51 protein-coding genes and 1 tRNA gene (1 of these 52 running past the window's edge) are annotated in these 57,671 nt (G+C 40.7%); 18 read left to right on the plus strand and 34 right to left on the minus strand.

The window, feature by feature from the left end:
* Nucleotides 1-1,274: 1,274 nt before the first annotated feature.
* Both OQX62_RS00005 and prfH read left to right on the plus strand, forming a co-directional pair.
* Nucleotides 1,275-2,675, plus strand: coding sequence for an RtcB family protein (locus OQX62_RS00005; RefSeq protein ID WP_265829206.1), 1,401 nt, complete (start codon nt 1,275-1,277; stop codon nt 2,673-2,675).
* A complete protein-coding gene (prfH, locus tag OQX62_RS00010) occupies nt 2,675-3,286 on the plus strand; it encodes a peptide chain release factor H (protein ID WP_265829207.1) in 612 nt (203 codons plus the stop codon). Before OQX62_RS00005 ends, prfH begins: the two co-directional genes overlap by 1 nt.
* A 48-nt stretch (nt 3,287-3,334) precedes the next feature.
* On the opposite strand, the gene OQX62_RS00015 is transcribed toward prfH, so the two are convergent.
* From OQX62_RS00015 to OQX62_RS00035, 5 genes are all read right to left on the minus strand, one after another.
* Entirely contained in the window at nt 3,335-5,644 is a 2,310-nt protein-coding gene (locus tag OQX62_RS00015; protein ID WP_265829208.1) for a Tex family protein, read from the minus strand.
* An 84-nt stretch (nt 5,645-5,728) separates the two neighbouring features.
* Nucleotides 5,729-6,715, minus strand: coding sequence for a pyruvate dehydrogenase complex E1 component subunit beta (locus OQX62_RS00020; RefSeq protein WP_265829209.1), 987 nt, complete (start codon nt 6,713-6,715; stop codon nt 5,729-5,731).
* A gap of 79 nt (nt 6,716-6,794) precedes the next feature.
* Nucleotides 6,795-9,704, minus strand: a complete 2,910-nt coding sequence (locus OQX62_RS00025; RefSeq protein ID WP_265829210.1) for a PD-(D/E)XK nuclease family protein — start codon at nt 9,702-9,704, stop codon at nt 6,795-6,797.
* Nucleotides 9,705-9,706: 2 nt separating this feature from the next.
* Nucleotides 9,707-12,943, minus strand: a complete 3,237-nt coding sequence (locus OQX62_RS00030; protein ID WP_265829211.1) for a UvrD-helicase domain-containing protein — start codon at nt 12,941-12,943, stop codon at nt 9,707-9,709.
* A 17-nt stretch (nt 12,944-12,960) separates the two neighbouring features.
* Nucleotides 12,961-14,667, minus strand: coding sequence for a glycoside hydrolase family 3 protein (locus OQX62_RS00035; RefSeq protein ID WP_265829212.1), 1,707 nt, complete (start codon nt 14,665-14,667; stop codon nt 12,961-12,963).
* A 360-nt stretch (nt 14,668-15,027) separates the two neighbouring features.
* On the opposite strand from OQX62_RS00035, the gene OQX62_RS00040 reads away from it, so the two are divergent.
* Both OQX62_RS00040 and OQX62_RS00045 read left to right on the plus strand, forming a co-directional pair.
* Nucleotides 15,028-15,639, plus strand: coding sequence for a porin family protein (locus OQX62_RS00040; protein WP_265829213.1), 612 nt, complete (start codon nt 15,028-15,030; stop codon nt 15,637-15,639).
* A 141-nt stretch (nt 15,640-15,780) separates the two neighbouring features.
* Nucleotides 15,781-15,954 (plus strand): hypothetical protein, encoded by a 174-nt coding sequence (locus OQX62_RS00045; RefSeq protein WP_265829214.1) that lies wholly within the window; start codon nt 15,781-15,783, stop codon nt 15,952-15,954.
* A gap of 80 nt (nt 15,955-16,034) precedes the next feature.
* On the opposite strand, the gene OQX62_RS00050 is transcribed toward OQX62_RS00045, so the two are convergent.
* From OQX62_RS00050 to OQX62_RS00080, 7 genes are all read right to left on the minus strand, one after another.
* A complete protein-coding gene (locus tag OQX62_RS00050) occupies nt 16,035-17,060 on the minus strand; it encodes a GntR family transcriptional regulator (protein ID WP_265829215.1) in 1,026 nt (341 codons plus the stop codon).
* A gap of 9 nt (nt 17,061-17,069) precedes the next feature.
* The gene (locus tag OQX62_RS00055; RefSeq protein ID WP_265829216.1) at nt 17,070-17,561 is read right to left on the minus strand and encodes an FKBP-type peptidyl-prolyl cis-trans isomerase; all 492 of its coding nucleotides are present in this window, start codon (nt 17,559-17,561) and stop codon (nt 17,070-17,072) included.
* A 128-nt stretch (nt 17,562-17,689) separates the two neighbouring features.
* Nucleotides 17,690-19,924: a beta-glucosidase family protein gene (locus tag OQX62_RS00060; protein WP_265829217.1), complete on the minus strand. Its 2,235-nt coding sequence runs from the start codon at nt 19,922-19,924 to the stop codon at nt 17,690-17,692.
* A 144-nt stretch (nt 19,925-20,068) separates the two neighbouring features.
* Nucleotides 20,069-21,061 (minus strand): RhuM family protein, encoded by a 993-nt coding sequence (gene rhuM / locus OQX62_RS00065; protein ID WP_265829218.1) that lies wholly within the window; start codon nt 21,059-21,061, stop codon nt 20,069-20,071.
* A gap of 328 nt (nt 21,062-21,389) precedes the next feature.
* Nucleotides 21,390-21,477, minus strand: a tRNA-Ser gene (locus tag OQX62_RS00070).
* 45 nt (nt 21,478-21,522) lie between these two features.
* The gene (pyk, locus tag OQX62_RS00075) at nt 21,523-22,953 is read right to left on the minus strand and encodes a pyruvate kinase (protein ID WP_265829220.1); all 1,431 of its coding nucleotides are present in this window, start codon (nt 22,951-22,953) and stop codon (nt 21,523-21,525) included.
* A 141-nt stretch (nt 22,954-23,094) separates the two neighbouring features.
* Complete coding sequence (locus tag OQX62_RS00080) at nt 23,095-23,514, minus strand: IPExxxVDY family protein (protein ID WP_265829222.1); 420 nt, start codon at nt 23,512-23,514, stop codon at nt 23,095-23,097.
* A 164-nt stretch (nt 23,515-23,678) separates the two neighbouring features.
* Here OQX62_RS00080 and OQX62_RS00085 point away from each other — a divergent pair, with 164 nt between their 5' ends.
* From OQX62_RS00085 to rnc, 3 genes are read left to right on the plus strand one after another with little or no spacing between them, the layout of a single operon-like run.
* Nucleotides 23,679-23,915, plus strand: a complete 237-nt coding sequence (locus OQX62_RS00085; RefSeq protein ID WP_008508386.1) for an acyl carrier protein — start codon at nt 23,679-23,681, stop codon at nt 23,913-23,915.
* Nucleotides 23,916-23,944: 29 nt separating this feature from the next.
* Nucleotides 23,945-25,198, plus strand: a complete 1,254-nt coding sequence (fabF, locus tag OQX62_RS00090) for a beta-ketoacyl-ACP synthase II (protein ID WP_265829224.1) — start codon at nt 23,945-23,947, stop codon at nt 25,196-25,198.
* 31 nt (nt 25,199-25,229) lie between these two features.
* Nucleotides 25,230-25,958 carry a ribonuclease III gene (gene rnc, locus OQX62_RS00095; RefSeq protein WP_265829225.1) on the plus strand — a complete coding sequence of 243 codons (729 nt, stop codon included), beginning with the start codon at nt 25,230-25,232 and terminating at the stop codon, nt 25,956-25,958.
* A gap of 9 nt (nt 25,959-25,967) precedes the next feature.
* Here the strand turns inward: rnc and OQX62_RS00100 are convergent, their stop codons facing one another.
* The gene (locus OQX62_RS00100; protein ID WP_265829226.1) at nt 25,968-26,690 is read right to left on the minus strand and encodes a hypothetical protein; all 723 of its coding nucleotides are present in this window, start codon (nt 26,688-26,690) and stop codon (nt 25,968-25,970) included.
* 145 nt (nt 26,691-26,835) lie between these two features.
* Between OQX62_RS00100 and OQX62_RS00105 the strand changes: the two genes are divergently transcribed.
* The 3 genes from OQX62_RS00105 to nadD all read left to right on the plus strand — a co-directional run bounded on the left by OQX62_RS00105 (nt 26,836) and on the right by nadD (nt 28,940).
* Nucleotides 26,836-27,699 carry a YicC/YloC family endoribonuclease gene (locus OQX62_RS00105; RefSeq protein WP_265830141.1) on the plus strand — a complete coding sequence of 288 codons (864 nt, stop codon included), beginning with the start codon at nt 26,836-26,838 and terminating at the stop codon, nt 27,697-27,699.
* Nucleotides 27,700-27,781: 82 nt separating this feature from the next.
* Nucleotides 27,782-28,351 (plus strand): guanylate kinase, encoded by a 570-nt coding sequence (gene gmk / locus OQX62_RS00110; RefSeq protein WP_265829227.1) that lies wholly within the window; start codon nt 27,782-27,784, stop codon nt 28,349-28,351.
* Between the two features lie 13 nt (nt 28,352-28,364).
* Nucleotides 28,365-28,940 carry a nicotinate (nicotinamide) nucleotide adenylyltransferase gene (nadD, locus tag OQX62_RS00115; RefSeq protein ID WP_265829228.1) on the plus strand — a complete coding sequence of 192 codons (576 nt, stop codon included), beginning with the start codon at nt 28,365-28,367 and terminating at the stop codon, nt 28,938-28,940.
* Between the two features lie 6 nt (nt 28,941-28,946).
* Here the strand turns inward: nadD and OQX62_RS00120 are convergent, their stop codons facing one another.
* Nucleotides 28,947-29,654 (minus strand): SAM-dependent methyltransferase, encoded by a 708-nt coding sequence (locus tag OQX62_RS00120; protein WP_265829230.1) that lies wholly within the window; start codon nt 29,652-29,654, stop codon nt 28,947-28,949.
* Nucleotides 29,655-30,044: 390 nt separating this feature from the next.
* On the opposite strand from OQX62_RS00120, the gene OQX62_RS00125 reads away from it, so the two are divergent.
* The gene (locus OQX62_RS00125; RefSeq protein ID WP_265829231.1) at nt 30,045-31,454 is read left to right on the plus strand and encodes a DUF6600 domain-containing protein; all 1,410 of its coding nucleotides are present in this window, start codon (nt 30,045-30,047) and stop codon (nt 31,452-31,454) included.
* A gap of 103 nt (nt 31,455-31,557) precedes the next feature.
* Nucleotides 31,558-33,138, plus strand: coding sequence for a peptide chain release factor 3 (locus OQX62_RS00130; protein WP_265829232.1), 1,581 nt, complete (start codon nt 31,558-31,560; stop codon nt 33,136-33,138).
* 50 nt (nt 33,139-33,188) lie between these two features.
* Here OQX62_RS00130 and OQX62_RS00135 read toward each other — a convergent pair whose 3' ends face one another.
* From OQX62_RS00135 to OQX62_RS00185, 11 genes are all read right to left on the minus strand, one after another.
* Nucleotides 33,189-34,442: a pyridoxal phosphate-dependent aminotransferase gene (locus tag OQX62_RS00135; RefSeq protein WP_265829233.1), complete on the minus strand. Its 1,254-nt coding sequence runs from the start codon at nt 34,440-34,442 to the stop codon at nt 33,189-33,191.
* Between the two features lie 25 nt (nt 34,443-34,467).
* On the minus strand, nt 34,468-35,799 hold the full coding sequence (argH, locus tag OQX62_RS00140) for an argininosuccinate lyase (protein ID WP_265829234.1): 1,332 nt from the start codon (nt 35,797-35,799) through the stop codon (nt 34,468-34,470).
* Between the two features lie 175 nt (nt 35,800-35,974).
* Nucleotides 35,975-37,042, minus strand: a complete 1,068-nt coding sequence (locus tag OQX62_RS00145; RefSeq protein ID WP_265829236.1) for a M20 family metallo-hydrolase — start codon at nt 37,040-37,042, stop codon at nt 35,975-35,977.
* A gap of 3 nt (nt 37,043-37,045) precedes the next feature.
* A complete protein-coding gene (gene proC, locus OQX62_RS00150; protein ID WP_265829237.1) occupies nt 37,046-37,864 on the minus strand; it encodes a pyrroline-5-carboxylate reductase in 819 nt (272 codons plus the stop codon).
* A gap of 1 nt (nt 37,865) precedes the next feature.
* Nucleotides 37,866-38,654 carry an acetylglutamate kinase gene (gene argB, locus OQX62_RS00155; RefSeq protein WP_265829239.1) on the minus strand — a complete coding sequence of 263 codons (789 nt, stop codon included), beginning with the start codon at nt 38,652-38,654 and terminating at the stop codon, nt 37,866-37,868.
* A 3-nt stretch (nt 38,655-38,657) separates the two neighbouring features.
* On the minus strand, nt 38,658-39,617 hold the full coding sequence (locus OQX62_RS00160) for an alpha/beta fold hydrolase (RefSeq protein WP_265829241.1): 960 nt from the start codon (nt 39,615-39,617) through the stop codon (nt 38,658-38,660).
* Nucleotides 39,618-39,693: 76 nt separating this feature from the next.
* Nucleotides 39,694-40,659, minus strand: coding sequence for an acetylornithine carbamoyltransferase (locus OQX62_RS00165; protein WP_265829242.1), 966 nt, complete (start codon nt 40,657-40,659; stop codon nt 39,694-39,696).
* Nucleotides 40,660-40,661: 2 nt separating this feature from the next.
* Nucleotides 40,662-41,795 carry an aspartate aminotransferase family protein gene (locus tag OQX62_RS00170; RefSeq protein ID WP_265829243.1) on the minus strand — a complete coding sequence of 378 codons (1,134 nt, stop codon included), beginning with the start codon at nt 41,793-41,795 and terminating at the stop codon, nt 40,662-40,664.
* A 97-nt stretch (nt 41,796-41,892) separates the two neighbouring features.
* Entirely contained in the window at nt 41,893-42,864 is a 972-nt protein-coding gene (argC, locus tag OQX62_RS00175) for an N-acetyl-gamma-glutamyl-phosphate reductase (RefSeq protein WP_265829244.1), read from the minus strand.
* A complete protein-coding gene (locus OQX62_RS00180) occupies nt 42,854-44,047 on the minus strand; it encodes an argininosuccinate synthase (protein WP_265829246.1) in 1,194 nt (397 codons plus the stop codon). The genes argC and OQX62_RS00180 overlap by 11 nt, the downstream gene beginning before the upstream one ends.
* A gap of 28 nt (nt 44,048-44,075) precedes the next feature.
* Nucleotides 44,076-44,777 (minus strand): GNAT family N-acetyltransferase, encoded by a 702-nt coding sequence (locus tag OQX62_RS00185; RefSeq protein ID WP_265829247.1) that lies wholly within the window; start codon nt 44,775-44,777, stop codon nt 44,076-44,078.
* A 470-nt stretch (nt 44,778-45,247) separates the two neighbouring features.
* Here OQX62_RS00185 and OQX62_RS00190 point away from each other — a divergent pair, with 470 nt between their 5' ends.
* From OQX62_RS00190 to OQX62_RS00205, 4 genes are all read left to right on the plus strand, one after another.
* Nucleotides 45,248-46,396 (plus strand): M28 family metallopeptidase, encoded by a 1,149-nt coding sequence (locus tag OQX62_RS00190; protein ID WP_265829248.1) that lies wholly within the window; start codon nt 45,248-45,250, stop codon nt 46,394-46,396.
* A gap of 91 nt (nt 46,397-46,487) precedes the next feature.
* Nucleotides 46,488-47,564 (plus strand): NADPH dehydrogenase NamA, encoded by a 1,077-nt coding sequence (namA, locus tag OQX62_RS00195; protein WP_265829249.1) that lies wholly within the window; start codon nt 46,488-46,490, stop codon nt 47,562-47,564.
* 57 nt (nt 47,565-47,621) lie between these two features.
* Nucleotides 47,622-47,927 (plus strand): YbaB/EbfC family nucleoid-associated protein, encoded by a 306-nt coding sequence (locus tag OQX62_RS00200; protein WP_265829250.1) that lies wholly within the window; start codon nt 47,622-47,624, stop codon nt 47,925-47,927.
* A gap of 16 nt (nt 47,928-47,943) precedes the next feature.
* Nucleotides 47,944-48,621, plus strand: a complete 678-nt coding sequence (locus OQX62_RS00205) for a metal-dependent hydrolase (RefSeq protein ID WP_265829251.1) — start codon at nt 47,944-47,946, stop codon at nt 48,619-48,621.
* A 36-nt stretch (nt 48,622-48,657) separates the two neighbouring features.
* Here the strand turns inward: OQX62_RS00205 and polA are convergent, their stop codons facing one another.
* The 6 genes from polA to trmB all read right to left on the minus strand — a co-directional run bounded on the left by polA (nt 48,658) and on the right by trmB (nt 54,278).
* The gene (gene polA, locus OQX62_RS00210; RefSeq protein ID WP_265829252.1) at nt 48,658-51,471 is read right to left on the minus strand and encodes a DNA polymerase I; all 2,814 of its coding nucleotides are present in this window, start codon (nt 51,469-51,471) and stop codon (nt 48,658-48,660) included.
* Nucleotides 51,472-51,668: 197 nt separating this feature from the next.
* Nucleotides 51,669-52,367 (minus strand): type II CAAX prenyl endopeptidase Rce1 family protein, encoded by a 699-nt coding sequence (locus tag OQX62_RS00215; protein ID WP_265829253.1) that lies wholly within the window; start codon nt 52,365-52,367, stop codon nt 51,669-51,671.
* Nucleotides 52,368-52,931 (minus strand): DNA-3-methyladenine glycosylase I, encoded by a 564-nt coding sequence (locus OQX62_RS00220; protein WP_265829254.1) that lies wholly within the window; start codon nt 52,929-52,931, stop codon nt 52,368-52,370.
* Nucleotides 52,932-52,939: 8 nt separating this feature from the next.
* The gene (locus OQX62_RS00225) at nt 52,940-53,281 is read right to left on the minus strand and encodes a carboxymuconolactone decarboxylase family protein (protein ID WP_265829255.1); all 342 of its coding nucleotides are present in this window, start codon (nt 53,279-53,281) and stop codon (nt 52,940-52,942) included.
* 20 nt (nt 53,282-53,301) lie between these two features.
* Entirely contained in the window at nt 53,302-53,628 is a 327-nt protein-coding gene (locus OQX62_RS00230; RefSeq protein ID WP_265829256.1) for an MGMT family protein, read from the minus strand.
* Complete coding sequence (trmB, locus tag OQX62_RS00235) at nt 53,628-54,278, minus strand: tRNA (guanosine(46)-N7)-methyltransferase TrmB (RefSeq protein WP_265829258.1); 651 nt, start codon at nt 54,276-54,278, stop codon at nt 53,628-53,630. The genes OQX62_RS00230 and trmB overlap by 1 nt, the downstream gene beginning before the upstream one ends.
* A 93-nt stretch (nt 54,279-54,371) precedes the next feature.
* Here trmB and fcl point away from each other — a divergent pair, with 93 nt between their 5' ends.
* Both fcl and OQX62_RS00245 read left to right on the plus strand, forming a co-directional pair.
* The gene (fcl, locus tag OQX62_RS00240; protein WP_265829259.1) at nt 54,372-55,301 is read left to right on the plus strand and encodes a GDP-L-fucose synthase; all 930 of its coding nucleotides are present in this window, start codon (nt 54,372-54,374) and stop codon (nt 55,299-55,301) included.
* A gap of 58 nt (nt 55,302-55,359) precedes the next feature.
* A complete protein-coding gene (locus OQX62_RS00245; protein WP_265829261.1) occupies nt 55,360-56,292 on the plus strand; it encodes a hydrogen peroxide-inducible genes activator in 933 nt (310 codons plus the stop codon).
* A gap of 58 nt (nt 56,293-56,350) precedes the next feature.
* On the opposite strand, the gene OQX62_RS00250 is transcribed toward OQX62_RS00245, so the two are convergent.
* The 3 genes from OQX62_RS00250 to OQX62_RS00260 form a co-directional block, all read right to left on the minus strand.
* A complete protein-coding gene (locus OQX62_RS00250; protein WP_265829263.1) occupies nt 56,351-56,962 on the minus strand; it encodes a superoxide dismutase in 612 nt (203 codons plus the stop codon).
* Nucleotides 56,963-57,044: 82 nt separating this feature from the next.
* On the minus strand, nt 57,045-57,518 hold the full coding sequence (locus OQX62_RS00255; protein ID WP_265829264.1) for a nucleoside deaminase: 474 nt from the start codon (nt 57,516-57,518) through the stop codon (nt 57,045-57,047).
* Nucleotides 57,519-57,671 carry the final stretch of a tRNA-binding protein gene (locus OQX62_RS00260; protein WP_265829265.1) on the minus strand. 183 nt of this gene lie beyond the right edge of the window, so 153 of the gene's 336 nt are visible here — the last part of the coding sequence; its start codon lies beyond the right edge, outside the window; it ends in the stop codon at nt 57,519-57,521.

Here is a 57,671-nt window from a genome sequence, read left to right on the forward strand (position 1 = left end):
GCCCAGGTCAATTCGGTTGAAAAACCTGCGGACTGGTCTATTCAACTACATCCGCAAAGGACCAATTGGATCTCTGATTGATGGATAGTGGCAAAGAGATTGACTAATCCTCTCTCTTCTACTTTGTTTTAAATGAGAATTAGCCAAAGTTTAAGGGTGGGGCGTTAATGATTCTTGAATAGGGCTTGACGAATGTTTAGAAGAAGCTTGTATAGATAAAGAACGGACATATCAATGGGCATTACAGATTCGATATCGGTGGTGGTCTGCTTATGGTTTAGATAGGAGCCTGCTCAAGTGGAGTTCGGGTATAGTATATGAAGGAAGCACCGTCGAAGAAGTATGGAAGCACGAAAAAAGCAGGTTTTTCTGGGAAAACGTGCTTTTACCGTGCTTCCACCTTGCTTCCAACCTGCTTGCATATCGACCAAAAGATGGACTATTGTCGATCTGAATCCGACTTATCTCAGAGACAGATATGATCCGTATATATGGAAACCTCAGAACTCCACCGTTTTTAAAGAAAATCTAAGATCAATACAGTCACTAATACGATAGGTGGCCAGATTCAAGGTAACATGTTAATTATTGCTATAGGGTTGATTGCATATTCAGGAGAGGTTGACATAGGGGGCATTATAGGTTTGGAATAGCAAAAGGCTATATCAACCCTATACCAACCCTATAGCAATACTCATGTTAACACCTTGTGTCCGATACTTGTCCTATACTGTGTCTTATACTAGATTTACTTTACACATCCTTTGCTGTATGTCGGTTGTCTTATACTGGGGGCAATCAGGATTCAAGAATAGTCACACCTAACAGCAAGAAACCAACTCCCACAAATTTTCCATCAACCAATAAATTCAACATACACTATATATACTTAATAAATACATTAAAATAAATTTGGAATAACCTGATTAGTTAGTCTACCTTTGTACCAATTCCTTATTACACAACCTTTTTAAAAATACAGGAATCATGACTGAACAGTTCTACATATCGCCCCTATCGCTCATTGCCTAATTAAGGCTGACGCATATTCCTATCATAACATTCCATGGAATAAATACTGATCAAATAATGATCGGCTAAAATTCGTCTGCTTTTATATTCAGGTAATCAGAAGATCTTTTGGGCAATCCTTTAAAAGGGCTGTTTGAATTTCTCTGTTCATCTACAGAAAATAATTCAATTTCATATAATTTATACCGGTAGCAGCATGACCAAAGCTGTCATGTTCCCGGCAACAAGCAGTTATCAAAACAATGCACAATTTAAAAACAAAAGAGCTTAGTAAAATAGGCTATACAAATGATAAAGCAAGGAGTTTGGTGATTAACATTATCTCGAGGCACTTTAAATATCATTCCAAATCTGATATACTTAACCTACTTATACAAATTAAAGATAAACCGGAGTCCTTTCTTCAACATGAACATTTGGAGAAAATAGCAGCTACATTTATCGAAAAAGAAGTCAACTGCAATTTTCAATCCTTCTCTCTTCTTCAGGATACAGCATTATTGAAGATTTATGGAGGAAAAGACATCGATTCAGGAGCAAAAAAACAAATGGAACTGGCAATGTCCTTGCCTATAGTTACTCAAGGAGCACTGATGCCCGATGCTCATACTGGATATGGTTTACCCATTGGTGGGGTATTGGCGACTAACAATGCAGTCATCCCTTATGCGGTTGGCGTAGATATAGGCTGCCGTATGTCGCTCTCCATTATAGATGAAAGTGAAAGTTTCTTCAAGCGCTATAGCCATCAAATAAAAGTTGCGCTGAAAGATTATACCCATTTTGGGATGGAAGGATCTTTGGAACACCAGCCTTATCATGAAATACTGGACAGTCCGGTATTTCAGGAAACAGAATTTTTGAAACGTTTACAGGGAAAAGCAGCAAGACAATTAGGAACTTCTGGTAGTGGAAACCATTTTGTAGAATTCGGAGAGATCGAATTATTTGACAATAATGCACTCCATCTTCCTGCAAAAAAGTATATGGCTCTTCTGTCTCATTCGGGGAGTCGCGGTGTAGGAGCAAATATAGCTAACCACTACACAAAAATAGCAGTGGATAAATGCAGGCTGCCGAAAGAGGTTCGAAAACTTGCCTGGTTAGATTTAAGTACAGAAGAAGGCCAGGAATATTGGTTAAGTATGAACCTTGCAGGTGAGTATGCAAAGGCCTGTCACGATACCATACATCAGACTTTATTAAGCAAATTAGGCTTGCAAGCATTGGCTAACGTTGAAAACCACCATAATTTTGCGTGGAAAGAGACAATGGCAGATGGAAAAGATGTGATCATACATCGAAAAGGGGCAACACCTGCACATAAAGGACAGATGGGAATTATCCCGGGAAGTATGACTACACCAGCTTATCTGGTTAAGGGGAAAGGGATAGAAAATGCCTTATTTTCTGCCGCTCATGGCGCAGGACGTGCAATGAGCCGAATGAAAGCAAAACAGCAAATGACAGCATCTGCGCTAAAAAAATTATTGAGCAGCGCAGGTGTTACTTTGATCGGAGGAAGTGTAGAAGAAAACCCACTCGCCTACAAAGACATTGAAAAAGTAATGTCCTCACAAAAAGAACTCGTAGAGGTACAAGGTAAATTTTTACCAAAAATTGTTAGAATGAACAAAGATTAATGGAACATATAACTATACAGATCACATCAGGTCACGGACCTGCAGAATGCTGCAAAGTAGTGGCCAGAGTACAGGAAATGATACTTAAACAGGCCAAAAAATTAAAAATACAGATAGAAGTCTTGGAAAATATCAGTGGAGAGCTTAATGGAACACTTCTTTCCGCTACTTTATCTGCCAGGGGAGAAAACCTTTCTTTCATTAAAGAATGGGAAGGATCTGTACTTTGGGTCTCGCAGAGTCCTTACCGCAAGTTTCATAAGCGTAAAAATTGGTTTGTTTCTGTAGCAGTGATGCATGAAACAGAAGGACCACAATGGAATCCCAAAGAAATCTTTTTTGAAACATTGCGGGCTTCAGGGCCAGGGGGACAAAATGTAAATAAAGTAGAAACTGCAGTAAGAGGGATACACAAACCTTCAGGTTTACAAGTTTTGGTAATGGACACCCGTTCCCAATTACAGAATAAAAAGCTATGCATAGAAAGACTGGAAGCCAAAATTATGAGCTGGCAGACAGATCATCGTATTGCACAACAGAAAGATCAATGGATCAATCATTCTTTATTAGAAAGAGGAAACCCTGTTAAAGTGATCACGGAAAAATTGTAATGATATACCAAAACGAGAGAGGCGCCGTCTGGCGCCTCTCTTATGATATTACTTAAATTTATTCTTCAATGCAGCAAGCTTCATCTGTAAATCCCCTTCCGGTTCCGCCTTAGGTTTAGCTGGCTGAGGTTTATTTTTAGCTACCTGTGGCCTATTGTTAACAGGTTTTGACTGATCAGGTTTTCTAAATTCCTTTCTCTCTGGCCTCCCCTCCGACTTCTTAGCCGGAGCATGCTCACTCTTCATTGATAAAGAAATCCTCTTACGGGCTACATCAATTTCTTTGACGGTCACCTCAACTCTCTGACTTACTTTAACGATATCATTAGGGTTCGCAACAAATTTATCTGCCATCTGACTGGTATGCACTAATCCATCCTGATGTACACCTATATCTACAAAAGCACCAAAATTGGTGATATTAGTCACTATACCATTCAGCTTCATACCCACCTTAAGATCAGCGATTTCATTTACACCATCTGTAAAACTGAAAGCTTCGAACTGCTCTCTTGGATCTCTTCCTGGCTTAGCCAGCTCATTCATGATATCGTTAAGTGTAGGGAGGCCGACATTTGCACTCACATACTGCTGTAGTTTAATATTCTTTTGCAGTTTGATATCCTTCAATAGTTCATCTACAGAATGCCCCAGGTCTTTAGCCATCTGATTAACCAACGCATATCGCTCCGGATGTACACCACTCGCATCTAAAATATGCGCAGCATCCCTGATTCTTAAGAAACCTGCCGCCTGTTCATATGCCTTGTCGCCCAAACGGGGAACTTTTTTCAAGCTCTCCCTGTTTTTAAAAGCGCCATGCTCATTTCTATAAGTAACAATGTTTTGCGCTAACTGAGGTCCAAGACCAGAAACATAGGCAAGAACCTGTTTTGATGCAGTATTTAATTCAACACCAACAGCGTTTACGCAACTCATCACCGTATCATCGAGCGACTGCTGTAGTTTTGTCTGGTCTACATCATGCTGATACTGCCCCACACCAATAGATTTAGGATCTATTTTAACAAGTTCAGCCAGAGGATCCATTAGTCTGCGCCCTATGGATACTGCACCTCGAACAGTGATATCCTGTGTAGGAAATTCTTCACGCGCAACTTCAGAAGCAGAATAAATAGATGCTCCATTTTCATTCACCATTACAATCAGTATATGGGCTAAATTCAGGCTCCTTACAAATACTTCTGTTTCCCTTCCGGCAGTACCATTTCCGATTGCTACGGCCTCAATTTCATGTTTAACACATAATTTCTGAATGGTATCAGCAGCATTTTTAACATTGCCCTGACCGGTATGCGGATAAATCGCTGTGTTTTCTAATAATTTACCCTGCCTGTCCAGACAAACAACTTTACATCCGGTACGAAAGCCAGGATCTATTGCCAGTACATTCTTCTGCCCCATTGGTGCAGCAAGCAATAACTGCCTGGCATTCTCAGCGAATACGCGAATCGCTTCCTCATCAGCCTTCTGTTTCGATAATAAGCGCAGCTCTGTTTCCATTGCCGGACCTAATAGTCTTTTATAACTATCATCTAAGGCCAGTTCAACTTGCTTCGATGCAGCGCTTGTACCCTGTATAAAATGTTTTCCCAGAATCTGAATAGCACCTTCTTCTTCCGGTACCGCCTCTAATTTAAGGATAGATTCATTTTCACCACGTCTCATGGCCAATATCCGATGAGATGGGGCCGACTTTACTGCCTCTTCCCATTCAAAATAATCCTTATATTTTATTCCTTCTTCTTCTTTTCCTTTAACTACAGTAGATTTGATGACTGCTTTTTGCTGATAATACTTACGCATATCACTCCTTACCTCGAGATTCTCACTAATCATTTCTGCAATGATATCTCTCGCACCTGCCAATGCATCCTCTAAAGTCATTACACCGAGTTCTGTATTCAAATATTTTTCTGCTTCAGCTTCAGGGTTTAATTTCCCTTGTGCGAAAATCAATAGAGCCAGAGGCTCCAGTCCTTTTCTTCTGGCTTCAGATGCACGCGTTTTACGTTTTGGCTTGTAGGGAAGATAAATATCTTCCAATGCGGTGATATTTACTGCAGCATTCAGCTGTTCTTCCAGTTCAGGAGTTAATTTCCCCAATGAGGTCAGCGCCTTGAATATCGCATCACGGCGCTTATCCAATTCCCGTAACTGCTGAAACCTGTCACGCACCGCAGCAACCTGCACTTCATCGAGACTTCCTGTTGCCTCTTTACGGTAACGCGAAATAAAAGGTATCGTTGCGCCCTCATCTAATAATTCAATAGTTGCAATAACCTGCTTTTCAGCTACAGCTAGTTCTACAGCAATAATTTTTGAGTGATTACTCATGTAATTTGATGTTTAATGGATATAAAACAAAAAAATCCCGCGGGGCTGAGCCAACGGGATTTATATTATTTTTTATGAGATAGCTTATTTTGCTACGTACATTACTTCTTTCACCGCTTTGATAACGCGTTCTGCGTTTGGTAAGCTGGCGGCGATCAAGGTTGGTGCATATGGTAGAGGCACATCAGCACAAGTGATACGCAATACCGGAGCATCTAAATGATCAAATGCATTTCTCTGTACATTGAAAGCAATTTCTGAAGAGATAGAAGCCAATGGCCATGCCTCTTCAACAATTACCAAACGGTTAGTTTTCTTAACCGATTCAATGATAGTAGCATAATCAATAGGACGTACCGTACGTAAATCGATCACTTCTACATTTATTCCTTCTTTTGTCAATTCTTCTACTGCCGGATTAACAACGCGTGTAAGCATTTTTCCAAAAGTAACAATAGTCACATCCGTACCTTCTTTAACTACCTTAGCTTTTCCGATTGGAATGTAATATTCATCTTCAGGAACTTCACCTTTATCACCATACATTACCTCAGATTCCATGAAAATAACCGGATCCGGATCAAGGATAGCTTGTTTTAATAATCCTTTGGCTTCGTAAGGCGTTGAAGGAATCACAACTTTTAAACCCGGGCAGTTTGCATACCAGTTCTCAAAATTCTGAGAGTGTTGTGCACCTAACTGTCCTGCGTTACCTGTTGGTCCGCGAAATACGATCGGCATAGGGAACTGGCCACCGCTCATAGATAACATCTTAGCAGCACCGTTTATAATTTGATCAATTGCAACCAGAGAGAAGTTAAATGTCATAAACTCTATGATTGGAACTAATCCATTCATTGCAGCGCCGATACCAATTCCGGTAAAACCAAGCTCAGCAATTGGCGTATCAATGATACGTTTGTCGCCAAACTCATCAAGCATACCCTGACTTACTTTATACGCACCATTGTACTGCGCAACTTCTTCGCCCATTAAGAAAACGTTTTCGTTCTTACGCATCTCTTCGCTCAAAGCTTCACGCAAAGCTTCTCTAAATTGAATCTCTCTCATTGTATATTCAAATGTTAACTGCCGGCAAATATAACTATTGTAACTTAATTATAAAGTAGTGTTTTGATTACATTAATTCCTATTGACCGCAAAGCGACAAATATGGACAGTATTTACAGTTATCAGGCAGCGTAGTATGTATAAATGGGGTTTGTGGATTAAATAATTCTTCTAATTTTTCTTTCATTAACTGGCTAAAGCTCAGTTTTAACCCTTCCAAATGCTCTGCCTGCAAATGAATCCTTTTTCCGCGGGTCTCCGAAAAGTGAAATAAGGTCCCTTCTTTACGCATTTTCCGGATCAGATACAGGTTAGGTTCCATATTGGTAATTCCTCTTGCCTGTTCATATACATAGGTATAAAACAGGGTTTGAATTAAGGCTTTGTTCTGCTTATCTGTTGTGGCATCAAAAATATCTCCCAGCGAGGAGAACTGAAGTTCATCACGGCCAGTTTTATAATCAACTACTCTAGTTACTCCATCTTTCTGATCTATCCTGTCAATAATTCCATGGAGAGTTACGCTCCGCTGTTCACCATTTATAGTGATGGCAAACATAATTTCATCTTTGTTTTCCAGCCCGAGAATAGTAAAGGGAGCTTCCTTCTCATCGTGATCAAGGATCACATTAGCGTATTCCATTACAATAGCCAGCACCACCTGCTGCATGCCATTATGCAGCACTACCTGTTCCTCGTTATCGAACATTACTTTTGCAAAAGCAATTTCACATAAGCGCTTGAGGTGTTTTCGATGTGTTACTATCCGTTCGGTGGTGATGTACGCATTTTGGGCCTTCAGTTCCTCGTAGAATTTTTCAAGTACATAATGCAACATGGATCCAATATTATTGGCCTCCAGATTTTCTGCCAGTGCTTCCGGCTCTCCGATTTTAGCAATGTACTTATAGAAAAACTGCACCGGGCAATTCATATAAGTAGTCAGGGCAGTCGCAGATAACCTTGCGGAAGGATCCTGCCCATCGAGATAAAGATGTAAACGCTGCAGTACTTCACCTTTTTTTTGAATGTCCATGTGAACAGGGTGTTCCGGACTAACGGCCTGCGACTGATCAAAATACTTAAAGGTATAACCACTTTCAAACTCGAGCTGACGAAGAAAGCGGCTGGGTTCTCCTGTTGTATTGTCGTCGGACTGACCATTATAGACCAGTGTTGCCTTACGCGAACGCTGTAATAAGCGATAAAACATATAGGCAGAAATAGCATCCTGGTTTTCAATTACCGGCAATCCGTAAGCTCTTCTGATACTATCAGGAATAAAACTTGGAGAAACACTTACCTGCGGCAGGATCCCTTCATTTACACCTAATATATATACATGATCAAAATCGAGACTCCTGCTTTCCAGCAATCCCATCACCTGCACACCTTGTAAAGGTTCCCCCGTTAGCGGAACTGCAATACTCTGTACTGCTTTCTGAATAAGGGAAAGAACAAATGGCAGCGGCAGGCGACCAGCAAATTCAGTCAGCGTATCATGCAAACGGTTCAGCTCTTTTATGGTAGCAATAAATAAATCTACTTCAGTTTGTTTGAGAGTTTGTTCTTCCAGCTGCTGCTCGAGTACCATTTTAAAAATCTCCTGCAGGTTTACTATCGCAGCCGATCCGGTAGTGGTTTTACTGAAAAATAACTCCGGCAATGCGCCGGCGCGTTTTAACAGGGGCAGATCAACTTCAATCAATTGCCCGCTTAAGATTTCCTGATGTAAACCATTACGTATTTCCTGAGGAATACCTACCAGTGGGTGCGACAAAAATGCATCTACTTCTCTGTGGTAAACGGTGTCTTTTTTGCCGCTGGCTAATTGTGATTGTACGGTAAGCCAGATATCCGCCAGTCCAAAAATTGAAGAAGCCAGAAGCGGATATCCCATGGTCACATTCAGGCTGACCTTATTTATACCTTCCTCACCGGTATAATGTGTAGGTATAGTTTGTAGTACAGGCAGCAGCAGACTCTCATCTGCAAGTACCAAGGCAATTTTACCAGCATTGTCCTGAGCTTCCAGCATGCTGTAATCTTCATGGAGTTCTTGTTGCAGGATCTTTGCCTGTGCAGTCTGCCCCTGAGTTTTATAGACTTTAACTTCTTTTTTAGCAGTTTTGATAAGCGGCCGGCTCGCACCAAGCGCATTCGGCAGCGAGAGTCGCTGTATATTTTTCCGGAGAAATAATCCCGCTTCCTGCGTATCATCCTCCATATAATAGCTATCCGTATCAAAGTAAAACAGTGCGCGCTCTTCTTCATTCCAGCGTTTAAAGATTACGGCCTCTGCATTACTCAATGCATTAAAACCGGCGAAGACCAGTTTTCCTTTTTCAAAATCATCAATAAAACCGGGTTTATCTGTAGTGCCCATTGCAAGTTTACGGTAAACATGCGCCATAGACGTCTTTCCCTTTGCCCTTAAAGCTTCATGAAAACCTTTGTATAATTTCGGCATTCTGCGCCACATCCGGATAAACTGCTCCTGGTGATTTTTCTGCTTGCCAGTAGAGAAAGAGGTCCAGAATTGCTCCAGAAAAGCCTGCTGCTCTGGCGTAAGGTGCTGGAAATCTTTTTCGATGACTGCAATATCTTCCAGTTCCTCAAACAATTTCTCTGCATTGACCAGGTCATTATCAATCTGGGCGAAGTCGCTCAGGATAATCCTTGCCACCGGATAAAAAACATCAGGGTTAATTTCTTTAGTCCCCTCCTCTTTCAGCAGTTTATTGTATTGCTGCAATAAAGTAAAAAACTGCGTAAAACCATCCGCCACCTGCAAGTCTGTAGACAGCGCAAAAAATTCCTGTATGGTGAAGAACGAGGGACTCCAGAAGGGTTTTCCTATCGTTTGTGCCAAATGGTGCTGTAAATAGGCAACAGGCCGTTTATTATTAAACACGATCGCTGCATTGTGCAGGTCTTTACCTAAACGTTCTACCAGATCTTCAGCAACTTCTTTTAAAAACGCTTTCATGATTAAACCAAAATCAATTCGCCACTCTGGGCATAAAATAAATACGTGCTCACCTTTGGATAGCCCATTTGCTGCAACAGGTTCCGGTACCCGTGCACCTGTGCGATATGGCTTCTGCTTTGCTGCTTCGTGAACTTATAGTCGATCACCGCCACCTCATCTTTTAAGAACAATACCTTATCCGGCCGGTAACTTTTGCCGGAAATATCTATGATACTTTTTTCATTGACCGACTGAATACTGTTCTTCAATAAATCCTGCAGGGCTTCATGTTGTAACACGTTCATCGCCTGAGTCCGGAAAAATGGTAATTCCTGCGCTTTAAAAAGGCCATCAGCCAATAAATCTGCCAATACATGATCAATATCTTCTATATCCGCAGCGAGAGCCAGAATTTCATGGAGCACATTTCCCTCCCTCCCTGCTGTATTATTGAGCAACATGTCAATTTCTCTTCTCTTCAGGTCAATATTGAATACTTCACTTAAGCGATCTGAGGTAGGGTATTCCTTTAAGCTGATTAACTCAGGCTTATTTAATACCTGCGAACCGCCCGACACCTTTTTCACCACTTCTTCATCTACCAGGAAACGGCCATCTTCTGAAAGTTGTTCATCCAGAATTTTGATGAGCAGATCACCAATAGTACTGATACTATCTGCTTTTTTACCCAGGCAGCTGATATATAAATATTCTTTCGTTCTTGTTGTGGCTACATATAACATATTCAGCGCATCCATATTATTATACAGGAGCTCTTCATAATAAGATATAGCTACCGTGGAGGCACCCAGGCTGGAATTATATTTTAAGGGGATGCTTTGCAACTGATGATAAGGAGTATTGGCAGCCGGTACCCAAAATATCGTATTGATTTTACCATTGATATCCCAGTTACAAAATGGAATCATGACTACTTTAAAAGCGAGTCCTTTGGATTTATGGATAGTAATTACCTGCACTGCATCTGTGCTTTCAGAAGAAGGCAGCGTTTTGCGTCCGCCCTCTTCCTCCCAATACTTAAGAAAAGAGCTGATTCCTTTTTCTCCCTGCCGCGTGATATTTCCGGCAAGATCTCTCAATGCAAACAAATACGGAAGATGGTCAGCATGCTGTTCCTGATTCAGCCCATAGGACACAATCAATTTTTCCAATAGTTCCGGCAATGGCTGCTGCATCCAGCTGCGCCACTGCTGACAGAGCTCCGGCGGTAAAACCTCCGTCAATTCCTCCAGTGGTTTACTTTTCAGATTAAACAGCGATGCCGGGTCTAGTGTTCTTTTCTCCAGCTGCGCATATAAGCTGATACAGTTTGCTTTATATAGTGCTGTATTGGATGGAATTCCGGACATGACCATCAGTGTATCAATTAATATCTTTACCGAAGTGTTGTTAGCAATCAGCAGGGCTTCGCCCGAGATGACGTTGATATTGTTTTCCATCAGCGCATCAACCACTGCAATAGCTTCTGAATTGGAGCGAACAAGTACACACACATCACCAGCCTCATAACGTTTCTCTATTACTAACAAGCGGTTTAGTGTTTCCACTGTCCGCCGCAAAGCTTCTGCTTTGAATCCTGTTCTATTTAAGACGGCACCATTTTCATCCGTTTTGAGCACATTGAAATCTATCGTTCCACCTGATGCTGTTTTGGGTGTGACCTTTTGTTCTGCCTCACCATACACATCCGTGATGATGTGATTGAAACCTTTCTCTTCCCACCATTGAGTTAAAGGCAGATTTTCAAACTGATCTTCAATAGTCTGATTGATATTTCGCTGCATTAATATGGGCAGCGCCCTGAAAAGTGTATTATTGAAATTGATAATATGTTCAGTACTCCTATAGTTCTCTTCCAGATTTGCATCCGTAACGTAAGTAACACCAATATCTTTTTTTGCCTGCTGATGTAAAATGTTCCAGTCGCCATTACGCCAGCGGTATATAGACTGTTTCACATCTCCGACAATCAAATGGTCAATCAGTTTACCATTTGCTTCGGCCATCGCATTTTTCAATAAAGGCCTGAAGTTGCCCCATTGGTTAGATGAGGTATCCTGAAATTCGTCGAACAAAAAATGTCTGTACCTGCTTCCGGTTTTTTCCCAGATAAAAGCCGGGTTATCATCATCCTCTCCTGTGATTCCTTTTAACAAATTCTGGGCATCACTGATCAGCAGACTTCCGCTTTCTTCCCGGTAAGTCTTTAACAACACGGCCATCTCCTGCATGAGTCGTAAATAATACAGATTTTTATTAAATGCCTGTGCAAGAATATATTCTGGTAACCGCTCTATATAACTTAGATTCAGCTGACGGATGATTGGATTCAACGAGTCATATAAAGACATATCCGAACCGGGCTTAAACCATTCATCAGGTTCATCAATAAGTTTGGTCAGGCTCTCCATCTTATCCATATCTCCGGCGGCAATCTTTTTCAGGTTATTTAACGGCGACCTTGATTTACCCTTTAACTGATCGAGATTGATGCTGGACGTCTCGAATATCTCCGTTGCCTTAGCAGAGAGCTGTCCAATCATCTCTTCAAATGACTGGATGTGTTTTTTCGTCTCCTTACCATAACTTGCAAAGAGTTCATCCAGATTGGTATGTTGAATGAGATTTTGAATGGCATTATCAAAAGGCTGATAACGTTCTTTAAATATTTCACCTGCCAGATCTGTTAGTTCTGTCCGGTAATTCCAGCTGATATTATTATCGATCCGGTCCAGTGCCAGATCGATGATCCATGCAAGCAGATTAGGATTATGATCCAGTTGCTCATCAAGTTTATCTGCCAGCTCATTTTTCACCTTATCAAAGTTCATCTCCAGCGTATAACCAGAGTCCAGCCCCAGTTCAAATGCGAAGCCCCGGATAACCTTCTGTACAAAACCATCTATCGTACTAACCGAGAAACGGCTGTAATCGTGCAGGATCCGCTTATAGATTCGGGCAGACTTTTCCCGGAGACTTACAAAATCGAGATCCGGATGTGCATTCAGTACCAGTGTGCGATAGGCTTCTACTTCCGGATCTCCGGTGGCGAAACCCTTTAACACTTCCATAATCCGGGATTTCATTTCCTCCGTTGCCTTATTGGTGAAAGTTACTGCAAGAATTTCGCGGTACTTTGTTTCACCTGATAGCAGCAGGGTAAGATAATGCGCCGTTAAACTAAACGTCTTACCAGAACCTGCTGAAGCTTGTAATATTTTTAGCGGTTGAGCCATAATATGTTTTAATAAACCTATTCTCCGTCGCCATATCTAAAAAACTGACTTACCGTAACAGGTAATTTCCCTGTAGGCGTTAATTGGTTTTTTATGACAGCAGCAGCAGCTTTTTGCATAAAGTCTTCTTTTTGATAAGCCACGACGAGCGACTTACTCTTTTCAATTCCGGTTAAAGCTGCCAGGTTATAAGGGTTGGCAAACAGTGCAAAAACGGCATTCTTCAGAGACATATCTCTGATCATCATTTTCAGATCCTGACTCAGTACAATTCCATTTCCAGGTCGCGTACGTGTATCATGGATACCTATTATCACCTGATCGAACATGTTCAATTCCCGTAGTACCTTTGCAACAGCATTAGCATTTGCAGTTTTGTCCAGTGTAAACAAGGTGGAGTTTTTATAGAATCCGCTCAGTTCTCGCTGAAATACGGTCACGTCCGGTGTACCTATACTGATAATTGCAGTTCTTTTATCTATTCCCAGTGCTTTAATTGCTCCCGGCCCGTTCAATAAGGTCATCGATGCGTCGGCCAGTTGCTGCAGCAGAACCATACTTTCAGGCCGGTTAACTTCTGCCTGTACATTATATTCATTGATGGTGTCCCGCACATTTACGCCAGCCCAGTATTTGGCCATCAGGATTCTCCTTACACTGGCATCAATCTGATCCATGCTGATACGCTCATCCCTAACTGCATGCCTGACTAACTTCACTGCTCTTGAACTATTTTCAGACAGCTCCAGAATATCATTACCGGCAATTACGCCTAATACATCAGCTTCTCCATCCTTAAAGTTCTTCACTACCCCTTTCATCTCCATCGCATCAGAAACAATCAATCCTTTAAATCCAAGTTCTTCCCGCAGTATGCCTGTTACAATTGGCCTGGATAAGGTAGAAGGTAAATTAGGTGTATTATCCAGTGAAGGAATATTCATATGCGCAATCATTACCCCGGCCGAACCTTCCCTGATCAATTCCCGAAAAGGGTAGATTTCTAAACTATCTAGTCTTGCTTTAGAGAAGTTGAGCTGTGGAAGGTCATAATGAGAATCTACATCCGTATCACCGTGTCCTGGAAAGTGTTTAATACTTACCAATAGTCCACCGTCCTGCATTCCTTTCATATATGCCGCAGCTTTAGTGGCAACGTTATATTTGTTCTCTCCGAAAGACCTGTAATTGATGATTGGGTTCTTAGGGTTATTATTGATATCTACATCAGGCGCAAGGTTCATGTGCACCCCGATTCTTTTAAAATCCTTCGCTACCTCCAAACCCATTTTGTAGATCAGGTTTTTATCTTGTATGGCGCCGAGTGCCATTTGATAGGGATAAGACATGGTACTATCCAGGCGCATACCTAATCCCCATTCTCCATCAGTAGCAATGAGTAAAGGTGTACGTGCACGTTTCTGATAGGTATTGGTCAGGATGGCCTGCCTTCCCGGACCGCCCTGAAAGAATACCAGTCCACCTATACGCTCCCTGCGGATTACGCGGCCAACAGAATCTTCATAGGCCTTTCCTTTATTGGTGTGTGCCCTTACAAAAAACAGCTGCGCTATCTTTTGGCGTCTGCCCATTTTATTAAAAACAGAATCTACCCATGCATTGGGTTCCTCTAAGGTCTGTATATATGATTTCTGTTGTGCATTCACAGAAAAAACAGTTGATGCGAATAAAATGGTAAGTATGGAAAAATGTTTGCGGATCATGTAAAACAGTATGTTGAAGATCAAAGTTAATCAAAACTGGTTAAGCTGGGTAAAATGACCCTTTTTAATTCAGTGATGGTTAAAAAGAGCAGAGATAATTAAGTCAGACAGTCAATTGTATCAAATTTGATACACATCATTAGATAGACTTTGCGCTACTGCTAAAGCAGAATATATTTCAAAAAACATTTATAATAAACTGTTAATCAGCTATTATTACAAATTTATCCTGTATAAGTCATAGGAATATTGAAACTGGCACATTTCTTTCAATGCCCTCCCCGTTAACACAAATGAGTTGAGACTGCTAAGCATAAAACCATAACGTGAAGCATGTTTCTTAACATTAATAAAAAACATATGAAAAAGATATTTATTTTGGCAATAGGCCTTTTTGCAGCTACGGCAGCAAGCGCACAGGATAACATTAAGTTTGGTGTAAAAGCAGGTTTAAACGTTTCAGACATTATCAAAGGCGACGGAGATAATAACTTTGATACCAAGACAAAATTAGGCTTTAATGCAGGTGTTACTGTAGAGATCCCATTGATCGCAGGATTAGCTTTTACTCCAGAGGTTTTATACTCACAGAAGGGGTATAAACAAACTGCTACTTTTGGAGAATTTACTCAAACTACTAGTTTTATAGACGTACCTATTCTTGCGAGTTTCAGATTAGGTAGCGCGTTTAACATTGTTGCTGGTCCGCAGGTATCATTTTTACTGTCTACTAAAAATAAATTCGAAAACAACTTTGGCAGTGTAGAACAGACTAATGTTGAAAACGATTCAGACAGATTCAAGAAAAGTCTTGTTGGTGGTTTAATTGGTTTCAGATACGATGTGAATGAGAAATTTGATATCCACGGACGTTATGCCTTAGATTTCCAGAAAAATAATGAGAATGGAACTACGACGACACCAGAATTCAGGAACCAGGTGTTCTCTGTAGGTGTAGGTATCAAATTCTAAATCATATTTCCATACCTATGGAAGACTTAACCCTGACTCTTTAATTAGTGTCAGGGTTATTTTTTAAAACATAAATCTGCACAGTCTGTTATTTATGTATATACGACGCTTGGTTCATTACATAAACGAAAAAATACAGTTATGAAAAATCAACAAGATTCAAAGCTTGCAGCGAACGGACAAGGTAATCCAACAGCTGACCGTGCACATCATGATGTGAAAAATGATAAAAAACAACAGGGAATAACCAATGCAGGTGGTCAGCGTTCTGACCAGACTTCAAATAAAGACAACGAGCGGAAACGCGGAGAATAGTCTTTTAAAAATAAAACCAAGCCTTTTCCTTCATCCGGGAGAGGCTTTATTATTTAATAGATCATCATAAGAAGCAAGCCTTAAAGAGATTTACGCAGCTTTATATCGAACGGCACAGCAACTTTCCTGCTTTCAACATCAAAAAGACATTCAGCTGCAAGTTTACCCATCAATTCAAAGTCAGTAGAAATAGTTGTTATTCCATCCAGAATGACACGCTTTAGTGGTGTCTCATTATAAGAGATCAAACCTATATCTTCACCAACTTTAAACTTGGTTTCCATTATTTTTTCAATAAACTGAACCAGATGTTCTTCTAATAAGAAGATATAAGCCTGTCCACTTTGCAAAGCACAATCTTTCACCTCGTGGAAGATATCAACTTTAAAATCGTACTGCCGACAAAATCTTTTAACCCCAACAGTGATCTCAGATGAGAAGTAGATATGTTCAGGAATAACCAGGATCAGATGTGAATAATCTGCCAAACGATTCGCCAGCATTTCGAGTGCAGTATAAATATCCGCCTCAAAATCTTCATAAACTGCAGAGAAATCTCCCCTTACCCCTTCAACTAACTTGTCGATCAGGACAAGCTTCTGTTTAGGGATAGCATTTAGTGGTTCAGAAGGGCAGCCGGCCTTTTCAGAAAAATGTGGTATGACTACAATTTTCTCATATTGCTCCTGCTTTTCCAGCAGAAGCCTGTTAAAGAGATTTACGTCATTATTATAGATAACAAAATCTACCACTGCCCGCTCTCCCAATGCAGCCGTAAAAGATTCATAGATCATTTTTTTGTGGGCACTTAACTGATTAAATAGCAAGAGCACTTTCAGCTGTTCACCAGATTGCTGTCTGGTGATAAAAAAACCCTTACCATGAGCGGAAGTAATCACTCTTAATTTCTTCAGGTGATTGTATGCCTTTTCTACTGTATTTTTAGACAATTCCAGCGTAGCACACAGATCGTGTATAGAAGGAAGCTGATCTCCGCTGACAATTTTCCCGCCATCAATACCATTTACAATAGCTTTCATGAGCTGCCGGTATTTAGGCATCATGGAGCAATTGTCCATTGTCAGTCCTTTGATATAATTATTCATGAAAGACGACTATCGAATGATATCCAGCAACCGGACCTCACAAATTAAAGTTGCACCTGGCGGCACATCTTTGTATCCTTCCTTACCAAATGCAAGTGCGGCCGGGACATAAAGAATCCATTTGGCCCCGACAGGCATCATTACTACTGCCTCCTGCATTCCGGGCATTGCTTCATCCAATTGATGAATCCAGGGTTTATCATTAAAAGTGTCGACTATCTTAGTGCCATTGATCAATGAAATATTGTAGTGAAGACTTACTTTATCAGTAGTCGAAGGTTTCTGGCCATCTCCTTCTTCAATTACTTTGTATTGTAACCCGGAAGAAGTAACAACTATATCTTTTGATACTTTATTTTTTTCTAAAAAAGCTTTGCACTCCGGAGCGGTTGGCAGCGGTACTGCTGCAGCTGGAATTGAATTATCCTGATTTTGTGCTTGTGTACTTAAAATACCAGTTAGGAATAAAGTTGCGGTCAGTATGATCTGAGTAAATTTCATTATTTGGTTTGTTTTATTAAATAGTTGATATTTCACAAGCTATCTCCTATTCAAAAAACTCATTTCTACAGCAACAGGCTAAACATAACCCCCGCTTTCTCAACTGTTAATGTCCTTACAAAATAAAATTAGAATTCAGTTGTTTCCCTTACAGTAAAACCTGTGGTCATTCGCCCCATCTGAATTTCATATTCTCCTGCTTCTACTACTTTTTTATTGTTCAGGTTGATAAAGCCGAGTTCTTTTACGGGTAACACAAAGGTCAGCGTTTTCGCTTCTCCAGGTTCAAGACTGATTTTTTCAAATCTTCTCAGCCGTTTTACGTCAGGCGTGATACTAGCATAAAGCTGTTTGGAAAAAAGCATAACTACTTCCTTACCGGTTACTGATCCTGTATTTTTGACGGCCACAGTTATGGTCACGTTTTCTGTTGCTTTAAAGACGGATTTACTGATGCCAAAATTGGTGTACTCGAAACTGCTATATCCGAATCCTGATCCAAAATTGAATTGCGGATTGTAATTGGCATCATCCGATGGTTTGTGAATATAGTTGATTAAGGAATTAACTTCTCTTGGATAAGTATAAGGTAACCTTCCAGAAGGATTTACCTTACCCATTAAAATGTCAGCCAAAGCATCTGCCCCAAAATTGCCGGGCAGGAATGTCTGTAGTATTGCCGATGCAAAAGGCTCTATTTTATTTATAATCCTTGGTCGTCCTTCATTCAAAACAAGGACAATTGGTTTTCCCGTTTGAGATAATTCTTCCGCAAGACGTTGCTGATTTTGTGAAAGATTCAGATTATTCAGGTTTCCCGGTGTCTCTGTATAACTGTTTTCACCCAAACAAAGAACAATCACATCTGCTTTTTTTGCTGCTTTAACGGCAGACTTGATATCAGTCTCCTGATCCTGATTGAAATTCCCCTCCTTCAGATAACTGACTCCGGCTACATAACTCACATTGTTTTTTCCGAATCTGGTTTCTACAGCCTCCAGCATTGTATGGTAGTCATGGGCATACTCATCTGTATTTTCGCCCTGCCAGCTATAACTCCAGCCTCCATTAAGCGATCTCATTATATTCGCATTTGGTCCGCATACCAAAATCCTGCTTCCTTCTTTTAAAGGCAATACATTGTCTTTATTTTTCAGTAGTGTGATTGATTCGGCGGCTACCTGATAAGCACTTTGCTGAAAAGCTTTACTTCCGAATTTAGGATAGTCTTCCAAAAATGTATTTGGCTTGTTAAACAGGTCAAGCTCAAATTTTACAGTAAGTATTCTGCGCACTGCGTCATCAATCCGGCTTACCGGAACCTTGCCCTCTTTTACCAGTGCCATCAGATTTTTGCAGAAGCTTTTGTAATCGTATGGAATCATAGCCATATCTATCCCTGCATTAATGGCCAGCATGATGGCATCTTTTTCATTTTTTGCTACCCGGTCTCTTTTATATACATAGTCAATATCATTCCAGTCGGTCACTACGAAACCGGTAAATTTTAATTCGTTTTTCAGGATGTCTGTCAGGATATGTTTATTCACATGTGTAGGAATTCCATTGATCAGTGCAGAATTGACCATAACTGTTTTAGCACCCGCTTTGATTGCCGCTGCAAATGCTGGCAGATGGTATTCTCTTAAATAGTGTTCCGGGATCCAGGCATCTGTACGGTCCTTTCCCGATTTGGGATCCGAATACCCCATAAAGTGCTTTAAAGTAGCAACGACCTTTTCTTTGCTGCCCACCGGCTGCTGATAGCCGTTCAGTGCAGCAAGCCCCATTTCCTTAACCAGGTAAGGATCTTCTCCAAAACCTTCCCATATACGTGGCCATTGCGGGTTAACGCCAAGATCAAGAACGGGAGAAAAATTCCAGGGTATACCAGCTGCCCGGGCTTCATAAGCGGTAATTGTTGCTGCCTCTTTTATCAGATCCCTGTTAAAAGTTGCCGCCTGCCCAATCTGTTGGGGAAATAACGTAGCACCATTTACGTAATTGACACCATGAATATCATCCAGACCATACAGCACAGGAATCTTCAATCTTGTTTGTTTTGCTTTCTCCTGAATGTCTAGTATAAACTTATTCCATTCGCTTGCAGAGAATAACTTCCCTGGCACTACGTTCAGCACAGATCCTATTTTATAGTTTACTATTGCATCATTAAGAACAGCAGTATCTGCCGTAATCTGTGCCATCTGCCCCACTTTCTCTGCAAGGGTCATCTTCTTCATCATTACAGCAACTTTCTGTTTAATGAGGACATCCTGTGCTTTCAGATAGTTATCTGGAGCAAATAGGACGATGAAATTACAGAGTAAACAAGAAAGGAAAAGTTTTTTTTGAGGGCTCATAAGATGATTGATGAGCCGCAAATGTAATTGTGGGTATGCAGAGAACTTTCATTTACTGTCTGCAAAAGGCATCCAAATTATCCGAAGAGAGAAATCGCGTATCCTACCTGATAAACTAAATTTTCAGTTCTTATAAACCGAAGTCTAATTATTGTTGTTAATCAGGTTTACTATCACTTTAACCATCATTTCTTTTTCTTCGGGCTTGCTTTCTGCAATCATTAGCGTTAAGGCAACTAACGCATTATCAGCAATACGTTTAGAACCATCTTGCTTATACAGAATGCTATTCTTTTCCATGAACCAAACAAATAAATAGGCCGCTATACGCTTATTCCCATCTGAAAAAGAATGATTCTTTACTACGAAATAAAGCAAATTAGCTGCTTTTTCTTCTATGCTTGGATAAAATTCGACGCCACCAAAAGATTGATATATAGTGCCAATAGACCCCTTGAATGATTGATCTTTCTCATTACCAAAGAGCGATCCCCCACCAAATTTTTCCTTTAAAGTGTTTATTGCTTCTACTGCTTCGCCATAGGTTGCCCTAAAAAGCCCATTATCATTTGTTGTACCTTCAATTGTTAATTGCTGATGATCGTATTTATCTAATATATCGAGGGCATATGCGTAATCCGTAACCACTTTAAGAAGTCCTGTTGCTTCATCAGAAGTCAGCTCTTTACTTTCTAATACATTACTTAAAAGGTTTACCGCACTTTTTAAACTGGCCAATTGATCTGTTTGTACTCTTAAACGTTCTTCATTTACAGAATAACCTTTAATCAAATAGTCCTTCAAGATACCATTCGCCCAAATACGGAACTGTGTTGCCCTAATTGAATTTACTTTATAGCCGATAGAAAGAATCATATCAAGGCTAAAGACATCCAGAGTTCTTTTTATTTCCCTACCTCCTTCCTTTTGAACTGTTTCCATTTTGGAAACAGTTGAAGTATCAAGCTCCCCACTTTTGAAAATGTTACTAATATGCTTACTAATGGCTGGAACTCTGGTGCCAAAAACTTCAGCAATTTGCTTTTGGGTCAGCCAAACAGTATCATTTACCAACGTGACTTCAATAGCTGGCAAACCATCATCGGTTTTATAAAATAATATTTGATCTGTAAACATGATGAATGGTTTTTGAAGGTGAAAAAAATAAATTATTCTGCTAATGTAATCCCGATTGAACATTAATTGGTTAAAAATTTATTCGCTTCTTTTCCAACATAGTCAAATCGGCAACTCTGAGATGAAGTATTCAGTATGTCCTTGCCTGGTTTTGATTGTACTGCCTCAACAATTTGCAGAAGCTTTCAACCGGCGCAAGTTAATAAGTGTAATAGTGGTAAGTAATGTTTGACTGACTACGCAATTATGGATCTGAGCTTTCCTCAAAACCATAAAAGCGCCTTGAACATGAAGTTCAAGACGCTTTTATAATTACTTTGCTTACTCGCGGAGAGAGAGGGATTCGAACCCTCGATACCCTTTTGAGGTATACACACTTTCCAGGCGTGCTCCTTCAACCACTCGGACACCTCTCCATTCGGGGTTGCAAAAGTAGTATTTTTTTTGATTGTTAAAGCAAATTAATCAATTACTGTAACTTTTAGCATGTTTGTTTTTCCTTTGATTTCCATTGGAACGGCTGCAGTGTTAATCAGGATATCTCCTTTTTTAATCAACTTGGCTTTTACCAGTTGCTCATTTACCTCTGCAATCGTTTTATCAGTACTCTCAAATGCATCGTAGAAGAATGCCTGTACACCCCATACTAAACTCAAAGTATTGATAAGACCCCTGTTATTAGTAAAGATATAGGTCAATGCTTCTGGTCTGTGGCTTGAAATCTCAAAAGCAGTATAACCGCTCACTGTTAGAGAAACAATACCTACAGCACCTGTTTGTTTAGCTAAGAATACAGCTGAATCACAAACTGCATCACTTAAGAAAGTGTCAGATTTTGATTTCAGGTGTTTATCAGCATTGAAAGGGTAGTTGTTTACTTCGATGTTCTGAATAATTTTCTGCATGGTCTCGATAACGATCAGTGGAAACTCTCCAACTGATGTCTCACCGCTAAGCATTACTGCATCAGCACCATCCAATACAGAATTCGCTACGTCATTCACCTCAGCACGTGTTGGTCTCGGTGTAGTGATCATACTTTCCAGCATTTGGGTAGCAATGATAACTGGTTTAGATGCCGCACGACATTTTTGAACAATCATTTTCTGCAACAAAGGAACTTCTTCCATTGGCATTTCCACACCAAGGTCTCCCCTTGCTACCATGATACCGTCTGAAACTGCGATGATCTCATCAATGTTAGCGATCGCTTCAGGCTTCTCGATTTTAGCGATTACCCTTGCATGTTTGCCTCTAGCTTTGATGATTTCTTTCAATTCAACGATGTCAGCCGCATTACGAACAAATGAAAGTCCGATCCAGTCCACATCATTTTCTAAAACAAATTCCAGATTTTTACGATCTTCTACAGTTAGAGAAGGAATAGAAACCTTAGTATTAGGTAAGTTTACTCCTTTTCTCGAAGTAAGGATACCACCGTGAACAACTTCACAAACTACCTCATCTTCAAGGTTGGTTTCAATAACTCTCATTTGCAGTTTTCCATCATCTAAAAGAATGATTTCTCCTGCTTTTACGTCCTTAGGGAACGTAGTATACGTGATATAAATACGCTCTTCATTACCAATACATTCTTTCGTAGTAATAATCGTACGGCTACCATTAACCAATTGGATACCACCATCCTGTACCATTCCGATTCTGATTTTCGGACCTTGCAAGTCAGCTAATATACCAACATTGTAATTGTGTTTTTTATTGATTGCCCTGATCGTATCCAGTACTTCCTGGTGATCAGCTTGTGAGCCGTGTGAAAAGTTAAGTCTGCAAACGTCAAGTCCTGCATTAAACATGCTGTATAAGACATCTGGTTTGGCCGAGGCTGGACCTAGCGTGGCTACGATTTTGGTTCTGGAATGAAAGGGTTTCATTTTGAGTTACTTTTATTTATTACTGACCAACAAAATGGGGATTTTTGACTGAAAAACCAATGTTAGTCTTGTTAATTCTGTTATTTAACTAATAATGTAAGCTTCAAATATAGTGTATTTAATACACCTTGCATATAAAATTTACATTACCAAATTTTCTCTGGACTTCAGTTTGACAGGATCAATCTGCGCAGCAACCTGAATATCAGGGAGTTTATTCAGACCAGTAAGTATGTAATTCAAATCTTCTTTATCAATATATGATTGGATTATCATAAAATAATCTACTTTATTCATTTCAGGAATTAAAAATCCTTCACTATTCCGGTTACTAACGATAAAAAAATCATTATCTCCCTCCTCTGAACAAAAATAATATTTAGAAAAAGCCCTCACCGGCTCATCAATATTGAAAAAAACCTCGTGATCATCAGCTTTTTCAAAATTTAAATTTAGTCTCGTATTGATCTTATGACAGAAAACATAGTCCTTTAATGATGCTGTGATGGCGATTAGCACAAAATCCAGATCTAATGACAGTTTTAAATACGTTTTGTTCAAGGCAGATTGAATAGATTATTTTAAGATGCGAAATTATAAAACTATTTTTGCTTTCCCATTTCAAATAAAAACATTAAAATTGGTAGAGAAATAAAAACATTTGAAATGTGTCAGAATTTATTTTTCTTTGCACTGAATTATTTAACCCATTAAATTATAACATTATGTCTGATATTGCTTCAAGAGTTAAGGCTATTATCGTTGAAAAATTAGGTGTGGATGAGAGCGAGGTTACCCCAGAAGCTTCTTTCACTAATGACCTAGGTGCGGATTCTTTGGATACTGTAGAACTTATCATGGAATTCGAAAAAGAATTCAATGTAGCAATTCCTGATGACCAAGCTGAGACTATCGGTACAGTTGGTCAAGCAATTGCTTACCTAGAGAAAAACGTAAAGTAGAACATACGGTCTCCGTATAATCCGTATAAATGGAATTAAAAAGAGTAGTAGTTACAGGTTTAGGTGCGCTCACTCCAATTGGCAATACTCTCCCGGAATACTGGGAGAATTTGTTAAATGGTGTGAGCGGCGCTGCGCCGATTACAAGTTTTGACACAGAAAAGTTCAAAACAAAATTTGCATGTGAGCTTAAAAACTTCAACGCTGAAGACTTTTTGGATAAAAAAGAAGCCCGCAAATTAGATCCATTTGTTCAGTATGCTATTGTTTCTACAGATGAAGCCGTAAAAGACGGAGGGTTCGATTTTTCACAGTTGGATACGAACAGGATAGGTGTAATCTGGGGTTCCGGTATCGGTGGTATAAAAACTTTTGTGGATGAAATGAGGAATTTTTTCGCTGGAGATGGTACTCCAAGGATTAATCCTTTCTTTATTCCAAAAATGATTATTGACATCGTAACTGGCCATATTTCAATCAGATATGGCTTGCGCGGACCAAATTTCGCAACTGTTTCTGCCTGTGCATCATCAACCAATGCAATGATAGACGCTTATAACTATATCCGGCTGGATATGGCTGATGTGATTATCAGTGGTGGTTCAGAAGCTATCATTAATGAAGCTGGTATAGGCGGATTTAATGCCATGCATGCACTTTCTACACGTAATGACGATCCTGCAACGGCTTCAAGACCGTTTGACAAAGACAGAGATGGATTTGTTGCCGGAGAAGGCGCCGGAACGATTATTCTGGAAGAACTGGAACATGCCAAAGCAAGAGGTGCAAAAATCTACGCTGAATTAGTTGGCGGTGGTATGAGTGCTGATGCAAATCACATTACCGCTCCTCATCCTCAGGGACTGGGTGCAAAAATGGTAATGACCAACGCCATGAAAGACGCTGGCATGACTACCGCAGATATTGATTATATCAATGTTCACGGAACTTCTACTCCGCTTGGAGATATTAGTGAAACAAAAGCGATTGTAGATCTATTTGGTGAAGATGCTTACAAACTGAACATCAGTTCAACAAAATCAATGACCGGTCACCTCCTCGGTGCTGCGGGTGCAGTTGAGGCTATTGCTGCTATTCTGGCTGTAAAAAACGACATCGTTCCTCCTACAATTAACCACTTTACTGATGATCCTGCATTTGATCCAAAATTGAATTTCACATTTAATACCGCACAGAAACGTACAGTACGTGCAGCTTTGAGTAACACTTTCGGTTTCGGTGGACATAATGCTTCTGTGATCTTCAAAAAGTACGAAGAGTAAAAACACAAAATGCCGAATTTTAATAGATTTAATGCCCTTATTTGACCTCTATAAACTGTACTTATCTCCGGATAAAGAGTTTATTAAAAAGCTGAAAAATATGTTAGGCTTTGTGCCTGGAAATACCGTTTTGTATAAAATGGCATTCAGGCACAGGTCTGTGGCTAAAGTTTTAAAAAATGGCAGTCGAAGCAGCAATGAACGCCTCGAATTTCTTGGGGATGCCATCCTCGGCTCTGTTATCGCAGAATTACTTTTTAAACACTACCCTTACAAAGAAGAAGGTTTTTTAACAGAAATGCGCTCTAAAATAGTTAACAGAGCTAATCTGAACCAGCTTGCGCGTAAAATGGGTTTTGATCAGCTGATCGTATTTGATCAGAAAATGGTCAATATGCAAACCAAACATCATTCTATGCTTGGGGATGCCTTTGAAGCACTTATCGGTGCCATCTACCTTGATAAAGGTTATAATTTCACCAAAGATCTATTGCTAAAACGTATAGTTAAGCCTTATATAGATATCCATACCCTAGAACTGACAGAAACCAATTTCAAAAGTAAACTGATAGAATGGTGCCAGCGCCATGCTAAGGATATCTCGTTTGATATGATTCAGAACAGTGAAGGTGACAGTGCCAAACTTTTCACTATACAGGCTGTAATTGAGGGGGAGAGCTTCGGAACAGGAAGAGATTACAATAAGAAAAATGCAGAAAAACAAGCTGCTGAAAAAGCTTGTGAGGCGTTATCTATCTAAAAATCCCAATTATTTCTTTTTCAGCGTATCTGTATACTGTTTGTAGGTATCCCTGATATATTTCACAGCATCATATTCCGTCCAGTTTTTAGACTTCTCATAATCCGGCCTGTAGTTCAGCATATAATTTTCCAGCTCCTTTCCTTTTAATTCGGTATTCTTTTGAATAAGCGATTCATTGAAAAAACCGTCAATTGTTGTTTGCTGCATTTCGGTATTGTAATACTTACCAAATCTTTTTGCATTTTTTGGTGTGCGGCCAAATAGCTCATAAATTGCAGTCAGCGGTGTGAATATATAGGACAGTAAAGGTGGTTTACCAGCATAGAATGAGCCCTGATTTCTAAAATCTCTTCTGATCTGATCCAGTTCATTCTTTTTAGATTGCCCGCGGATGTTAACTTCATTAAGATTAGTTCCGCTGCTTAGATAGATGATCATATCTCTGTTTGACAAAACAACAATCTGCTTATCAGAAAATCCTCTTTTAATCACTACCAGCGTATCACCTGTAGATGCTTTAATCTGAAACAAACCCAGATCGTTACTCCCAACGGTAAAACCGTTTCTTTTATTGGTGATCTCAGCCAGGGCAATCCTGTTGGTAGAACTGGTTTCCATCACCACTCCACTTAGTCTGAATTCCTGCGCAGAGACAGCCGATGAACAGCTCAGAAAAACGGTGAAGACCAACACGCCTTTCAACATGATATTGCTTATTATTCGCTTCATAGATGATGTAAATTTAAGTATTGTTCATGACTCTACTCATTAAAAAATGTTAAAATCCCGCTCTATAAGATGTGATCAGATTATAATCGGCATTTGACCTGATCCATTTTAACAATAAATTATATCTTTGCACATGATAAAATCAATGACGGGCTATGGCCTGGCTTCTACAGACCAGGAAAATGTTAAGTTTGCAGTAGAGATAAAATCCCTAAACAGTAAGTTTCTGGAGCTCAACTTGAAGTTACCTAGAGCCTACTCTGATAAAGAGCTTATGCTGCGTAATATCTGCAGTAAAGAAATTGAGCGTGGAAAAGTAAATGTTTCCATAAATATTGAACGTAGTGAAGAAAACCTTAAAGGCGCAACCATCAATGCGGCTTTACTCAGCAAATACTATAAACAATTACAGGAAATCAACCTGGACCTTGGTGCAAATTCAAGTAACCTCTTACAAGCGGTATTGAATTTTCCAGATGTTGTTTCTTATACGGAAGAGGTTGTAAATGAAGGTGAATGGGATATTTTATATCAGACATTCAATGCTGCTCTGGCAAATTTTAACCAGTTCAGGGAAACAGAAGGTGCAGTATTAAGAGCAGACCTGGAATTAAGAATTAAAAATATACTTGACTTCTTCGGACAAATCGAAGTATTAGCCCCGTTGAGGATCCCTCAGATAAAAGCAAGACTAAACCAGTTTCTGGAAGAAAACGTCGGCAAGATCAACATTGACCAAAATCGTCTGGAGCAGGAATTAATCTATTATATTGATAAACTGGATATTACCGAAGAAAAAATTCGCCTGAAAAGTCACTGTGATTATTTTACAGAGACCTTGAAAAGCAAAGATGCAAACGGTAAAAAATTAGGTTTTATTTCCCAGGAAATTGGCAGAGAGATCAATACTATGGGTGCAAAAGCTAACGATGCGCAGATACAGCAACTTGTTGTAGGCATGAAAGAAGAACTGGAGAAAATTAAGGAACAATTACTGAACGTTATTTAAGAACGCTCTGGTGCTAAAATATAGCTGAAGCTGGCTTATAAGGGATAGCTTCAGCATAATATACTACAGATTTATACATCAAATGATACAAGGCAAACTCATTATTTTTTCAGCTCCTTCCGGTGCAGGCAAAACCACCATCGTTAAACACCTGCTGAAAAAATTCCCAACATTAAGCTTTTCTATTTCAGCTACAACCAGAGAACTCCGCGGCAATGAAATACATGAAAATGATTATTACTTTATTTCAAAAGAAGCCTTTTTACATAAAGTTGCCCACCAGGAGTTTGTAGAGTTTGAGGAAGTTTATAACGGTACTTTTTATGGAACCCTGCGTTCTGAAATAGAAAGAATCTGGAATGAAGGCAAACATGTAATATTTGATATTGATGTAGAAGGCGGTTTGCGTTTGAAACGTAAATATGAAGAAGATGCATTGGCTATATTCGTACAGCCACCATCATTAGAAGTGCTGAAAGAACGTTTAAGCAGTCGTGGTACCGACAGTCAGGAGAAACTGGCAGAAAGGTTTGTAAAGGCAGAGAAAGAATTAGAGTACGCTGATAAATTCGATGTCATTCTTAAAAACTTTGATCTGGATACCGCGTGCAAGGAAGCTGAGCAATTGATATCAGATTTTATCAATAAATAGTATAAGGAGAAGGATGAAAAAGACAGGCTTATTTTTTGGCTCTTTCAACCCGATTCATGCAGGGCATCTGATTATTGCCAGTTATATGGCCAACTTCACTGATCTGAACGAAGTATGGCTGGTCATATCTCCCCAAAATCCATTGAAGAATAAAAAGGGATTAGGAAATATGTACGACCGTCTGGAAATGGCCAGACTGGCTACAGAGCCATCTGAACAACTAAAGGTGAGCGATATAGAGTTTAATCTTCCCAAACCCTCTTATACAGTTGACACGCTGGCTTATTTGCATGAAAAATATCCTGGCAGGGAGTTCGTATTGATCATGGGTGCTGATAACCTCGTCTCGTTTAAGAAGTGGAAAAATTACGAGGTGCTCCTGAACAATTATAAGTTATATGTTTACCCAAGACCTGGCGCAGATACTTCCGAATGGAAGGACCACCCATCGGTTACATTAACAGAAACTCCTCAGATGGAAATTTCATCCACTTTTATTAGGAAAGCTATTCTGGATAAAAAGAATATCCAATTCCTGGTTCCTGATAATGTAATCGCTTTTATGGATAGCAAAAATATGTACCGCTGATTATATTTAACGGTACAATAAAAATATTGTAGGCTTCTTGTGCAGGTCAATCCGCTCCTGGCGCCACTGGCCTATAGACATCGTTTTGATGAATTCATCTTCACCAGTAATGTTACAGGCTACACAAAGCAGTGTTTGAGCTGCAGTGTTCTTCAGAATATCCTCATATAAGTGATTATTTCTGAAAGGTGTTTCAATGAATAATTGCGTCTGTTTATTTTTTTCGGCCAGTTGCTCCAGCTCTTTGATTTTCTTGCCTCTTTCCACTTTATCAATCGGCAGGTAGCCATGGAAAGTAAAACTCTGCCCGTTAAATCCTGAAGCCATCAATGCCAGCAACAAGGAGCTCGGTCCCACCAAAGGCACAACTTTTATACCTCGCTTGTGTGCTTCTGAAACAATTTCAGCACCCGGATCTGCGATACCCGGACAGCCTGCTTCACTCATCAACCCTACATCTTTACCCGTCATCAATTCCTTGAAATAAGGAACCATAGAATCATTGCGTTTATGTTTTCCATAATCGTGGATAGTCAGGTCACTTTGTGGAATCTTTAGACCAGCTTCTTTCAAAGATTTTCTGGCAGTTTTTTCATTTTCTACAATGTAAGTATCAATAGCATTTATGGTATCGATCAAATAGGGAGTAAATGATTTCAGAGATACATTCTCTGCCAAAGGAACTGGAATCAGGAATAGCACGCCTTTTTTCATCTTTTATCTTGTTTTTATTTAATTGTGTATTGTTGTTCTTATTGAAAAAATCCCGCGCCATCCGGATCATTCTGATTGATAAATGGGCGCGTATAAATTCGGAAATACAAAAGAAGAGAATAAATTCCTGGAAAGAGAAGGTTTGGTTTAAATATTGTTATAATATGCAACGTACCAGATGTAAACTTGTCTTTTATATATAAAATCTGTAAATTGTATAAAAGCGATGAACGAATATAATAAAGCACGCGAGAGCTATCAACTAATATTATTCTGAGATCGAAAGCTTATTCATCGGTAATATTTTAAAAACGATTAAACTATTGTTCAGCAGATCACTCTTAAAGATATTAAACTAAGTTAGGTTAGGTTAATTAAATACACACACAAATGAAACACATGATCAAATTGCCGGCATTGCTGCTGGGGCTCATGCTCCTGCTCACCGGAATCACACAAAAGGCAATGGCACAGGATGATGATATTTCCCTGGAGTCATTTTATGATGAATTATCTCCATACGGAACCTGGATACAGGATCCTGAATACGGGTATGTCTGGAGACCTGATGTAGATCAGAACGATTTCAGACCTTATTACACGAATGGCCGCTGGGCGATGACTGAATACGGAAATACCTGGGTGTCTGATTACGACTGGGGCTGGGCACCTTTTCACTATGGAAGATGGGTAAGTAACCGTTATGGCCAGTGGATCTGGCTTCCTGACACCGTTTGGGGACCTGCCTGGGTAAGCTGGAGAAGTGGCGGCGGATATTATGGGTGGGCTCCCATGGGTCCCGGCTTTAATATCAATATAAATATTGGCGGCGGTTTCAATACGCCGAACGACTGGTGGGTTTTTATTCCGCAACGTAATATTTACAGCAATTACTATCCCCGTTACTCCAGAAGGAACGTAACGATCTACAATCAAACCACTATTATCAATAATACTTACGGAAGAAATAGAAATACTTATTATACCGGTCCCAGAGCAGATGATATCAGACGGGCAACCAACAGAGATGTCAGGGTGTATAATATCTCCCGTTCTGAAAGACCAGGCAGAACCAGTATTTCAAATAACAATATCAATATTTATAATCCACGTGGAGGTAGACCAAATAATGGTCAGTCAGTTCGTCCCGGACAACCAGACAGAGGTAATTCGGACAGAGACAGAGGGGTTGCAGGACGCGGAAACAACCAAAGCGGACAACGTCCGGAAATGAATGGAAGAAACGGTCAGCAGAGAGGACAGGATAGAACTCCACAGGTACAACAACGCCAGGAGCAAATGCAACGTGAGGGACGTGGAAGAGATCAGCGAAATGGTCAGCAAGGTGATAACGAACAACGTCAGCAACAAGCGCAACAGCGCCAGGAACAACAGCAGCGTGGTAATCAGGAACGTCAGCAACGTGATAATCAACAACGCCAGCAACAAGCGCAGCAGCGCCAGGAGCAACAGCAACGTGGTAATCAGGAACGTCAGCAACGCGATAACCAACAACGCCAGCAACAAGCGCAGCAGCGCCAGGAGCAACAGCAACAATCCCAACAACGTCAGGAGCAACAGCAACGCCAGCAACAGGAACAACAACAGCGTCAGCAACAAGCTCAACAACGTCAGGAGCAAGCCAGGCAACAGCAGGATCAGCAGCGTCAGCAACAATCCCAACAACGTCAGGAGCAAGCCAGACAACAGCAGGATCAACAGCGTCAGCAACAATCCCAGCAACAGCAGCAAGGCCGCTCATCCGGTGAGGGAAGAGGAGGAAGAGGCGGACGAAATTAAAAGATAAATAAGAGGAGAATGGAAACCGGTTGTAATGGCCGGTTTTTATTTTATATATTATATTTATCTTTGCAACCTCATCAAGCAATATGCTTAATTCTTTATGATCCACCCCGAAATAGAAAAACGAAAAACATTTGCCATTATCAGTCACCCCGATGCAGGGAAAACAACACTAACTGAGAAGTTTTTGCTGTTTGGCGGGGCAATCAATACAGCAGGCGCTGTGAAGCGCAACAAGGCCAATCAGAGCAGCACTTCAGATTTTATGGAGATTGAGAAGCAGCGCGGGATTTCCGTAGCTACTTCGGTAATGGGCTTTGAATATAAAGACAAACGTATCAATATACTAGATACACCTGGTCACAAAGACTTCGCAGAAGATACTTACAGAACATTATCTGCAGTTGACAGTGTTATCCTTGTGGTAGACTGTGTTAAGGGTGTAGAAGAGCAAACTGAAAAATTGATGGCAGTTTGCCGGATGCGTAATACACCAGTAATCATTTTTATCAATAAGATGGATCGCGAAGGTAAGGACGCATTTGATCTGCTGGATGAAATTGAAAATAAACTCAATATCAGTTTATGTCCGCTCTCATGGCCCATTGGTCAGGGACATACTTTTAAAGGGGTATATAGCATATACAATAAACACCTTAACCTTTTTGAGCCTGATAAAACCAAAATCGCCGATCCGGTTATTGAGGTAAATGACCTGAACGATGAAAACCTGAATAATTTCCTGAAGCCTAAAGAGCTGGAAGATTTAAAAGGTGATCTGGAACTGGTTGACGGCGTATACGGGACATTAGATCAGAGCATGTATACTGAAGGCTTACTCGCTCCCGTATTTTTCGGAAGCGCGATCAATAACTTTGGTATTAAAGAACTGCTGGATACTTTCATCAATATTGCGCCAAGCCCAAGAAGCAGGGAAGCAGAAGAAAGGGAAGTTTTAGTAGAAGAAAAAAACTTCAGTGGTTTTGTATTTAAGATCCATGCCAACCTTGATCCCAAGCACCGTGACCGTATTGCCTTTTTAAGAATATGTTCAGGTAAGTTTGAACGTAATAAATTTTATTACCATACCCGTCAGGATAAAAAGCTGAAGTTCTCCAATCCTATGGACTTTATGGCTAACGAAAAGAGTATTGTAGAAGAAGCATGGCCGGGTGACGTGGTTGGTTTATATGATAGTGGGAACTTTAAAATAGGCGACACCTTAACGGAAGGAGAGAAACTTCAATTTAAGGGCATTCCCAGCTTCTCTCCGGAGATATTTAAGGAAGTAGAGAACAGAGACCCACTTCGCACCAAGCAACTGGAAAAAGGCATACAACAGCTCACGGAAGAAGGCGTTGCTCAATTGTTCACGCAGCAACCTGGAAACAGGAAAATTATTGGTGCTGTAGGTGATCTTCAGTTTGAAGTAATTGCTTTCAGATTAGAGCACGAATATGGTGCGAAAGCACATTTCCGCATGTTAAGTTATACCAGATCCAACTGGGTCACTTCAACAGATAAAAAGAAACTGGAAGAGTTCCTGAAACGTAAACAGATGCACATTGGTTACGATAAAGATGGAAATCCGGTCTTTCTGGCAGATAATGACTTCATGATCAATATGACCAAAAGAGATTATCCTGATATCGAATTCCATAAGACTTCAGAATTCAAATAAAACACAAAAGGCAGCCCAAACAGGCTGCCTTTTACATATAACGTCTAATCTTATTTTAATTTGCTTAAAGCAGATTTTATACGTGGAATCATTTCTGTAATACCTTCCAGTGAGCAACCGCCAACTGATGCGCGGAACCATGGCGTATGTTCATCAGTACCAAAACAAGAGAATGGAACCAACGCTGCCTGAGCTTCGTTAATCAGGTAAGAGTTCAGATCTGTACTATCTTTGATCAAATCCCCTGAAGGTGTGGTTTTACCTAAATAATCGATTTTTAAGGTCAGGTAAATTGCACCCATAGGCACTATTGCATCAACGGCCAGACCGTCTGCTTTCATTTCCTGGAAACCGTTGTACAAAGCATCAAGACTTAACTGAACCTGTTCTTTGAAAGAGGTTAGAAACTGATCAACCAGGTTTTTATCTCCGAAATAATGAGCTACTGCTACCTGCTCTGCTTTTGGTGCCCAGGCGCCAATGTGAGTAAGTAAAGCCTTCATTTTAGCAATTACTTGCGCCGGACCGAATCCCCATCCTACACGCACACCTGTTGCAGCAAGACATTTAGAGATGCCATCGATATATATCGTATAATCTTTCAATTCAGGACGCAGGCTAACCGGGTTGATGTGTTCTTTACCAAAAGTAAGCAGAGAATAAATCTGATCATACATGATATAAAGTGGCTTCTCCCCTTCTGCCCTGGTTTTATTTTCTTCAATTACCATGTCACAAATCTCTTCCAGCTGCGCTGTGGTAAACATTGTACCAGTAGGGTTAAGCGGAGAACACAGGGCAAGTAAAGTTGCTCCTTTGATATGTGGTTTCAGCAATGCTGCCGTTGGCATAAAGTTGGTCTCTGCAGTTGTTTCTACAGCTACACCATTTGCTGAAGACAGGTGACAGTAATGGTTGTTGTTCCATGATGGTGCAGGATAAACCACTTTATCTCCCGGATCGATCAATGCCAGGTAAGTCGCATAAATCAACGGGCGGGATCCGCCCGAAACCAAAATTTCAGTTGCCTTATAATCCAGATCATATCTGTCTTTTAATACGTCAACAATAGTTTCACGCAAAGCCAGAATACCATCTGCTGGTGGGTAATTGGTGTGATTCTGATGGTAAGCCTTAACAATTTCTTCTTTTAACGCTGAAGGCACTGGAAAGATTGATGGATCAAAATCACCGATGGTCAGGTTTGCAATGTTAGCACCCTTACTCTTCAGTTCATTAACCTCGTTACCAATTTTAATGATCTCTGAGCCAATAAGTGTATTTGCTAATACTGATACGTTCATTTTTTTATTTTATTAATGGTTAGAATTAAGCCAGCAATTGTGCAATGGCTGATTTGGTTTTTTCAAAATTAAACTGATCGAGAATATGCTCCATCATTTGTTCTATTTCCGGGTTACACAGGTTACCTATGCTGCCCTCATGCGTATGGTTAACTTTCAAACCCGGCTCAAATGTACCATTTTCAATAGTCTCACCTACAATTTTATAAGCTTCTCTGAAAGGAACACCCTTTAAAGCAAGGTCGTTCACTACTTCAACGCTAAACAGATAAGCATATTTTTTGTCCGTCAGAATATCCTCTTTGATATCGATATGCTGAAACATATAAGCAGTCATCTCCAGACATTCATTCAAAGAAGTAATAGAAGGGAAAAGATTTTCTTTCAGCAATTGCAAATCACGGTGATATCCCGATGGCAGATTAACCGTCATCATCGCAATCTCATTCGGCAATGCCTGAATTTTGTTGCAGCGTGAACGGATCAGTTCAAACACATCCGGATTCTTTTTATGCGGCATAATACTGGAACCTGTAGTCAGCTCATCAGGAAATTTGATAAAACCAAAGTTCTGATTGATGAACAAACATACATCCATAGCCATTTTGGCGAGGGTAGCAGCAACAGATGACATTGCCTGTGCAAGTATTCTTTCTGTCTTGCCCCTGCCCATTTGTGCATAAACCACATTATAGTTCAGGTTCTCAAAACCAAGCAGACGAGTAGTCATAGTCCTGTTCAAAGGGAAAGAAGATCCATAACCCGCAGCAGAACCTAAAGGATTCTTATTACAGATTTTCCAGGCAGCCAGCATTACTTCCATATCATCTACCAGACTTTCCGCATAAGCGCCAAACCAGAGCCCGAAAGACGATGGCATCGCAATCTGCAAATGCGTATAGCCGGGCATTAATTTATCCTGATGTGTATTACTCAACGCAATTAACTGCTGAAATAAAGAGGCCGAATTGTGCACCATTTCCTCAATCTGATCCCTGAAAAACAGCTTCAAATCTACCAGTACCTGATCATTTCGTGAACGTCCGCTGTGGATTTTTTTTCCTGCTTCGCCGATACGCTGTGTCAGCAGCCACTCCACCTGAGAGTGCACATCTTCCACCGTATCTTCAATCCGGAAATCACCTGCCTGAATTTCAGCGTAGATATTTTTAAGTTCTTCTTGTATGGCTGAAAGCTCCTCAGCAGTCAGCAGGCCGATACTTTCCAGCATCTCTACGTGTGCCAAAGAACCTAATACATCAAAAGCAGCCATCTGTAAATCCAGCTCCCTGTCTCTACCTACGGTAAAACTTTCAATGTCTTTATTTACTTCTATATTTTTTTGCCAGATCTTCATCGATATATGGATTTGTCTCGATTATGAACCTATCATCAGCTGATCATTATGGCTGTGAAATTGTAGCCGATGATAGTTCCATTTGAGCTATTTAAAGCCCCTGTTAAGGAGCAAATATTAGTTGAGGGCAAAAATACAATAATTACCCGTTATGAGAAGGTCAGAATTGAACCGACTATTTTCCGTTGATAACAGGTTTAAGCATCTCAATATATAATGTTATCCCCTCTGCTATTTCATCTACAAATACGTATTCATCAGCCATATGAGAACGAGCCGAATCACCCGGACCAACTTTTACTGACGGAATACTTAATAAAGCCTGATCCGACGTTGTGGGCGAACCATAAGTGGTTCTTCCCAATGCAATGCCGGACTGAACTAGTGGATGTGCCTTATCAATTGAGGAAGGCTTCAACCGCACAGAACGCGGCTGAACGTCACACGCAACATTGGTCCGTATGATCTTAAGTACTTCTTCATTGGTATAGGCATCTGTAACACGTACATCCACTGTAAAAGTACAGGTAGCAGGCACTACGTTGTGCTGAGAACCTGCATTGATAATGGTTACAGACATTTTCAGCGGACCGAAAACTTCAGAGACTTTTGAAAATCTGTAGTTCCTGAACCACTCTATATCATTCAGCGCTTTATAAATCGCATTATCTCCTTCTTCTCTGGCAGCATGTCCTGCTTTTCCGGTTACCGTACAATCCAGTACCAGTAATCCGCGTTCCGCGATAGCCAGATTCATTTGAGTGGGCTCGCCTACGATAGCAAATTCCAATTCTCCAAGGTCAGGAATTACACATTCCAGTCCATTATTACCTGAAATTTCCTCTTCGGCAGTCGTGGCCAGACAAATATTATAAGTTAATTCTTCCTGGTCATAAAAATACAGGAAGGCAGCGATTAAAGAAACCAGGCAACCACCCGCATCATTGCTCCCCAGACCAAAAAGTTTTCCTTCTTCTACTTTAGCCTCATAAGGATCTCTCGTATAACCCGAGTTAGGTTTCACTGTATCGTGATGTGAATTTAACAGCACTGTAGGCTTAGCAGCATCAAAATGCTTGTTATATGTCCATATATTATTCAGTTTACGGTGGGTCCTGATTCCCCTGTCTTTTAAAAATTGCTCAATTGTATCCGCAGTTTTGTCCTCCTCTTTACTGAAAGACTGAATACTGATCAATTCCTTAAGCAATGCTAAACTATCACTTTGCAGTGTTTCTATCATAATTTATTCCTTTGTATATAGTGCTCCGGCTTTAATTGCCGATAGCTTGATGCCTTTGATTAATGAAGAACTGAAACCATTATGCTCCATTTCATTTAATCCGGCAATAGTACAGCCCTTCGGCGAAGTTACTTTATCTATTTCCTGTTCAGGATGCGATTGCATCAATAACAGCAAATCTGCAGCCCCTTTGGCTGTTTGAACCGCCATTTTTAAAGCCTCATCTGCATGAAAACCGATTTCTACACCTCCTTGTGAGGCTGCACGGATAGCGCGCAAAAAGAAAGCAATACCACAAGCACACAATGCAGTAGCAGCAGTCATCAGATCTTCATTAATCTTTACCACAGCACCAACGGTTTCAAACATGCGCACTACTTCGTCAACATGTGCCGGAGCGGCATTGTCGGTCGCCACACAGGTCATCGACTGACCTATCGCAATAGCCGTATTGGGCATTGCCCGGATCACTTCCACTCCGTCAGTTAATTTACTCCGTATATCTGCACAACTTACCCCTGAAGCAACAGAGATCACTACATGCCTGTTCACATCTATTACCCCTGCAATCTGCTCCATCAACTGGTTCAACTGCTGAGGTAAAACAGCCAGTACAATCATATCAGAAGCGGCAACAACAGCTGCATTATCGGCGCTTAATAAAAAACCCTGATCAGCAAACTGATCAAGTTTAGAGAGATTTCTTCTGGTGAGGCTGATCTGATCTGCCATCACATAGTCTGCCTTCACGAGCCCTTTCGCGAGTGATATGCCTATATTACCGCTGCCCAATATGGCGATCTTGCCTGTAAACTTTTCCATCTTAATCGATTAATCTAGTGCCAAAACCTTGTAAATTGATTTGTGAAAGCTCATCTGCCTTTCCAATATAAACAGCGCTAACACCTTTCTTTATAGCCTCAAAAGCATTATGCAGCTTAGGTATCATCCCGCCGGAGACCACTCCTTCTTCTTTTAAACCTTCAAATTCGCCACTCCTGATTTCTGTCACCAGGGATGATTCATCCTCCACATCACGTAACACCCCTTTTTTCTCGAAACAATAGATCAGGCGTGTTTCATAGTGGGCAGACATGGCCACAGCAACTGCCGAAGCAATCGTATCTGCATTTGTATTTAACAATTGTGTATCGCCATCATGTGTAATTGCACATAAAACTGGTACCAGATTGCTGTTTAAAAGACTATTTAATGTGGTCACGGATACGGATGTTTCATCCAGATCACCTACAAAGCCATAATCCACGGTTCCAACCGGTCGTTTAACTGCCTGAATTACATTTCCATCTGCCCCGGTCAACCCAATTGCATTGCAACCTTTAGCCTGCAACTGTGCAACCATATTTTTATTGATCAGTCCCGCATACACCATCGTTACAATACGCAGTGTTTCGATATCGGTAATCCGTCTGCCCTCTACCATTTTTGGCTCTATGCCTAAAGAAACACCCAGTTCTGTAGCAATCTTCCCTCCGCCATGTACGAGGATTTTATCTCCCGGGAGCGCAGTAAAATCAAGCAGGAACTCATGGAGCTTATGCGAATTATCTATTACGTTACCGCCAATCTTAATGATCGTTAACTGCTTCATTGTTTATTTTTTTAGGAAATCATTGATGAGTGCAAATTCTTTTTCAGGCTCTTCCATCTGTGGATTATGTCCTGATTTCTCAAACATGACGAACCGGGCCTGCGGACAATATTCTTTATATTTCACCATCATCCATGGTGTCGCCACACGGTCAAAACGACCGCCAATAATCAATACAGGCATTTTGAGATCTTTCAGTTGTTTCCTGAAGTCGAAAGTTCCAATATCACTGCCCACATAGAAATCACCATCGCGGCCTACCATCTGATAGTAAAGTTTGGTGTTCATACTGTTTGGATAGGGTTTCCTGCCTCTTGAAACAAATTTATCAGGATTATAAGCATATAAAAATGCGTAAGGCACCCTGCCGTAAATTTCCTGGTGTAAATCATCACTTGACACAGCCCCCTTTTCACGGATCTTCATCAGTTCGTCCCACACTTCAGGATAATTCGTTTTAATTTCATGATTAGAGTTATCATCGTTCTCCTGCCACATTACATAACTGTGAAATGTGTTTGCCAGGATCAGGTGGCTTACATTTTGCGGATATTTAATTGCATAACCCTGCGCTACCAGTCCCCCGTAAGAGTGCCCCAATAAAGATACTTTACTCAATTTTAAGGCCTTACGTAGGCCCTCGATATCTTCTATATCCCTTTGCAGGCTATAGGCAGAAACAACCTTCGCGGTGTCTGACTTCCCTCTGCCGAAGCCATCAAAATAAATCAGCTGATGATTTGATGCCGCAAGCGGGTCAAAACTCCGCAAACCCGGATGTGCTCCCCCTGGTCCGCCTGCAATAAAAATAAGCGGATCTCCTTCTCCTACCGTTACCACCCAGAGTTTAGCACCGTTAACAGTAATGTATTTACCATCAGTAAAGCTATCTACTGTTTTTTGTTGTCCAAAAGAGAGTGCTGCATAACACAACAGGCAGCATAACAGACCTAATCTTTTCATAATCAAATGATTTTATGTAATGAAACCCGCATGTTTACATGCAGGTTTCCTTTTTTATGTTGCAATAAAACGCTGGCTAAGATAGGTTTTGTAACAGTTCTTTCAAAACTGCCTGCGCCGCCCACAAACGGTTTCCTGCTTCATGGATCACCAGAGAATTAGGTCCGTCCAGTATTTCTGACGATAATTCAAGATCCCTGCGCACAGGCAAGCAATGCATTACTTTAGCGTCATTTGTACCTTTCAGCTTCTCATTATTCATCATCCAGCCGTCGGGGTAGGTCAATACCTTACCATATTCTTTAAAGCTGGACCAATTTTTTACATAAATATAATCTGCTCCTTTAAGCGCTTCTTCGAGGTTATACATAATGTTCGCCCCCGGAGTAAAGTCTGCTGAAAGCTCATAACCTTCTGGCTGTACAATTGTAAAATCAAGCATATTTTGTTCCTGTGCTTTACACATCCACTCCGAAAAAGAGTTAGGAACAGCCTGTGGTAATGCTTTTACATGTGGTGCCCATGCCAGAACCACTTTAGGCTTCTCAGTACCTTTCCATGTTTCCTTTATCGTAACCAGATCGGCAAGACTCTGCAGGGGATGACGTGTAGCACTTTCTAAACTCACTACAGGTACACCACAATATTTGATGAACTTATTAAAAAAGTCCTCATTATAATCTTCATCTCTGTTGGTCAGCTTTGGAAAAGAACGCAGACCTAAGATATCACAATACTGCCCCATTACTGCTGCAGCTTCACGAATATGCTCAACTGTAGTGCCGTTCATCACCACACCGTCTTCTGTTTCCAGTGCCCAGCCTTCTTTATCCATATTCATCACCATGACACTCATACCTAAGTTAATGGCTGCTTTCTGGGTACTCAAACGCGTACGCAGGCTGGGATTCAAGAAAACAAGTCCCAGTGTTTTGTTTTTTCCTAAATGCTGATCTGCGTAAGGATTGGCTTTCAGCTGCAGGGCATCCTCTACCAGCTGACTGATGTCTTCAACATCTTTTACTGAGGTGAATTGGTTCATTTTCATCCTTGTAATGCGATTTTAAAATTTTCAAGAAAATGATCAGCATGTGCTTTAGTAAGATTTAAAGCAGGGAGTAATCTGATCACATTTGGCTTTGCTTCACCAGTAAAAATATGCTGGTTAAATAACAGGTTCTTTTTCACCTGGTTAAGTTCTTCAGGCAATTCGATTCCGATCATCAGACCACGACCTCTCACCTCTTTCACTACTTCAAATTTCTTTAATTCTTCGATCAGATAATTACCTACTTCAGCGGCATTAGCCATCAGGTTATCCTCTTCCATTATTTCGAGAACTGCCAATGCGGCTGCACAAGCGAGGTGATTACCACCAAAAGTAGTTCCCAGCATATAATGCCATGGTTTGAACTTCGGTGCAATGGAAATACCCGCTACAGGAAAGCCATTGCCCATACCTTTGGCCATTGTATATACATCAGCCTCAACACCTGCATAATCATGAGAGTAAAAATGACCTGTTCTGCCATAACCACATTGTACACTGTCAGCTATGTAGACCGCATTATACTGATCACACAAAGAACGGATCAACTGCAGGAATGGAATAGAAGCCTCTCTGATACCACCAACACCTTGTATTCCTTCAATAATGACTGAACTGATCTCCTGACCAAATTCTTCAAAAGCATTTTTTAAGGCCGCTTCGTCATTGAAAGGCAGGAATACGACATGGTCAGTTTCGTTAACAGGGGCAATGATTTTAGGATTGTCTGTGGCCGACACCGCCAGCGAAGTACGCCCGTGAAAAGCACCTTTAAAGGCAATTACTTTTTTCCTTCCGTTATAGAAAGAAGCCATCTTTAACGCATTCTCATTTGCTTCTGCACCAGAATTACATAAAAAAAGCTGAAAATCAGTTTTCCCCGAAACTTTGCCCAGCTTTTCAGCGAGTTCAACCTGCAAGGGGATCTTAACAGAATTAGAATAGAATCCGACTTTATTCAACTGATCCGTTAAACGTTTGACATAATGAGGGTGAGTATGGCCAATAGAAATCACAGCATGGCCGCCATATAAATCTAAATATTCCTGTCCTTCGGCATCCCATACAGTGCTTCCGGCAGCTTTAACAATTTCTATATTATTTAGTGGGTATACATCGAATAAATTCATCTTTTAAAGGTTTTGGCTGATGTGATCAGCTTTCATTTGATACTGATCACATCGGGATTAATAATAAAATTGATAAGGATGATTTTGCGCAACAAACTTAGAAAGCTGTCGCTTTAAGCCGCAGCCCCTGCTGCTCATCTAATCCAAACATCAAGTTCATATTCTGCACAGCTTGTCCGCTTGCACCTTTTAATAAATTATCAATAATACTGATGATCAACAATTTATTGCCATGTTTTTCTACATGCACAAATGCCTTATTGGTATTGACCACCTGTTTAAGGTTGATTTCCTTTTTACTTACCTGTGTAAAAGGATGTTCCGCATAAAAATCTTCGTATAATCTTTCAGCCTCTTCAGCAGAAAGGTCACTTTCTACATATGCAGCGGCAAGAATCCCTCTGGTAAAATCACCACGCTGAGGGATAAAGTTCAATACCGTATCAAATGCAGGATCCAGTTGCAGCAGGCTTTCCCCTATTTCATTCAGGTGCTGATGATCAAAAGCCTTATAAACAGATAAGTTATTGTTTCTCCAGCTAAAATGAGTGGTTGCAGAAAGACTTTGTCCTGCTCCGGTAGAGCCGGTTGTCGCGTTGATATGTACCTCGTTTTGAATCAGTCCTTTTGCAGCGAGCGGTAGTAAAGCCAACTGGATACAAGTGGCGAAACAACCTGGATTGGCAATATAAGCTGCTGTTTTGATACGTTCCCTGTTTAATTCAGGTAATCCGTAAATCCATTTTTCAGCTGCATTTGCAGCCAGTCTGAAATCCTGACTAAGATCAATGATCTTAATTCCTGCCGGGACAAGGTTTGCATCAAGAAATTTCTTTGCATCACCATGGCCCACACAAAGAAAAAGGACATCTATATCAAAAGATAGCTCCCCAGTAAACCTCAAATCTGTATCACCGAGCAAATCTGTATGCACATCAGTAATCAGGTTGCCCTGATTACTTGTACTGTTTACAAAAGCAATGGTTACAGCCGGATGGTTCACCAGCAGGCGCAGCATTTCGCCGCCAGTATAACCAGCACCGCCAATTATACCTGCTCTAACCTTCATCGCTATTCACTTTATGCCAGATCATTACCTGGTTGCCGAATATTTTTGAAAATCCTTTCACATCTTCGCCAGACCATGCGTTGTTCATCTCTCCGTAACTTCCGAATTTATTACTCATCAGGTCGTGGTTAGACTCAATACCGATGATCTGGAAACGGTAAGGCAATAATTCTACAAAAACTTTTCCGCTTACCGTTTTCTGCGTATCAGCTAAAAAGGCTTCAATATTACGCATCACGGGATCGTGAAACTGACCTTCATGCAACCAGTTTCCATAAAAAGAACCCAATTGTTCTTTCCAGGACAGCTGCCATTTGGTTAGCGTATGTTTTTCTAAAGTATGGTGTGCTTTGATAATCACCATTGGTGCTGCAGCTTCAAAACCCACACGTCCTTTAATCCCTATAATTGTATCTCCAACATGGATATCGCGACCAATACCGTAAGGCTGTGCAATGGCCTGCAGCTTCTGAATCGCTTTTACCGGGGATAATGCTTCGCCGTCAATCCCTGTAAGCTCCCCTTTTTCAAACGTAAGTTCAAGCTTACGGCTGGCTGTTTCCGTAACCTGCGTAGGCCATGCTTCTTCAGGTAATGTCTGGTCTGAAGTTAAAGTTTCCTTTCCTCCTACAGACGTTCCCCAAAGCCCTTTATTAATTGAATATCTGGCTTTTTCTGCACTATATGATACACCATGGTTTTCCAGGTATTCGATTTCCGCTTCGCGGGATAATTTTAAATCTCTTATCGGTGTGATAATCTCAACATTAGGAATAATGATATTAAAAATCATATCAAAACGTACCTGATCATTACCAGCACCGGTGCTGCCATGGGCAACGTAATCTGCACCTATCTTTTTTACATAATTTGCTATGGCTGTGGCCTGGCTTACACGTTCTGCACTTACAGAAAGCGGATAGGTTGCATTTTTCAGTACATTCCCAAATACCAGGTATTTAATACATCCTTCATAATAATTCGTAGTTTCATCTACTACAGCATGGGAAACAACACCTAAAGCATAAGCGCGTTTTTCTATTTCCTGCAGTTCTTCGTCCGAAAAACCACCAGTATTTACAATCACAGAGTGAACTTCAAGTCCACGGTCCTGTGCCAGGTAAATACAGCAAAATGAAGTATCTAAACCTCCGCTAAAAGCTAAAACTACTTTCTTCTTCATGATTTTATTGTAAATTATATATCAGCTATTAAAAAATGTGGGTAAACAATTGTAAAAAGGATTTAGGTTTGCCTTCATCGTCAGACTTTGGTCGCAGTACCAAACGTTGTTTGATACGCATAAAGCGTTCATAAAGCTTAGGCTTCCTTTCCAGTTCCTCAGAAAATTTCTTCGCTACATCATGCTTTTGCGTTGCAGGATCATACAGCATGGCTGTACACATGCAGTTTTTACGCTCTTTGCTTTTCAGGATTTCGAAGTTAACACAGCTCTGACAGCCTTTCCAGAATTCTTCATCCTGTGTAAGTTCAGAATAGGTAACCGGTTCATATCCCAGATCAGAGTTGATTTTCATCACTGCAAGACCAGTAGTCAGGCCGAAGATTTTAGCCTTCGGATATTTACTTCTTGACAATTCGAAGATCTTCTCCTTAATGGCATGCGCCAGTCCTACTTTTCTGAATTTCGGACTCACAACCAGACCGGAGTTAGCCACAAATTGTCCGTGACTCCATGTTTCTATATAACAGAAACCTGCCCATGAACCGTCTTTGTGAAAAGCAATCACAGATTTACCATCAGCCATTTTTCCTGCAACATATTCAGGAGAACGCTTGGCAATACCAGTACCTCGTGCTTTAGCAGATTCAGCCATTTCTTCACAGATTTCTTCTGCAAAAACACGATGTTCAGGAAGTGCAACCTGCACTATAAAATCGTTGATATTCATTAAAATGATAACGAAAAAAAAATAAATATTCTGATTAATTGGTTTTGAAGAGGAACACTACCTCTAAGCTTGAGTTAGAAAAACTCAAATACGGGGTGTATAATTTTGCCGGCTGGTTGTCACATAAATGACAGGCTGCAAACGTTCAATATATAAACTTCTCGCAGCAATATTCTTTGCTGTTACAATAGAAAGTTTATGTGAAACGTGCATATTCATTTTCTGTGATCAGTCCCGCTTTAAATTAATTAGATGTAAAGGTTTAAATAATTATCGGGATGTGCAATACGTTTTTTATTTTTTTACATTTAATCAGTAAAAAAAATTAAAACACTGCTCATCCCGGTGCGGCAAATAACCGTAATTTATGGTGAATGCAATTACCAGATAAAGAGAAACGCTTTGTTATATCTGATAGTACCCGCATTAATTTTATTTGTACTTTAGCCTTTTAACAGCTCTTCCGCTCTATGAAAAAACCCTGCAGTTTTCTCCTGCTCTTATTGATCATCTATAAGGTTCCGGCACAGGATTTATCAGCTGCAAGAAAAATACTGAACACACTTACATCAGCTGCATTCTGGGGCAGAGGGTATACCAATAATGGCATGGAAAAAACGGCTGCTTACCTGAGTGACGCATTCCGTACGGCCAGGTTAAAGCCAATGGATGGAAAAGATTTCAACCAGTATTTTAATTATCCCGCCAATACCTTCCCAGGAAAGATGGAAGTAACCATTAACGGCAAAACGCTGAGTCCGGGAAGAGATTTTATTATTGACCCGCCCAGTATAGGACTGAAAGCTACTGCGCTATTAGTCAAACAAGACAGTACTACTTTTATTTCCAGAGAAAACCGCCTGCTGGTCAGATTAGCAGATAAACTTACCTGGTCTGTAGCACAGCAAACGGAAAATTACACAGGAATTCAGGTCGATAAAAAAGCAATTTCCGCGGAGCCCCGCAGTATTACTATTGATGTAGAAAATCAGTTCATCCCGACATTTAAGGCAAGCAATATCTGTGGAATCGTAAAAGGGACCAGAAATCCAGACTCGGTGATATTGATGACAGCACATTATGATCATCTTGGTGGCATGGGCAAAGACACTTTTTTTCCGGGTGCCAATGACAATGCCAGTGGCATATCCCTGCTACTTAGCCTGGCAAGATATTATGCTAAAAATCCTGCACCTTACAGTATCGCGTTTATCTGCTTTGCAGGTGAAGAGGCAGGAATTATGGGGTCCGGATATTTTACTTCAAATCCGCTTATCGCACTTAACCGGGTCCGGTTTATGATCAATGTAGACATGGTAGGTACAGGCTCTGATGGCATTACGGTAGTTAACGCCACACTGCACCCCAGGGAATTTGACTTACTGAAGAAGATCAATACGCAGAAAAATTACCTGAGTAAAATCAATTCCAGAGGGAAAGCTGCCAACAGTGATCATCATTTTTTCACTGAAAAAGGTGTACCTGCATTTTTTATCTATACGCAGGGAGGCATTGCTGCTTACCACGATATAAACGATGTGGCGAAAACCTTACCACTTAATGAGTTTGAGGATCTTTTTAAGCTGTTTAAAGATTTTAATAGGGCTTTGATGCAATAGCTTTTGTACGCCAGCTGTCATATATTTATTTTGCTGTAGCTGCAATTCAACAAATATCATTTACTATTGTTTATTTGTATAAAAAACACCTATGTCGATATTATTATCCCCTTTAAATATAAAAAACGTTACGTTAAAAAACAGGATTATTGTTTCTCCCATGTGCCAGTATTCGGCCGAAGATGGATTTGCTAATGACTGGCACCTGGTACATCTGGGTGGCAGAGCAGTAGGTGGTGCAGCACTGATTATACAGGAAGCTACAGCTGTTTCTCCGGAAGGCCGGATATCTGCGGGCGATTTAGGTATCTGGTCTGACGCGCATGTTCCTTTCCTTCAACGCATCAATGAATTTATTGTTAAAAATGGCGCTGTACCGGGTGTGCAGCTTGCACATGCCGGCAGAAAAGCGAGTTTCGATGTACCCTGGAAAGGTAGTAAGCAAATCACAGAAAAAGACGGAGGCTGGCAGACAGTAGCCCCTAGTGCCATCGCGTTTAACGAGAATGATGAGAAACCAGGAGAGCTCAGCAAAGAAGGTATTGAAAAAGTAATCGCAGATTTTAAATCGGCAACTTTAAGAACTGTTGCGGCTGGTTATCAGGTGATAGAAATCCACGCAGCACATGGTTACCTTTTTCATCAGTTTTTATCACCACTCAGCAATCTCAGAACGGATGAGTATGGCGGGAGCTTTGAAAACAGGATCCGCTTACTAATGGAAGTGGTTGAAGTAATCCAGGAAGTATGGCCGGCAGAAAACCCTTTATTTGTACGTTTATCAGCTACAGACTGGGTACCAGGCGGCTGGTCTACTGAAGAGACGGTACAGCTTTCAGCTATTTTGAAGGATAAAGGTATTGATCTGATCGATTGCTCTTCAGGTGGAAATATCATCAGCCAGCAAATCCCCTTATCTCCCGGCTATCAGGTACAGTTTGCCGAGGCGGTGAAAAAAGGAACAGGCATTTTAACCGGTGCAGTCGGCCTCATTACCGACGCCCGCCAGGCCGAAGATATTCTTCAGGAAGGTAAAGCGGACCTGATATTCCTCGCAAGAGAATTACTGAGAGATCCTTACTTCCCGATACATGCCGCAGCTGAACTCAATGATGAGATCAAATGGCCGGAACAGTACGAAAGAGCGAAGCCAAGAAAAAAGGCATAATCTTTAAACCAATTTATCCTAATTTCGTTCCATATTATAACAAAAAACTAAATTATTATGTTCGACAAATTGATGGCTGCTCAGCAAAAAGCTGACGAAATAAAAAAACGCCTGGATACTGTTTCTGTTTTCGCAGAGGTTGAAGGTGGTGCAATCCGCATTACTGCAACTGCTAATAAAGCGATAACAGCCATAGAAATTAACGACGATTTCTTTAAACAGGCCGACAAAGAAGAACTGGAAGAACTCCTGTTAACAGCAATAAACAAAGTAATGTTACAGGCAGACGAAGTGAGCGCCACAGAAATGCAGGCTGCTACAAAAGACATGTTAGGCGGTTTAGGCGGCATGTTTGGTAACTAATATTAAAACAAAAAAAATGAAGTATACTTATTATGGCCAGTCTTGTTTTCTTTTAGAAGCAGACGGCAAAAAATTTCTTTTTGACCCCTTCATCACGCATAATCCATTAGCATCGGCTATTGATACCAAAATTATCGAAGCTGATTATATCCTGGTCAGTCACGGTCACGGTGACCATGTGGCAGATCTTGAGTTGCTGGCCAAGCAAACAGGTGCAGTTGTAATTGCGATGCCTGAAGTAGCTGCATGGGCAGAAAAACAAGGCATCACAAACATTCACCAGATGAATTACGGTGTGGCCAACTTTGATTTCGGCCGACTGCGTATGGTTTGGGCAACGCATTCCAGCTCCATGCCTGATGGTAGTTATGGTGGAAACCCTGCTGGTTTTGTACTGGAAACTGCAGGCAAAACAATTTATTTTGCAGGTGATACCTCCCTGAATGCTGATATGAAAATTTTAGCTGATCTGTATACACTGGATTACGCGATATTGCCTATCGGAGGTAATTATACCATGGATGTAGATGACGCATTGATTGCAACCAAATACATTGCTTGCGATAAGGTGATTGGTGTACATTATAATACCTTCCCGGTAATAGCAATTGATACTGATGCTGCCGTAGCGAAATTCGAGAGAGAAAATAAACATCTCTATTTACCAGCAATTGGTGAAACGATTGAATTATAAAACAAAAGGTCCCGGAAAATTCCGGGACCTTTTGTTTTAATGTGCTTCAAGCCAGGTATTACCCTCGCCTATTTCAATTTCTATCGGCACCGTTGTTTTTATCGCCGTCTTCATCCGGTGCGTAATGATCTTGCGCATAGCTTCCACTTCTGTTTTCAGCACATCAAAGACAAGCTCATCATGTACCTGCATGGTCATTTTAGACTGCAGCTGCTGGTCTTTCATATCCTGATGGATGTTGATCATTGCTATTTTGATCATATCCGCAGCAGAGCCCTGTATAGGTGCATTAATTGCATTACGTTCTGCGAAGCCGCGGACAGTCTGATTGGCAGAATTGATATCTCTTAAATACCTTCTTCTTCCCATCATGGTTTCCACAAATCCATTTTCACGTGCAAAATTCATGGTGTCTGACATAAATCTTTTTATTCCCGGATACTGGGCAAAATATTGTTCAATTATTTCAGCTGCCTCTTTACGCGGAATACCCAGATTTTGTGACAATCCAAAAGCAGACTGCCCATAGATAATCCCGAAGTTAACCGCTTTCGCATTTCGTCGCTGTGTAGGTGTCACCTCTTCAATGGTAATACCGTACACTTTAGCCGCAGTAGCGGTGTGAATGTCTATACCTTTATTAAAAGCATCCAGCATATTTTCTTCCTTACTGATATCTGCAATGATCCTCAGCTCTATCTGCGAATAATCTGCTGATAACAATACATGATCTGCATCTCTTGGAATAAACGCTTTACGGACCTCTCTGCCCCGCTCAGTACGGATCGGAATGTTCTGCAGGTTTGGGTTATTTGAACTTAACCTGCCCGTTGCAGCAACGGCCTGGTTATAGCTGGTATGCACACGACCTGTTTTTGGGTTAATCAGCAAAGGTAAGGCATCTACATACGTAGATTTCAATTTCTGTAATTGGCGGAACTCCAGAATATCTTTAACGATATCACTTTTGTTTGCTAACGCCAACAAAACATCCTCTCCTGTCTGGTATTGACCGGTTTTTGTTTTTTTAGCTTTCGGATCCAGCTGTAACTTATCAAACAGTACCTCTCCCAGTTGTTTTGGGGAAGCAAGGTTGAAAACAATACCAGCCTTATCATATACATTCTGTTCAAATTTCCTGATATCAATTTCAAGTTCTTTTGAATAGTTGATCAGCGTATCCATATCTATCCTTACGCCTTCTTTTTCAATATCAGCCAATACATAAACTAGCGGGTTCTCGATATGGGTGACCAGTTCTTCTGCATTAAGCTCTTTTAAAATCGGTCTGAAAACATTCGCCAGCTGAAGGGTTACATCCGCATCTTCCGCAGCATAGTCTACTACTTTTTCTACAGGAACATCCCTCATTGTACCCTGGTTTTTTCCTTTGGGTCCAATCAGTGAAATGATAGAAATTGGTGTATATCCCAGATAGTTCTCCGACAGCACATCCATATTGTGACGGGTATCAGGATCAATCAGGTAATGTGCCAGCATGGTATCAAATAATTTACCTTTGATATTTACGCCATACCATTTCAGCATCAGGATATCATATTTGATATTCTGGCCGATTTTGGCAATATTTTCATTTTCAAGTACTACACGAAACTCATCCACAATGGCCTGAGCTGCTGTTCTGTCTTCCGGCACCGGGATATACCATCCCTCGCCTGGCTGAATACAGAAAGAAAGACCTACCAGATCAGCAAGATTGGCGTCAGTACCGGTAGTTTCAGTATCAAAGGAAATACTCTCCTGCTGCAGCAACAGGTCTATCAGTGCTTTCCGTGTTTCGGCAGTATCCGCCAGTTGGTAATTTGGATTGGTATCTGCTATCGTTTTCGCCGTAGCAGGCTGTTCAAATAAATTAGGCAAAGTGTCAAACTTCCTTATTTTATTTTCAGGCATATCTACCACTGCGCCGAATAAATCCGTTTGCTGCGAGCCGCTGTTTTTGGAGTCGCCTATGTTAAATCCATCGCCAAATACCCTGCGCCCCAGTGTCCTGAATTCCAGTTCAGCAAAAAGCGGCTCCAGTAATTCCCTGTCCGGTTCCTCCAGTATCAATGTAGATTCGTTAAATTCAACAGGTACATTAAGAATAATAGTGGCCAGTTTTTTAGAAATCATTCCCTGATCTGCAAAAGCCTCTACATTCTCTTTCTGCTTGCCTTTGAGCTCGTGTGAATGCGCAATGATATTTTCTACAGAGCCATATTGTTTGATCAGTAATTTAGCCGTCTTTTCTCCTATACCAGGAATTCCGGGTATATTATCTACAGCATCACCCCATAAACCTAATATATCAATTACCTGTTCTACATTTTCAATATCCCATTTGGCCAGGACTTCAGGTACGCCCATGATTTCCATATCATTACCCATCCTTGCGGGTTTGTAGATAAAGATGTTTTCCGATACCAGCTGTGCAAAATCCTTATCAGGCGTCATACAAAAAACCTGAAAGCCTGCACGCTCACCTTCTTTAGCCAGTGTGCCGATAATATCATCTGCCTCAAATCCGTCTTTAGTAATTACCGGGATTTTAAATCCTTCAATCAGCTTAAAAATATAAGGCAGCGCCGCAGCCAGATCTTCCGGCATGGCCTGTCTGTGCGCCTTATACGCTACAAAATCAGTATGCCTTTCAGTTGGTGCTTCTGTATCAAAAACTACCGCAATATGGCTTGGCTTCTCTTTTTTAAGCACTTCCATTAAAGTATTTGCAAAGCCCATTACTGCAGAGGTATTGATACCTGTAGAAGTAAATCTTGGGGTCTTGCTCAATGCAAAATGCGCTCTGTAAATCAGCGCCATACCGTCAAGCAGGAATAGTTTTTTCATCGGAATATAGTTATTTTTAGAAAATTATGAAGCGCTCATGAAGTGGTTATTGCTATGGCAAACTATCAACCCATGAGGGTTTCATTATATATTTTAATTTTTTCTGGAAGCCCTCATTAGTTTATGCTACAGTACTGTTGAAGATTTCACGTCCAAAGTTAACATCTGGCAGTTATCAAACCTAATCAGGTTAAGCTTTAATGTTTTGAAAAAATGAAGAGAACCACGGGGAAGAAATTGTATAAGCCATGGAGGGCCATCGCATACTTTAATCCATAATTCATCCTGGTATAGCCTAAAATCAGACCAATAGCGAGCTGGGGCAAGGTATACAGGAGGCCGAAAGGCAGGAGTGAAATTCCTTTTTCAAAATTGCCCAGATGGATCAATGCAAAGCAAACTGCCGTAAGATGAAAATGCCAGGGAAAGGCTTTCACCCAGAAGCCGTATTTCAGGGTAATGCTGCCTGACAGGTTAAGCCTGTAGACAAGAAAGAGGAGACTAAAAAGGAATGGGCTGACCATATAAGCCCAGCTTGTTCCGGTTAACTGCGTCAGGATAGCCCCCGGAATAAGCGCAATAAAAAAGAGTGTAAGCGTGAATCGCCTGAGCTGAGCCCTGAACAATAATTCCTCACCAACAGGACCAACCACCACGGCCATCAGGAAAAAGATACCCATTGGCATTGTTAAATGTTCCATTCTGGATGGCCCCGGACTGGCCAGCAGTTTTAAAGCCACCATCCTGTCTATAAATACACCAGAACCTATACCCAAAATCAGGCAAATAAGCGTTAGACGCCAGAGCAGCCCGAAAGGATCTTCAACTTTTGCCGGAAGTCCCGCCAGATACGGATGTTTTAAATAGGCGGCAATATCCCGGATTAAAGAAATCATCTAACGGGCTATACAGCCTGAAACATGATCATTCACCATTCCCGTTGCCTGCATAAATGCATAACAAATAGTGGTACCGAAAAATTTAAAGCCCCGTTTCTTCATGTCTTTACTTATCGCGTCAGAGATTTCAGTACGGGCAGGCAGGCCACTTAAATTTTTAACATCATTTATCATAGGCGCCCTGCCAGGCATAAATGTCCAGATATACGCAAAGAAAGATCCGAACTCTTTCTGGATAGCGATGAATAACCTGGCATTGCTGATCGCCCCGTTCACCTTTAATTTATTCCGGATAATTCCCGCGTCCTGCAGCAGTCGCTCCACATCAGCATTATCAAAAGCGGCCACTTTTTGTACGTCGAAATCAGCAAAAGCCTTGCGATAACTTTCACGGCGTCTTAAAATAGTAATCCAGCTCAGCCCTGCCTGCGCACCTTCCAAAATCAGGAATTCAAACAAGACATGATCATCCTTTACCAGCTTGCCCCATTCTTCATCATGGTATTTTATATACAGCGGGTCGTTGCCGCACCAGCTGCATCGTACTATTTCTTTGGCCATAAAATCTTTTACAAACTTAATTCATCCCAGTACTCTACTGCCCGGCGATAATGCGGGATAACAATAGAACCTCCTACCAGGTTAGCAATCATAAACACCTCGTTGATTTCGGCATTGCTTACGCCTTCATCAAAGCATTTTTCCAAATGGTACTTGACACAGTCATCACAACGCAATACCATCGAGGCCACCAATCCCAGCATCTCTTTGGTCTTAACTTCTAAAGCACCTTCTGCATAAGTAGTGGTGTCCAGTGCAAAAAAACGCTTGATGTTCGTATTTGCCGTTTCCATTATCCTATCGTTCATCTTTGAACGGTAGTCATTAAATTCTTCTACTAATTTTCCCATTATTATTTGATTAAATCATTTTACAGTTCAGTTGCAGGATCCCAGAAATGCGCTTTAAAGCCCTGGATTTTATCCTCAATAATCACCAGCCCTTCATTCTCCAGTAATTGCTGCATCAGTGCGGGTGGACTGAAATGAAACTTGCCCGTCAGCAAACCATTTCTGTTTACCACTCTGTGTGCAGGTATCTTTGGAAGGATCCCGTGTGCATTATTCATGGCATAACCAACCAGTCGCGAGGAGCTGCCGGCACCAAGACTTTTTGCAATCGCACCGTAGGAGGTTACTCTCCCTTTTGGGATTAACCGTACAATTTCATACACCTGATCGTAAAATGAAGGTTCCATTAGACTAAAGAAAATTGTATATAGTTGATATTTTTATCTTGTTTGAGATAGATTCGCTCATAATGTGTTTTGATCTTCAACACTTCATCATAAAACTCAGAAGTATATAAATGATCCGTTTTTTTGTGGCAAACCAATCCCAGTTCTTCTACCTTTTCAACTGTATAAGCATATAAACCATCATTGTCTGTCTTCAGGTTAATCTTTGCCCCTGGTTTTAAAAAGGTTTTATATTTCGCCAGAAATCCCGGGAAAGTCAGCCTTTTTTTCTCCCGGCTGTCTTGTGGCTGCGGATCAGGAAACGTAATCCATATTTCATCAATCTCATCCTGATCAAAGTAATCCACAATATCTTCAATCTGAATTCTCAGGAAGGCCAGATTTTCGATCTGCTCATCTACACCAGTCCTGGCGCCCCTCCAGATCCTGTTTCCTTTTAAATCTATGCCAATAAAATTCTTTTCAGGAAAGGCCTTGGCCATGTTTACAGCATACTCCCCTTTTCCGCATGCCAGTTCAAGTACTACCGGATTGTTGTTTTTAAAATGTTCAGCAGCCCATTTTCCCTGTAATGGTTTACCTTCTTCCATCTGGTAAACGTTGTGAAAAGTATCTATTTCAGCAAATTTCCTTAATTTATCTTTACCCACTCTATTAAAATATTTTTACGCAAAAATACAATTAAATCTTCTCTTAGTGATGCTGGTTTCTAATTCGTATTTTTGTAGAAAAAAAGGAGGACATTGGAAAAGAATGCAAAAATTTACATCGCTGGCCACCGGGGAATGGTTGGTTCAGCCATATACCGTAAACTGGTTAAGGAAGGTTACTCGACAATCGTTACCAGAACTTCATCAGAATTGGATTTACGGGATCTACAGGCAGTTACAAACTTTTTCGACCTCGAAAAACCAGATTACGTTTTTCTTGCTGCGGCAAAGGTTGGAGGAATTATCGCTAACAACACTTACAGAGCCGATTTTCTTTACGAAAACCTTGCAATACAAAACAATGTCATCCATCAGGCATACAAACATGACGTAAAAAAACTAATGTTTTTAGGGTCCAGCTGTATCTACCCTAAAATGGCCCCGCAGCCCTTAAAGGAGGAGTACCTGCTGACCGGTTTACTGGAAGAGACAAATGAGCCTTATGCCATTGCCAAAATTGCTGGTATAAAAATGTGTGATGCTTACCGTGCACAATACGATTGTAATTTTATATCGGTAATGCCAACCAACTTGTATGGCTTCAATGATAATTACCATCCTCAAAACTCTCATGTATTACCGGCACTGATCCGTAAATTTCATGAAGCTAAAGAAAATGGTACTTCAGAAGTAACCGTATGGGGTTCAGGTTCACCTATGCGCGAATTTCTTTTTGCGGATGACCTTGCAGAAGCCTGTTATTTCCTGATGGAAAATTACAATGAGCCTAATCTGATCAACATTGGTACAGGTGAAGATCTGACCATTAAGGACCTTGCACTCCTGATCAAAAAAGTAGTCGGATTTGAAGGAACGCTGACTTTCGACAGTACTAAACCGGATGGCACACCCAGAAAATTAATGGATGTTTCCAAATTACACCAGCTTGGATGGAAACATAAAGTTGAACTGGAAGAAGGAATTGCACTGGCATACCAGGATTTCATAGCCAAAAATACATAATTACACGTTACTATAGCTAAAGTTTATATCTTTGAAAAAGAGAATAAACTTTAGCTATATGACTTTAGTACAACTGGAATATATTGTAGCGGTAGATACTTACAGAAGTTTTGTAGGTGCCGCAGAAAAGTGTTTTGTTACCCAGCCTACCCTGAGTATGCAGGTACAAAAACTGGAAGAGATGTTAAATGTGAAAATATTTGACAGAAGTAAACAGCCTGTAGTTCCAACGGAAATAGGCTCCCAGATTGTGGAGCAGGCACGCCTGGTTCTACAGGAAAGCCAGAAAATAAAAGAGATCATCAGTAGTCAGCAGCAGGATGTGGTTGGTGAACTTAAAGTAGGTATTATACCTACGGTAGCACCTTACCTGTTACCCCGGGTTATTTCTTCCATGATGGAAAAATATCCTGACCTTAAATTGCTGATCTGGGAATATACCACTGAAGATATCATTCATCACTTAAAAACAGGTGTGCTGGATTGCGGAATTCTGGCCACTCCCCTGGCAGATCCTGCGATTACGGAAATTCCGATGTATTACGAGAATTTCGTCACCTACCTCAGCAAGAACAGCAAACTTTTCAAAAAGAAAACCATTGATGCGAATGACCTTGAGGATGAAAATATCTGGCTGCTCAATGAAGGGCATTGCATGCGTTCCCAGGTGTTAAATATTTGCAGGTCTACAAAAGATAACCGTCTTCAGGGGCTTACGTATAATACCGGCAGCGTGGAAACCCTGATCAGGATGGTGGACGTGAACAACGGTGCAACGTTATTACCCGAGCTTGCACTTGCAGAGTTAACCGCAAAACAGCTGAGTAAAGTCCGCTCATTTAAATCCCCTGAACCGGTCAGGGAAATCAGTCTGGCTACCCACAAAAATTACATCAAAAAAAGAATGCTGAATGCACTCAGAGAAGAGATACTTGCTGTTATCCCAAAAGCAATGAAGCAGAAAAAGAAAAAAGACATAGTAGGGTTATAAAATAAGAAGGCCTGTAAACATGATGTCTACAGGCCTTCTTCATATGTAATCGCAGCGATTATCCTTTTGCTTTTTTGAAACGTTCAGCTACAGCATCCCAGTTTACCACATTCCAGAATGCAGCAATGTAATCAGGACGTTTGTTCTGATATTTCAGGTAGTAAGCGTGCTCCCATACGTCCATTCCTAAGATTGGAGTACCTTTAACTTCAGCAACATCCATTAACGGATTATCCTGGTTAGGTGTAGAAGAAACTACTAATTTATGATCGGCACCAACGCTTAACCAGGCCCATCCAGAACCAAAACGTGTTGTTCCGGCTTCAGCAAATTTAGTTTTGAAATCAGCAAAAGAACCGAAAGCAGATTTAATTGCTTCAGCTAATTCTCCTGTAGGCTCGCCGCCTTTGTTGTGTCCTAAAACTTCCCAGAATAGAGAGTGGTTATAGTGACCACCGCCATTATTTCTTACAGCTGCAGGGAACTTAGATATATTTTTGATGATTTCATCAATGCTTTGTGAAGCTTCAGGCTTACCTTCTAAAGCCTTGTTCAGGTTAGTAACGTAAGCTTGATGATGTTTATCATGGTGAATTTCCATGGTTTGTTTATCGATATGCGGTTCTAGTGCATCTGTTGCGTAAGGTAACGCAGGTAATTCAAAAGCCATTTGATTATGATTTAAGTTTAAAATATATTTCTCAGACAAATATAACATTCAAAGGTTAAGTTTTGTTCAATAGTTTGTCAACTTAACCGCGTTTATTTGCAAAGAACTGCTTCATCAAGGCCGCACATTCAACGGCCAGAACGCCACTTTTCAATATTGTTTTAGGGTGGAGCACCTGACTGCTTTTTTTAGTAAAGCCTCTTTTTTCTTCATCAGCTCCGTAAACAATCTTACCTATCTGCGTCCAGTAACTCGCACCAGCGCACATAATACAAGGCTCTATAGTCACATATAGCGTGCAATCTTTAAGGTATTTGCCCCCTAAAGTCTGACTTGCCGCGGTGAAAGCCTGCATTTCTGCATGTGCAGTTACATCATTCAACTGCTCTGTAAGGTTGTGCCCGCGACCAACAATACGACCATGACTTACAACTATAGCTCCGATAGGAATTTCATCGATTTTAAATGCTTTTTGCGCTTCCTGCAAAGCAATGCCCATAAAATATTCGTCCTCTTGTACGGGGTTCTTTTCTTCTGAAAAATTATAATAACTCATTTAGATCATTTTACTGCCGTTCGGCACATGACCATTCAAGGTCGTTAATACAATATCACCATTTTCATCCGCGAAACCTGTCACCAGAAACTCAGACATGAATTTACCGATCTGCTTCTTAGGAAAATTGACAACCCCAATAATTTGCTGCCC

The organism is Pedobacter sp. MR2016-24 (genome assembly GCF_026239655.1).
Lineage (GTDB): Bacteria > Bacteroidota > Bacteroidia > Sphingobacteriales > Sphingobacteriaceae > Pedobacter.

Coding starts and splice junctions, on each gene's coding strand:
- OQX62_RS00215 (WP_265829253.1), bottom strand. CDS start 52,367: ATGATTTCTTTAATCCGGGATATTGCCGCCTATTTAAAACATCCGTAT.
- OQX62_RS00085 (WP_008508386.1), top strand. CDS start 23,679: ATGTCTGATATTGCTTCAAGAGTTAAGGCTATTATCGTTGAAAAATTA.
- OQX62_RS00180 (WP_265829246.1), bottom strand. CDS start 44,047: ATGAAGAAGAAAGTAGTTTTAGCTTTTAGCGGAGGTTTAGATACTTCA.
- OQX62_RS00060 (WP_265829217.1), bottom strand. CDS start 19,924: ATGAGCCCTCAAAAAAAACTTTTCCTTTCTTGTTTACTCTGTAATTTC.
- OQX62_RS00045 (WP_265829214.1), top strand. CDS start 15,781: ATGAAAAATCAACAAGATTCAAAGCTTGCAGCGAACGGACAAGGTAAT.
- rnc (WP_265829225.1), top strand. CDS start 25,230: ATGCCCTTATTTGACCTCTATAAACTGTACTTATCTCCGGATAAAGAG.
- OQX62_RS00100 (WP_265829226.1), bottom strand. CDS start 26,690: ATGAAGCGAATAATAAGCAATATCATGTTGAAAGGCGTGTTGGTCTTC.
- OQX62_RS00035 (WP_265829212.1), bottom strand. CDS start 14,667: ATGATCCGCAAACATTTTTCCATACTTACCATTTTATTCGCATCAACT.
- OQX62_RS00025 (WP_265829210.1), bottom strand. CDS start 9,704: ATGAAAGCGTTTTTAAAAGAAGTTGCTGAAGATCTGGTAGAACGTTTA.
- OQX62_RS00165 (WP_265829242.1), bottom strand. CDS start 40,659: ATGAACCAATTCACCTCAGTAAAAGATGTTGAAGACATCAGTCAGCTG.
- OQX62_RS00005 (WP_265829206.1), top strand. CDS start 1,275: ATGCACAATTTAAAAACAAAAGAGCTTAGTAAAATAGGCTATACAAAT.
- OQX62_RS00120 (WP_265829230.1), bottom strand. CDS start 29,654: ATGAAAAAAGGCGTGCTATTCCTGATTCCAGTTCCTTTGGCAGAGAAT.
- OQX62_RS00255 (WP_265829264.1), bottom strand. CDS start 57,518: ATGAGTTATTATAATTTTTCAGAAGAAAAGAACCCCGTACAAGAGGAC.
- OQX62_RS00135 (WP_265829233.1), bottom strand. CDS start 34,442: ATGAACGTATCAGTATTAGCAAATACACTTATTGGCTCAGAGATCATT.
- OQX62_RS00245 (WP_265829261.1), top strand. CDS start 55,360: ATGACTTTAGTACAACTGGAATATATTGTAGCGGTAGATACTTACAGA.
- OQX62_RS00020 (WP_265829209.1), bottom strand. CDS start 6,715: ATGAGAGAGATTCAATTTAGAGAAGCTTTGCGTGAAGCTTTGAGCGAA.
- OQX62_RS00050 (WP_265829215.1), bottom strand. CDS start 17,060: ATGAATAATTATATCAAAGGACTGACAATGGACAATTGCTCCATGATG.
- OQX62_RS00055 (WP_265829216.1), bottom strand. CDS start 17,561: ATGAAATTTACTCAGATCATACTGACCGCAACTTTATTCCTAACTGGT.
- fabF (WP_265829224.1), top strand. CDS start 23,945: ATGGAATTAAAAAGAGTAGTAGTTACAGGTTTAGGTGCGCTCACTCCA.
- OQX62_RS00205 (WP_265829251.1), top strand. CDS start 47,944: ATGAAGTATACTTATTATGGCCAGTCTTGTTTTCTTTTAGAAGCAGAC.
- OQX62_RS00200 (WP_265829250.1), top strand. CDS start 47,622: ATGTTCGACAAATTGATGGCTGCTCAGCAAAAAGCTGACGAAATAAAA.
- OQX62_RS00225 (WP_265829255.1), bottom strand. CDS start 53,281: ATGGGAAAATTAGTAGAAGAATTTAATGACTACCGTTCAAAGATGAAC.
- nadD (WP_265829228.1), top strand. CDS start 28,365: ATGAAAAAGACAGGCTTATTTTTTGGCTCTTTCAACCCGATTCATGCA.
- rhuM (WP_265829218.1), bottom strand. CDS start 21,061: ATGTTTACAGATCAAATATTATTTTATAAAACCGATGATGGTTTGCCA.
- OQX62_RS00125 (WP_265829231.1), top strand. CDS start 30,045: ATGAAACACATGATCAAATTGCCGGCATTGCTGCTGGGGCTCATGCTC.
- argH (WP_265829234.1), bottom strand. CDS start 35,799: ATGAAGATCTGGCAAAAAAATATAGAAGTAAATAAAGACATTGAAAGT.
- argC (WP_265829244.1), bottom strand. CDS start 42,864: ATGAAGGTTAGAGCAGGTATAATTGGCGGTGCTGGTTATACTGGCGGC.
- argB (WP_265829239.1), bottom strand. CDS start 38,654: ATGAAGCAGTTAACGATCATTAAGATTGGCGGTAACGTAATAGATAAT.
- gmk (WP_265829227.1), top strand. CDS start 27,782: ATGATACAAGGCAAACTCATTATTTTTTCAGCTCCTTCCGGTGCAGGC.
- namA (WP_265829249.1), top strand. CDS start 46,488: ATGTCGATATTATTATCCCCTTTAAATATAAAAAACGTTACGTTAAAA.
- OQX62_RS00160 (WP_265829241.1), bottom strand. CDS start 39,617: ATGAAAAGATTAGGTCTGTTATGCTGCCTGTTGTGTTATGCAGCACTC.
- prfH (WP_265829207.1), top strand. CDS start 2,675: ATGGAACATATAACTATACAGATCACATCAGGTCACGGACCTGCAGAA.
- OQX62_RS00015 (WP_265829208.1), bottom strand. CDS start 5,644: ATGAGTAATCACTCAAAAATTATTGCTGTAGAACTAGCTGTAGCTGAA.
- OQX62_RS00230 (WP_265829256.1), bottom strand. CDS start 53,628: ATGGAACCTTCATTTTACGATCAGGTGTATGAAATTGTACGGTTAATC.
- OQX62_RS00185 (WP_265829247.1), bottom strand. CDS start 44,777: ATGAATATCAACGATTTTATAGTGCAGGTTGCACTTCCTGAACATCGT.
- OQX62_RS00220 (WP_265829254.1), bottom strand. CDS start 52,931: ATGGCCAAAGAAATAGTACGATGCAGCTGGTGCGGCAACGACCCGCTG.
- polA (WP_265829252.1), bottom strand. CDS start 51,471: ATGAAAAAACTATTCCTGCTTGACGGTATGGCGCTGATTTACAGAGCG.
- OQX62_RS00190 (WP_265829248.1), top strand. CDS start 45,248: ATGAAAAAACCCTGCAGTTTTCTCCTGCTCTTATTGATCATCTATAAG.
- OQX62_RS00170 (WP_265829243.1), bottom strand. CDS start 41,795: ATGAATTTATTCGATGTATACCCACTAAATAATATAGAAATTGTTAAA.
- OQX62_RS00145 (WP_265829236.1), bottom strand. CDS start 37,042: ATGATAGAAACACTGCAAAGTGATAGTTTAGCATTGCTTAAGGAATTG.
- pyk (WP_265829220.1), bottom strand. CDS start 22,953: ATGAAACCCTTTCATTCCAGAACCAAAATCGTAGCCACGCTAGGTCCA.
- OQX62_RS00105 (WP_265830141.1), top strand. CDS start 26,836: ATGACGGGCTATGGCCTGGCTTCTACAGACCAGGAAAATGTTAAGTTT.
- OQX62_RS00030 (WP_265829211.1), bottom strand. CDS start 12,943: ATGGCTCAACCGCTAAAAATATTACAAGCTTCAGCAGGTTCTGGTAAG.
- proC (WP_265829237.1), bottom strand. CDS start 37,864: ATGGAAAAGTTTACAGGCAAGATCGCCATATTGGGCAGCGGTAATATA.
- OQX62_RS00130 (WP_265829232.1), top strand. CDS start 31,558: ATGATCCACCCCGAAATAGAAAAACGAAAAACATTTGCCATTATCAGT.
- OQX62_RS00250 (WP_265829263.1), bottom strand. CDS start 56,962: ATGGCTTTTGAATTACCTGCGTTACCTTACGCAACAGATGCACTAGAA.
- OQX62_RS00040 (WP_265829213.1), top strand. CDS start 15,028: ATGAAAAAGATATTTATTTTGGCAATAGGCCTTTTTGCAGCTACGGCA.